The sequence below is a fragment of the Cereibacter sp. Soil_C_27 genome, from assembly GCF_057657095.1.
In genome coordinates this window covers 276,441-330,364 of the sequence record NZ_JBDGJD010000002.1, presented here as the reverse complement: position 1 = coordinate 330,364, position 53,924 = coordinate 276,441, and the positions used below count along the sequence as shown (strand labels likewise).

Annotated in this window: 56 protein-coding genes and 1 riboswitch (1 of these 57 only partly in view); of the genes, 30 read left to right on the top strand and 26 right to left on the bottom strand. The window is 68.4% G+C overall.

Going from position 1 to position 53,924, the window contains the following annotated elements:
- Positions 1 to 100 precede the first annotated feature (100 nt).
- The 4 genes from rpsI to AC3A5Z_RS08505 all read right to left on the bottom strand — a co-directional run bounded on the left by rpsI (position 101) and on the right by AC3A5Z_RS08505 (position 2,632).
- Positions 101 to 586 carry a 30S ribosomal protein S9 gene (rpsI, locus tag AC3A5Z_RS08520; RefSeq protein WP_444666277.1) on the bottom strand — a complete coding sequence of 162 codons (486 nt, stop codon included), beginning with the start codon at positions 584 to 586 and terminating at the stop codon, positions 101 to 103.
- 2 nt (positions 587 to 588) lie between these two features.
- A complete protein-coding gene (gene rplM / locus AC3A5Z_RS08515; protein WP_487518940.1) occupies positions 589 to 1,053 on the bottom strand; it encodes a 50S ribosomal protein L13 in 465 nt (154 codons plus the stop codon).
- 200 nt (positions 1,054 to 1,253) lie between these two features.
- Entirely contained in the window at positions 1,254 to 2,033 is a 780-nt protein-coding gene (locus AC3A5Z_RS08510; RefSeq protein ID WP_487518939.1) for an SseB family protein, read from the bottom strand.
- On the bottom strand, positions 2,030 to 2,632 hold the full coding sequence (locus tag AC3A5Z_RS08505; protein ID WP_487518938.1) for a uracil-DNA glycosylase family protein: 603 nt from the start codon (positions 2,630 to 2,632) through the stop codon (positions 2,030 to 2,032). The genes AC3A5Z_RS08510 and AC3A5Z_RS08505 overlap by 4 nt, the downstream gene beginning before the upstream one ends.
- Positions 2,633 to 2,750: 118 nt before the next feature.
- Here AC3A5Z_RS08505 and AC3A5Z_RS08500 point away from each other — a divergent pair, with 118 nt between their 5' ends.
- The 4 genes from AC3A5Z_RS08500 (at position 2,751) to AC3A5Z_RS08485 (ending at position 7,984) form a co-directional block, all read left to right on the top strand.
- Complete coding sequence (locus AC3A5Z_RS08500; protein WP_487518937.1) at positions 2,751 to 3,971, top strand: Na+/H+ antiporter NhaA; 1,221 nt, start codon at positions 2,751 to 2,753, stop codon at positions 3,969 to 3,971.
- Positions 3,972 to 4,093: 122 nt separating this feature from the next.
- Complete coding sequence (locus AC3A5Z_RS08495) at positions 4,094 to 4,753, top strand: ABC transporter ATP-binding protein (protein ID WP_487518936.1); 660 nt, start codon at positions 4,094 to 4,096, stop codon at positions 4,751 to 4,753.
- Positions 4,731 to 6,317 carry a KpsE/RkpR family capsule polysaccharide export protein gene (locus tag AC3A5Z_RS08490; protein WP_487518935.1) on the top strand — a complete coding sequence of 529 codons (1,587 nt, stop codon included), beginning with the start codon at positions 4,731 to 4,733 and terminating at the stop codon, positions 6,315 to 6,317. The genes AC3A5Z_RS08495 and AC3A5Z_RS08490 overlap by 23 nt, the downstream gene beginning before the upstream one ends.
- Before the next feature lie 92 nt (positions 6,318 to 6,409).
- A complete protein-coding gene (locus tag AC3A5Z_RS08485; protein WP_487518934.1) occupies positions 6,410 to 7,984 on the top strand; it encodes a methyl-accepting chemotaxis protein in 1,575 nt (524 codons plus the stop codon).
- Positions 7,985 to 8,157: 173 nt separating this feature from the next.
- Here AC3A5Z_RS08485 and AC3A5Z_RS08480 read toward each other — a convergent pair whose 3' ends face one another.
- Genes AC3A5Z_RS08480 through uxaC form a run of 8 tightly spaced genes read right to left on the bottom strand, consistent with a single transcriptional unit; the run spans position 8,158 to position 15,715 of the window.
- Positions 8,158 to 9,543, bottom strand: coding sequence for a mannitol dehydrogenase family protein (locus tag AC3A5Z_RS08480; protein WP_487518933.1), 1,386 nt, complete (start codon positions 9,541 to 9,543; stop codon positions 8,158 to 8,160).
- Positions 9,521 to 10,243: a 2-dehydro-3-deoxy-D-gluconate 5-dehydrogenase KduD gene (kduD, locus tag AC3A5Z_RS08475; protein ID WP_487518932.1), complete on the bottom strand. Its 723-nt coding sequence runs from the start codon at positions 10,241 to 10,243 to the stop codon at positions 9,521 to 9,523. Before kduD ends, AC3A5Z_RS08480 begins: the two co-directional genes overlap by 23 nt.
- A complete protein-coding gene (kduI, locus tag AC3A5Z_RS08470; protein WP_487518931.1) occupies positions 10,240 to 11,076 on the bottom strand; it encodes a 5-dehydro-4-deoxy-D-glucuronate isomerase in 837 nt (278 codons plus the stop codon). Before kduI ends, kduD begins: the two co-directional genes overlap by 4 nt.
- 12 nt (positions 11,077 to 11,088) lie before the next feature.
- Complete coding sequence (locus AC3A5Z_RS08465; RefSeq protein ID WP_487518930.1) at positions 11,089 to 11,391, bottom strand: cupin domain-containing protein; 303 nt, start codon at positions 11,389 to 11,391, stop codon at positions 11,089 to 11,091.
- 8 nt (positions 11,392 to 11,399) lie between these two features.
- The gene (locus tag AC3A5Z_RS08460) at positions 11,400 to 12,680 is read right to left on the bottom strand and encodes a TRAP transporter large permease (RefSeq protein WP_487518929.1); all 1,281 of its coding nucleotides are present in this window, start codon (positions 12,678 to 12,680) and stop codon (positions 11,400 to 11,402) included.
- A gap of 1 nt (position 12,681) precedes the next feature.
- A complete protein-coding gene (locus tag AC3A5Z_RS08455) occupies positions 12,682 to 13,230 on the bottom strand; it encodes a TRAP transporter small permease (RefSeq protein WP_487518928.1) in 549 nt (182 codons plus the stop codon).
- Between the two features lie 60 nt (positions 13,231 to 13,290).
- Positions 13,291 to 14,274 carry a TRAP transporter substrate-binding protein gene (locus tag AC3A5Z_RS08450; RefSeq protein WP_487518927.1) on the bottom strand — a complete coding sequence of 328 codons (984 nt, stop codon included), beginning with the start codon at positions 14,272 to 14,274 and terminating at the stop codon, positions 13,291 to 13,293.
- Positions 14,275 to 14,308: 34 nt separating this feature from the next.
- Positions 14,309 to 15,715 carry a glucuronate isomerase gene (uxaC, locus tag AC3A5Z_RS08445; protein WP_487519595.1) on the bottom strand — a complete coding sequence of 469 codons (1,407 nt, stop codon included), beginning with the start codon at positions 15,713 to 15,715 and terminating at the stop codon, positions 14,309 to 14,311.
- Positions 15,716 to 15,818: 103 nt separating this feature from the next.
- On the opposite strand from uxaC, the gene AC3A5Z_RS08440 reads away from it, so the two are divergent.
- A complete protein-coding gene (locus AC3A5Z_RS08440; RefSeq protein ID WP_487518926.1) occupies positions 15,819 to 16,535 on the top strand; it encodes a GntR family transcriptional regulator in 717 nt (238 codons plus the stop codon).
- Complete coding sequence (locus AC3A5Z_RS08435; protein ID WP_487518925.1) at positions 16,517 to 17,428, top strand: sugar kinase; 912 nt, start codon at positions 16,517 to 16,519, stop codon at positions 17,426 to 17,428. Before AC3A5Z_RS08440 ends, AC3A5Z_RS08435 begins: the two co-directional genes overlap by 19 nt.
- Before the next feature lie 43 nt (positions 17,429 to 17,471).
- On the opposite strand, the gene AC3A5Z_RS08430 is transcribed toward AC3A5Z_RS08435, so the two are convergent.
- A complete protein-coding gene (locus AC3A5Z_RS08430) occupies positions 17,472 to 17,828 on the bottom strand; it encodes a helix-turn-helix domain-containing protein (RefSeq protein WP_487518924.1) in 357 nt (118 codons plus the stop codon).
- A gap of 454 nt (positions 17,829 to 18,282) precedes the next feature.
- Between AC3A5Z_RS08430 and AC3A5Z_RS08425 the strand changes: the two genes are divergently transcribed.
- Positions 18,283 to 18,960: a rhomboid family intramembrane serine protease gene (locus AC3A5Z_RS08425; RefSeq protein WP_487518923.1), complete on the top strand. Its 678-nt coding sequence runs from the start codon at positions 18,283 to 18,285 to the stop codon at positions 18,958 to 18,960.
- 3 nt (positions 18,961 to 18,963) lie between these two features.
- Here the strand turns inward: AC3A5Z_RS08425 and AC3A5Z_RS08420 are convergent, their stop codons facing one another.
- On the bottom strand, positions 18,964 to 21,171 hold the full coding sequence (locus AC3A5Z_RS08420) for a putative bifunctional diguanylate cyclase/phosphodiesterase (RefSeq protein ID WP_487518922.1): 2,208 nt from the start codon (positions 21,169 to 21,171) through the stop codon (positions 18,964 to 18,966).
- Between the two features lie 213 nt (positions 21,172 to 21,384).
- Between AC3A5Z_RS08420 and AC3A5Z_RS08415 the strand changes: the two genes are divergently transcribed.
- The 10 genes from AC3A5Z_RS08415 to AC3A5Z_RS08370 all read left to right on the top strand — a co-directional run bounded on the left by AC3A5Z_RS08415 (position 21,385) and on the right by AC3A5Z_RS08370 (position 29,381).
- Entirely contained in the window at positions 21,385 to 22,440 is a 1,056-nt protein-coding gene (locus tag AC3A5Z_RS08415; protein WP_487518921.1) for an aldo/keto reductase, read from the top strand.
- Between the two features lie 70 nt (positions 22,441 to 22,510).
- A riboswitch (TPP riboswitch) is annotated at positions 22,511 to 22,609 on the top strand.
- Positions 22,610 to 22,667: 58 nt separating this feature from the next.
- Complete coding sequence (gene thiD / locus AC3A5Z_RS08410; protein ID WP_487518920.1) at positions 22,668 to 23,486, top strand: bifunctional hydroxymethylpyrimidine kinase/phosphomethylpyrimidine kinase; 819 nt, start codon at positions 22,668 to 22,670, stop codon at positions 23,484 to 23,486.
- Positions 23,483 to 24,460, top strand: a complete 978-nt coding sequence (locus AC3A5Z_RS08405) for an FAD-dependent oxidoreductase (RefSeq protein WP_487518919.1) — start codon at positions 23,483 to 23,485, stop codon at positions 24,458 to 24,460. The genes thiD and AC3A5Z_RS08405 overlap by 4 nt, the downstream gene beginning before the upstream one ends.
- The gene (gene thiS, locus AC3A5Z_RS08400; RefSeq protein ID WP_487518918.1) at positions 24,457 to 24,657 is read left to right on the top strand and encodes a sulfur carrier protein ThiS; all 201 of its coding nucleotides are present in this window, start codon (positions 24,457 to 24,459) and stop codon (positions 24,655 to 24,657) included. Before AC3A5Z_RS08405 ends, thiS begins: the two co-directional genes overlap by 4 nt.
- A gap of 1 nt (position 24,658) precedes the next feature.
- Positions 24,659 to 25,429: a thiazole synthase gene (locus tag AC3A5Z_RS08395; RefSeq protein WP_487518917.1), complete on the top strand. Its 771-nt coding sequence runs from the start codon at positions 24,659 to 24,661 to the stop codon at positions 25,427 to 25,429.
- Complete coding sequence (locus AC3A5Z_RS08390; protein WP_487518916.1) at positions 25,426 to 26,022, top strand: thiamine phosphate synthase; 597 nt, start codon at positions 25,426 to 25,428, stop codon at positions 26,020 to 26,022. Before AC3A5Z_RS08395 ends, AC3A5Z_RS08390 begins: the two co-directional genes overlap by 4 nt.
- Positions 26,019 to 27,017: a ThiF family adenylyltransferase gene (locus AC3A5Z_RS08385; protein ID WP_487518915.1), complete on the top strand. Its 999-nt coding sequence runs from the start codon at positions 26,019 to 26,021 to the stop codon at positions 27,015 to 27,017. Before AC3A5Z_RS08390 ends, AC3A5Z_RS08385 begins: the two co-directional genes overlap by 4 nt.
- Positions 27,014 to 27,949 carry an ABC transporter substrate-binding protein gene (locus tag AC3A5Z_RS08380; protein WP_487518914.1) on the top strand — a complete coding sequence of 312 codons (936 nt, stop codon included), beginning with the start codon at positions 27,014 to 27,016 and terminating at the stop codon, positions 27,947 to 27,949. Before AC3A5Z_RS08385 ends, AC3A5Z_RS08380 begins: the two co-directional genes overlap by 4 nt.
- The gene (locus AC3A5Z_RS08375; protein ID WP_487518913.1) at positions 27,946 to 28,662 is read left to right on the top strand and encodes an ABC transporter ATP-binding protein; all 717 of its coding nucleotides are present in this window, start codon (positions 27,946 to 27,948) and stop codon (positions 28,660 to 28,662) included. The genes AC3A5Z_RS08380 and AC3A5Z_RS08375 overlap by 4 nt, the downstream gene beginning before the upstream one ends.
- The gene (locus AC3A5Z_RS08370; RefSeq protein WP_136794555.1) at positions 28,659 to 29,381 is read left to right on the top strand and encodes an ABC transporter permease; all 723 of its coding nucleotides are present in this window, start codon (positions 28,659 to 28,661) and stop codon (positions 29,379 to 29,381) included. The genes AC3A5Z_RS08375 and AC3A5Z_RS08370 overlap by 4 nt, the downstream gene beginning before the upstream one ends.
- On the opposite strand, the gene AC3A5Z_RS08365 is transcribed toward AC3A5Z_RS08370, so the two are convergent.
- Complete coding sequence (locus tag AC3A5Z_RS08365) at positions 29,382 to 29,915, bottom strand: isochorismatase family protein (RefSeq protein ID WP_487518912.1); 534 nt, start codon at positions 29,913 to 29,915, stop codon at positions 29,382 to 29,384.
- 214 nt (positions 29,916 to 30,129) lie between these two features.
- Here AC3A5Z_RS08365 and AC3A5Z_RS08360 point away from each other — a divergent pair, with 214 nt between their 5' ends.
- A complete protein-coding gene (locus AC3A5Z_RS08360; RefSeq protein ID WP_487518911.1) occupies positions 30,130 to 30,528 on the top strand; it encodes a hypothetical protein in 399 nt (132 codons plus the stop codon).
- 32 nt (positions 30,529 to 30,560) lie between these two features.
- On the opposite strand, the gene AC3A5Z_RS08355 is transcribed toward AC3A5Z_RS08360, so the two are convergent.
- From AC3A5Z_RS08355 to bcoG, 7 genes are all read right to left on the bottom strand, one after another.
- The gene (locus tag AC3A5Z_RS08355; protein WP_487518910.1) at positions 30,561 to 31,346 is read right to left on the bottom strand and encodes a carnitinyl-CoA dehydratase; all 786 of its coding nucleotides are present in this window, start codon (positions 31,344 to 31,346) and stop codon (positions 30,561 to 30,563) included.
- Positions 31,343 to 33,340, bottom strand: coding sequence for an acetate--CoA ligase family protein (locus AC3A5Z_RS08350; protein WP_487518909.1), 1,998 nt, complete (start codon positions 33,338 to 33,340; stop codon positions 31,343 to 31,345). The genes AC3A5Z_RS08355 and AC3A5Z_RS08350 overlap by 4 nt, the downstream gene beginning before the upstream one ends.
- A complete protein-coding gene (locus AC3A5Z_RS08345) occupies positions 33,337 to 33,642 on the bottom strand; it encodes an Rdx family protein (protein WP_487518908.1) in 306 nt (101 codons plus the stop codon). The genes AC3A5Z_RS08350 and AC3A5Z_RS08345 overlap by 4 nt, the downstream gene beginning before the upstream one ends.
- A gap of 302 nt (positions 33,643 to 33,944) precedes the next feature.
- Entirely contained in the window at positions 33,945 to 35,108 is a 1,164-nt protein-coding gene (locus AC3A5Z_RS08340) for an acyl-CoA dehydrogenase family protein (protein ID WP_487518907.1), read from the bottom strand.
- Positions 35,109 to 35,119: 11 nt separating this feature from the next.
- On the bottom strand, positions 35,120 to 36,574 hold the full coding sequence (locus AC3A5Z_RS08335; RefSeq protein WP_487518906.1) for a carnitine 3-dehydrogenase: 1,455 nt from the start codon (positions 36,572 to 36,574) through the stop codon (positions 35,120 to 35,122).
- A gap of 107 nt (positions 36,575 to 36,681) precedes the next feature.
- Positions 36,682 to 37,200 carry a lipocalin family protein gene (locus AC3A5Z_RS08330; RefSeq protein ID WP_487518905.1) on the bottom strand — a complete coding sequence of 173 codons (519 nt, stop codon included), beginning with the start codon at positions 37,198 to 37,200 and terminating at the stop codon, positions 36,682 to 36,684.
- Positions 37,197 to 38,105 carry a 3-dehydrocarnitine:acetyl-CoA trimethylamine transferase BcoG gene (gene bcoG, locus AC3A5Z_RS08325; RefSeq protein WP_487518904.1) on the bottom strand — a complete coding sequence of 303 codons (909 nt, stop codon included), beginning with the start codon at positions 38,103 to 38,105 and terminating at the stop codon, positions 37,197 to 37,199. Before bcoG ends, AC3A5Z_RS08330 begins: the two co-directional genes overlap by 4 nt.
- A gap of 84 nt (positions 38,106 to 38,189) precedes the next feature.
- Here bcoG and AC3A5Z_RS08320 point away from each other — a divergent pair, with 84 nt between their 5' ends.
- On the top strand, positions 38,190 to 39,170 hold the full coding sequence (locus AC3A5Z_RS08320) for a GlxA family transcriptional regulator (protein ID WP_136793797.1): 981 nt from the start codon (positions 38,190 to 38,192) through the stop codon (positions 39,168 to 39,170).
- On the opposite strand, the gene AC3A5Z_RS08315 is transcribed toward AC3A5Z_RS08320, so the two are convergent.
- From AC3A5Z_RS08315 to AC3A5Z_RS08305, 3 genes are all read right to left on the bottom strand, one after another.
- Positions 39,167 to 41,071 carry a heavy metal translocating P-type ATPase gene (locus AC3A5Z_RS08315; RefSeq protein WP_487518903.1) on the bottom strand — a complete coding sequence of 635 codons (1,905 nt, stop codon included), beginning with the start codon at positions 41,069 to 41,071 and terminating at the stop codon, positions 39,167 to 39,169. The genes AC3A5Z_RS08320 and AC3A5Z_RS08315 overlap by 4 nt on opposite strands.
- A gap of 178 nt (positions 41,072 to 41,249) precedes the next feature.
- Entirely contained in the window at positions 41,250 to 41,750 is a 501-nt protein-coding gene (locus AC3A5Z_RS08310) for a YciE/YciF ferroxidase family protein (RefSeq protein ID WP_487519594.1), read from the bottom strand.
- Between the two features lie 101 nt (positions 41,751 to 41,851).
- A complete protein-coding gene (locus AC3A5Z_RS08305; protein ID WP_487518902.1) occupies positions 41,852 to 42,421 on the bottom strand; it encodes a L,D-transpeptidase in 570 nt (189 codons plus the stop codon).
- A gap of 167 nt (positions 42,422 to 42,588) precedes the next feature.
- Here AC3A5Z_RS08305 and AC3A5Z_RS08300 point away from each other — a divergent pair, with 167 nt between their 5' ends.
- The 11 genes from AC3A5Z_RS08300 (at position 42,589) to AC3A5Z_RS08250 (ending at position 53,183) form a co-directional block, all read left to right on the top strand.
- Entirely contained in the window at positions 42,589 to 43,275 is a 687-nt protein-coding gene (locus AC3A5Z_RS08300) for an HAD family hydrolase (RefSeq protein WP_487518901.1), read from the top strand.
- Positions 43,272 to 44,237: a sugar-binding transcriptional regulator gene (locus tag AC3A5Z_RS08295; RefSeq protein ID WP_487518900.1), complete on the top strand. Its 966-nt coding sequence runs from the start codon at positions 43,272 to 43,274 to the stop codon at positions 44,235 to 44,237. Before AC3A5Z_RS08300 ends, AC3A5Z_RS08295 begins: the two co-directional genes overlap by 4 nt.
- A 105-nt stretch (positions 44,238 to 44,342) precedes the next feature.
- The gene (locus AC3A5Z_RS08290) at positions 44,343 to 45,653 is read left to right on the top strand and encodes an ABC transporter substrate-binding protein (RefSeq protein WP_487518899.1); all 1,311 of its coding nucleotides are present in this window, start codon (positions 44,343 to 44,345) and stop codon (positions 45,651 to 45,653) included.
- Positions 45,654 to 45,725: 72 nt separating this feature from the next.
- Positions 45,726 to 46,598: a carbohydrate ABC transporter permease gene (locus AC3A5Z_RS08285; RefSeq protein WP_107664002.1), complete on the top strand. Its 873-nt coding sequence runs from the start codon at positions 45,726 to 45,728 to the stop codon at positions 46,596 to 46,598.
- Position 46,599: 1 nt separating this feature from the next.
- Complete coding sequence (locus AC3A5Z_RS08280) at positions 46,600 to 47,430, top strand: carbohydrate ABC transporter permease (RefSeq protein WP_487518898.1); 831 nt, start codon at positions 46,600 to 46,602, stop codon at positions 47,428 to 47,430.
- A 7-nt stretch (positions 47,431 to 47,437) separates the two neighbouring features.
- Positions 47,438 to 48,436, top strand: a complete 999-nt coding sequence (locus AC3A5Z_RS08275; RefSeq protein WP_487518897.1) for an ABC transporter ATP-binding protein — start codon at positions 47,438 to 47,440, stop codon at positions 48,434 to 48,436.
- Positions 48,436 to 49,206 (top strand): L-iditol 2-dehydrogenase, encoded by a 771-nt coding sequence (locus AC3A5Z_RS08270; RefSeq protein WP_487518896.1) that lies wholly within the window; start codon positions 48,436 to 48,438, stop codon positions 49,204 to 49,206. The genes AC3A5Z_RS08275 and AC3A5Z_RS08270 overlap by 1 nt, the downstream gene beginning before the upstream one ends.
- On the top strand, positions 49,206 to 49,985 hold the full coding sequence (locus tag AC3A5Z_RS08265) for an SDR family NAD(P)-dependent oxidoreductase (RefSeq protein WP_487518895.1): 780 nt from the start codon (positions 49,206 to 49,208) through the stop codon (positions 49,983 to 49,985). Before AC3A5Z_RS08270 ends, AC3A5Z_RS08265 begins: the two co-directional genes overlap by 1 nt.
- 11 nt (positions 49,986 to 49,996) lie before the next feature.
- Positions 49,997 to 51,427 (top strand): mannitol dehydrogenase family protein, encoded by a 1,431-nt coding sequence (locus AC3A5Z_RS08260; protein ID WP_487518894.1) that lies wholly within the window; start codon positions 49,997 to 49,999, stop codon positions 51,425 to 51,427.
- A 39-nt stretch (positions 51,428 to 51,466) separates the two neighbouring features.
- Positions 51,467 to 51,889, top strand: coding sequence for a winged helix-turn-helix domain-containing protein (locus tag AC3A5Z_RS08255; protein WP_487518893.1), 423 nt, complete (start codon positions 51,467 to 51,469; stop codon positions 51,887 to 51,889).
- 187 nt (positions 51,890 to 52,076) lie between these two features.
- Complete coding sequence (locus AC3A5Z_RS08250; RefSeq protein ID WP_487518892.1) at positions 52,077 to 53,183, top strand: TRAP transporter substrate-binding protein; 1,107 nt, start codon at positions 52,077 to 52,079, stop codon at positions 53,181 to 53,183.
- Positions 53,184 to 53,500: 317 nt separating this feature from the next.
- Here AC3A5Z_RS08250 and AC3A5Z_RS08245 read toward each other — a convergent pair whose 3' ends face one another.
- Positions 53,501 to 53,924, bottom strand: the 3' end of a protein-coding gene (locus AC3A5Z_RS08245) for a TRAP transporter large permease (protein WP_487518891.1). It continues 1,529 nt past the right edge of the window; the window shows 424 of its 1,953 coding nt (coding positions 1,530-1,953); its start codon lies beyond the right edge, outside the window; it ends in the stop codon at positions 53,501 to 53,503.

Genomic DNA, 53,924 nt, shown 5'->3' with positions numbered 1-53,924 from the left:
CGGTCTCCGAATGCTCGTCGGCGCAGCATCGGCACCCGCAGGCCGAGATACAAATGAAAAGGCCCGCGCGAGGCGGGCCTTTCTGCAAATCGGCTGAAGATCAGCGCTTCGAGAACTGGAAGCTCTTGCGGGCTTTCGCCTTGCCGTATTTCTTCCGTTCCACGACGCGGCTGTCGCGGGTCAGGAAGCCGGCGGCCTTGAGCGCAGCGCGCAGCGAGGGCTCATAGAGCTGCAGCGCTTTGGAGATGCCGTGCTTGACCGCACCGGCCTGACCCGAGAGACCACCACCCGCGACGGTCGCGAAGACGTCGAACTGGCCTTCCACACCGGCGACGGTGAACGGCTGGCGCAGGATCATCTGCAGCACCGGACGGGCGAAGTATTCCGCCATGGTCTTGCCGTTGACGACGACCTTGCCGGAGCCCGGCTTGATCCAGACGCGGGCGACGGCGTCCTTGCGCTTGCCGGTCGCGTAGGAGCGGCCCAGCTTGTCGCGGACGGGGGCGCGGACGATGGCTGCTTCGACAGCGACCGCAGCCTCGGAGACGACCGATTTCAGGTCATCGAGGGATTTGATGTCGGACATGCTCAGGCGCTCCGGGTGTTCTTCGGGTTCAGCGACTTGAGGTCGAGAACGGTGGGCTGCTGCGCTTCATGCGGATGCTCGGCGCTGGCGTAAACGCGCAGGTTGGTCATCTGCTGACGGCCGAGGCTGTTGCGGGTGATCATCCGCTCGACGGCCTTGACCACGACGCGCTCGGGGTGAGCACCGTCCAGCACCTGAGCCGCGGTGCGGAACTTGATCCCGCCCGGGTGGCCGGTGTGCCAGTAGTAGCGCTTGTCGGCGCGCTTGTTGCCGGTCATCTGCACCTTGTCGGCGTTGATGACGATCACGTTGTCGCCCATGTCCATGTGCGGCGTGAAGGTCGGCTTGTTCTTGCCACGCAGGATATTCGCGACGATGGTCGCAAGACGGCCCAGAACGATGCCTTCGGCGTCGATCAGGATCCATTTCTTCTGAATATCCGCCGGGGTAGCGGTGAAGGTTTTCATCTGGAATCCCATGCAGTGATGCGAGGGACAGCCCCCGCGAATTCGGATGGGGGTATTTCGTTCATCTGGCGCATCCAGTCAAGGGGCGAAAGCTGGATAAATCCCTTTCCGATCAACAGCTTGAAAAAACGGTATCATAATACCCCATCCGCAAGCCCTGCCCCGGCACCGGAAATCGTGATTCCCGGTGCCTCTGCCCTTCAGCGCAGGATCGGCGGGCGGTTCGGGTCCATCCCCGGCGCCTGCGGCTGGGCGGGCTCCGGCGCCTCGATCACCGGCAGATCGAAGCGCAGCGCCACCCGCTGCATCGCCGCCGTCGCCGGGTCCTGCGCCGCAAGGAAGGTCACATCCATCTCGCCCGCCTCGACGCCCGAGAAGGTCAGCGCCTCCGCCGCCGCCCGTGCCAGCGCGGCCTCCGCCGCCAGCGGCGCATCGACGAACGCCAGCATATGCCCGCGCCGCCCGCCCTCATAGGTGACGCCCGCCAGCAGCGCATGGCTCGCCATGCCGCCGGCCCGCGCCAGCTTGGCGTCGAGCCCGCTCAGCAGCCGCTCCGGCACCGCGGGGGCGTGGAAGCTTTCGGGCAGCGCTTCCAGCTGGTCCGGCCCGTGCAGGATCGTCTCGGCGAGCCAGTCCACAGCCTCGGCAGGCAGCAGCATCGACGAGGGCGCAGTGCCGAGGTTCAGCCCCAGCCCGATCCCCTTGCCCGCCAGATGCGCCGCCACCACCCGCCCCGGCAACGCCGCATAGGGCGCCGGAATCCCGGTGAAGGCCGACAGCCGGTCCTCGGCATCGAAGACCAGAACCACCGGCCCGTCCTCCAGATCGAAGACCTTCGGCGTCAGCACCTCGCCCTCGGCCTCGGTCTCGAGCAGCAGGAACAGCTCGCCATCCGCCAGCCGCTCGTAGAAAGCGAGCCGTGCGGCGTCATCCTCGGGGGCGGCTTCCATCGCGGCATGGGCGGTATCGAGAGCGGTCATGTCATCTCCATCACGGCGCGCACCTCGGCACGGAGCGCAGGCAGCAGCTCGGTTTCGAACCACGGGTGGCGTTTCAGCCATCCCGTAGTCCGCCACGACGGATGCGGCAAGGGAAAGGCGCGGCTCTGCGCCAGATGGGCGCGCCAATCGGCCACCGTCTCGGTGACGGAGCGCGTCCCCAGATGCCAACGCTGCGCCGCCCCGCCCACCACCAGCGTCAGCTCGCGTCTGCATAGAGTGTGCATCACCCGTGCATGCCATGTGCGGGCGCAGATCGGCGGTGGCGGCAGGTCCGAACCCTTCGCATCGTATCCCGGAAAGCAGAAGGCCATCGGCACGATCGCCACCCGCTCCCGGTCATAGAACTCCGCCTCCGAGAGCCCCGTCCACAGCCGCAGTCGGTCGCCCGAGGCATCGCGGAACGGCTCTCCGATCGCCTGCACACGCGCCCCCGGTGCCTGCCCGGCGATCAGCAGCCGTGCCGAGGCGCGAAACCACGGCACCGGGCGCGGCTCATGCGCGGTGGCCGTCGCGGCAAAGCGCGGCGCGCACAATCGGCAGGCTTCTATAGCGTCGGAGAGGGCATTTCGGCGGTTCATCGCGCAACATATCGTGTCTGATGTGCCCGCCGGCAACACCCCGCCGCCGATGCATGCCGCTGCCGTTGCAGCGGCCCCGCGCCGGGTCTATGGCCCGACTCGCTGTCGGAGCTGTCCCATGTATCGTGTCTCGCCCTTTCTGCGCAATTTCGGCTGGTCGCTTCTCGCCGGAGCCGTCCTCGCGACGCTCTGGGTCAACCTGTCTCCGGCAACCTATTACGATAGCATCGAATTCCGCCTCGCCGACCTGCCGCTGCCGCGCTGGATCAGCCCGCTCCCGATCAGCCTGACGCCGATGGACCTGACCTCGGACGTGCTGATGTCGCTCTTCCTCTTCGTCGTCGGCAAGGAGCTCTGGGAGGCCCTCGTCCTGCAACGCGGCGCCCTGCGTGGCCCCCGCACCGGCGTGCCGCTGCTGGCGATGCTCGGCGGTCTCGTTGGCGCGGTGGCGGTCTGGCTGATCCTCACCGCGCTCTTCCAGACGGCGGAGGAGGCGCAGCCCTTCGGCGGCTGGCCGGTGCCGCTTGGCGGCGACGTGGTGCTGGCCTGGATTGTGGGGCGCGCGGTCTTCGGCGCCAATCACCCGGCGCTGCATGTGCTGCTGACCATGACCGTCGGCGCCGACATCATCGCGCTGCTGCTTCTGGGCCTCGCCTATCCCGGTGGCGGCCTGCGCCTCCTGTGGCTCGCCCTGCCGCTTGTCGCCTCCGTCACCGTCTGGCTGCTGGTCGGCCGCGATCCCGGTCCCAGGGCCAGCGAGCGGCGGGTACAGCGCGCGATGCATCTCTGGCCCTATGCGCTGGCGGGGCTGCTCTCGTGGCTCGGCGTCGCCGCGTCGGGTCTGCCGCCTGCTCTCGGGCTGCTACCGATCCTGCCCGCCATCCCGCATGCCGACCGCGCCTTCGGCCTCTTCGCCCAGGCCGAGGAATATTTGACCGACCCGCTCAACCGCCTCGCGCATCTGATGGTGCGCGCGGTGCCTGCCGTGCTCTTCCTCTTCGGGCTGACCCGAGGCGGCGTCGATCTCTTGGCGCTGTCCCCGACCACGGGCATCCTGCTCGGCGCGCTCTGGGTCGGCAAGCCCTTGGGAATCCTCGCGGGCGGGCTCGGGCTCGCCCGGCTCCTGCACCGCCGCCTGCCGCCCGGGGTCAGGGCGCGCGACATGGTCGTGATCGCGCTGATCTCGGGGATGAGCTTCACCGTGCCACTTCTGGCGCTGGAGCGCGCCCTGCCTGGCGGCGCCATGCAGGAGGCGGCGCGGCTCGGCCTCGCGCTCAGCCTGCTCGCCGGGCCTCTCGCCATGCTGCTACCGCGCCGCACCCCGCGGCGACAGATCTGAGTTGTCAGACGCCCCACGCGCGACATAATGCTGCCCAGATGCCGGAATAGACCAAGCAAAAGCAATGGTTAACCAATCTGCGCTAGAAGCGGGTGGAGCGCGGCAGGGGCCAGAGGCGGGGCATGATCGAGTTCGAGACCGTCAGCAAATCCTTCTGGACCGGCACCCAGCGCAAGGTGATCCTCGACCGTGCCTCCTTTAGGGTGGAGCTCGGCAATTCCCTGGGCATCCTCGCACCGAACGGCACCGGCAAGACCACGCTGATCAACATGATGGCGGGGCTTGAGAAACCCGACGAAGGCAGCGTCACCCGCACCTCGCGCATCTCCTTCCCGCTCGGCTTCATGGGCGGGGTGATGGGCAAGCACAGCGGGACGGAAAACGCCCGCTACATCGCCCGGCTCTACGGGCTCGACCCCGACTATGTCGAAAGCTTCTGCCGCTGGCTCTGCGACATCGACGAATACTTCGACATGCCGGTCGGCACCTATTCCTCGGGCATGCGCTCGCGCTTCTCCTTCGCGCTGATGCTGGCCTTGGAGTTCGACATCTACCTGATCGACGAGGGCATGCCCGCCACCACCGATGTCACCTTCAACCGCAAGGCCGGCGGCATCCTGCGCGAGCGGCTGCGCAACAGCACCGTGGTTGTCGTCTCGCATCAGGCCGCCACGCTCGAGAAATTCTGCCGCTCCGCCGCCGTGCTGCGCCACGGCCAGCTCTACATGTTCGACACCCTTGAAGAAGCGAAACGTCTCTATGACTACGAAGCTCAAGGTTAAGCGCTTCCGCACCCGCAAGCCCGATCCGCTGCCCGAGGCGGCGGAGGATGGTCTGTTCGACACGCCCGCCGAGGATGGCCTTGGCCAGCAGCCCTTCGCCACCGCCCGCGGCGACGACAGCCTGCCGACCGAGATCGATGCCATCCGGCGCGAGGGGCTGACCGGGCGGCAGCTGCGCATGGCGCGCCACATCGCGCAGCGCCACAACCTGCCCGCGGCTTCGGATTTCGACGCGGTGCGCCTGTTGCGCAAGGCCGGGATCGACCCGTTCCGCCGCAGCACCGTGCTGGAGCTGGTCGCCTCCGACGGCGAGCCGACGGAGCCCTCACGCGCGCTGGCGGTGCAGGAAGACCGCGCCCTGCCCCGGCCGGTGAAGCCGGCGCGCCTGCCCGCGCCGGATGCCCGGGCCGAGACCAGCCACGCGGCCGACATCCTGCGCATCCAGCAGGACATCGCTCGCCGCCGCCGCCGCAAGATGGCGCTGCTCGGCGCGCGGCTCGCCTTCTTCGTGCTGCTGCCGACGATCCTCGCGGGCTATTACTACTACGCCGTGGCCACCCCCTTCTTCGCCACCAAGAGCGAATTCGTCATCCAGCAGGCCGAGAACCCGTCTTCCGGCGCCTTGGGCGGGTTGCTCAGCGGCACGCAATTCGCCACCGCGCAGGACAGCATCGCGGTGCAGGGCTATCTGCAATCGCGCGAGGCGATGATCCGGCTGGACGAGGACATGGGCTTTCGCGCCCATTTCAGCCAGCCCGGCATCGACCCGATCCAGCGCCTCGCGGCCGATGCCAGCGTCGAGGCGGCCTACAAGCTCTATGCGCGCAACGTGAAGATCGCCTACGACCCGACCGAGGGCATCGTGAAGATGGAGGTGATCGCCGCCGATCCCACGTTGGCCGCAGGCTTCGCCACCGCGCTGATCTCCTATGCCGAGGAGCAGGTCGATCAGCTGACCCAGCGGATGCGCGAAGACCAGATGTCGGGCGCACGGTCCAGCTACGAGGAGGCCGAGGCCAGGATGCTCGAGGCGCAACGCCGCGTGGTGGAGCTGCAGGAGCGCTTCAAGGTGCTCTCCTCCGAGGTCGAGCTCGGGCTCATCACCACCCAGCTCGGCACGCTGGAGACGCAGCTGACCACCGAGCGGCTGTCGCTGCAGCAGATGCAGTCGAACCCAAGCCCGAACGCCGCCCGGATGGAGCCGGTCCGCCGCCGCATCGCCGCGCTGGAGGCCGAGGCGGCGACGGTGCGGGCGCGGCTGACCGAAGACAGCGCCAACGGCCTCTCGCTCGCCAAGGTGCAGAGCGAGCTCCTGGTGGCGCAGTCCGACGTGGCGACGCGGCAGCTGATGCTCGCGCAATCGCTGCAGTCGCTGGAGACCGCGCGGGTGGAGGCGAACCGGCAGACGCGCTACCTGTCGCTCTCGGTGAAGCCGATCGTGCCCGATGCGGCCACCTACCCCCGCGCCTTCGAGAACACGCTGGTCACAATGCTGATCTTCGCGGGCATCTATCTGATGATCTCGATGACGGCGGCCATCCTGCGCGAGCAGGTCTCGGCCTGACGGGCCGGTCGCTAACGCTTCCTTCAGCCCCGTGCCGCAAGATCGCCCGAGCGGGGGGCGATCCTGCCTTCGCGCATCGGCAGGGAGACGGCATGCGACTCACGATCAAGACCAAGCTCGGGGCGACCTTCGGCCTCATCTTCCTGCTCGCGGGGGCGGCCATCTGGCTGGCGATCGGCGAGCTTGGAAAGATGAATCAACGCATGGACCGTTTCGTTCAGACCGATCTGGCGCAGGTGCTGCGCAGCGAACATCTCGCCGCGGCCCAGACCCAGTTCCGCGTCGCGCTCCGCGATGTGCTGCTGGCCGAAACCGGCATGCAGCGCGAGAAACTCGCGGCCCGGATCGCCGAGATCGGCAGCCGGATGCAGCAGGAGTTCGACGCCCTGCGCGCCATCTCCGAACCCGACGACCTCGCCGCGCTCGACAGTTACGAGGCTGTCTGGAAGGAAGTCGGCCCGATCAACGCCCGCGTCATCGATTTGGCGGGTCAGGACTTCCACGAAGAGGCCCGCGCGGCGCTGAAGACCCAGTCCGAACCCAGGATGCGCGAGATGGAGGCCAGCACCGACGCGATCCGCGAGGCGCATCTCAGCCATGTGCAGCGCGCGGTGACCAAGGCCGGGCTGGATTATTCCAACGCGGTGCAGACGCTGATGGCGCTGATCGGCACCGCCACCCTGCTCGGCATCAGCGCCGCCGCCTGGATCATCCTGTCGATCTCGCAGGGCCTTGGCTCGGCGCTGGCCGTGACCCGCCGCGTTGCCGCGGGCGATCTGGCGGTCAGCGCGACAGCCGAGGGGCGCGACGAGATCGGCGATCTGTTGCGCTCGCTCGGCACGATGACGGAGAAGCTGCGCGCCGTGGTCGGCGAAGTGTCTTCGGTGGTGCGCGAGGTGGCGGCGGGCAGCTCCGAGATCGCGAGCACCTCGCAGGAGTTGTCGCAGGGCGCCAACCAGCAGGCCTCGGCCACCGAGGAAGCCTCGGCGGCGGTGGAGGAAATGGCGGCCAACATCCGGCAAAGCGCCGATAATGCCGCCGAGACCGAGCGTATCGCCCAGCAATCGGCCAGCAGCGCCCGCGACAGCGGCGCCGCCGTCTCGGGCGCGGTACAGGCGATGGAATCGATTGCCACCAAGATCCTCGTGGTGCAGGAGATCGCCCGCCAGACCGACCTCCTGGCGCTGAACGCCGCGGTGGAGGCCGCGCGGGCGGGCGAACATGGCCGGGGCTTCGCCGTGGTGGCCTCGGAGGTGCGCAAGCTGGCCGAGCGCAGTCAGACCGCCGCCGCCGACATCGCCTCGCTGTCGATGAGCACGCTGCGCGCCGCGACCGAGGCGGGCGACCGGCTCGACGGGCTGGTGCCGGATATCGAGACGACCTCCAACCTCGTCACCGACATCTCGGTTGCCTCGCGCGAGCTGGCGACCGGCGCGGCGCAGGTGGCGCTCGCCATCCAGCAGCTCGATGGGGTGACGCAGCAGACCTCCTCCGCCGCCGATGCGCTGTCGGGCGGGGCAAGCACGCTGGCCGGTCAGGCGCAGCGGCTGCAGGAGGTGATCGGCTATTTCACCCTCGACGCAGGGCCCCCGCCTGCCGAGTGGCCGGGACACGAAGCGCCCGCCCTCTCCGGGATGGGCATCCCCTACGGCGCCCGAGCCGCCTGATGCGCGGGCTTGGCATTTGGGTCGGTGGATGCGATCGGGCGGGATCACCGCGCGCAATTCCCAGGCGAGGGGATGGCCGGGATGACGAGCATCCGGAAGATCGTGGCGATGATCCCGCCGGAAGAAGGCTAGGCGCGGCCTGCAACGCCGCGCCTCCTGCCGGACGCCTTCCGTCAGAGCAAGCTCTCGACCGCCTTGCGCGAACCAACCCGCTGCAGCAGGTCATGCGCCTCGGTCACCCCCGGCGCCAGCGCGCGGGCGAGATCTTCGGGGAACACCGCCCGCAGCGCCAGCAGCGCCGGCACACCTTCGGCGGCGCGCTGCGCGAGCTCCGCTGCCAGCGGGTCCTTCACTTCGATCGGCTGGCCCGCCTCGTCACGGCCCGAGACATAGCGCATCCAGCCCGCTACCGCGAGCATCAGCCCCGGCGAGGCGCGACTGGCGGCGAGGTTCTCGGCCAGCGTGCCGAGGATGCGCTGCGGCAGCTTCTGGCTGCCATCCATGGCAATCTGCCACGTCCGGTGCCGGATCGCCGGGTTGCGGTAGCGTGCCAGCAACTGATCGGCATAGGCTCCGAGATCGACCCCCGGCGGCGGCGTCAGCGCCGGGATGATTTCCTCGCGCCAGAGCTTCTGCACGAAGGCGGCAAAGACCGGATCGGCGACGGTATCCGCAATGGTCTCGTGCCCCGCGAGATAGCCGAGATAGGCCAGCGAGGAATGGGTGCCGTTCAGCATCCTGAGCTTCATGTGCTCGAAGGGCGTCACGTCCTGCACCAGCTGCACGGAAGCGGCAGCCAGGTCGGGACGGGCGTCATCGACAAAATCGTCCTCGACGACCCATTGGCTGAAGGGCTCGTGCATCACCGGCAGGTTGTCCTCGATCCCTTCGGCGCGCAGACGGGCGATGTCTTCGGGCTTGGTGGCGGGAACGATGCGGTCGACCATGGTCGAGGGGAAGCGGCCCTCGGTCGCAATCCAGTCGGCCAGCGCGGGGTCGATGCGGCGGGCGAGATCCAGCACCACGCCGCGCACCACGCGACCGTTCTCGGGCAGGTTGTCGCAGCAGAGCACGGTGAAGGGCCGCAGCCCCTGCGCCCGGCGCCGCTGCAACGCGCGGACCAGATATCCGGGAGCGGAGCGCGGCAGCGGCTCGGCCAGATCGTGCTGCACATCCGGGTGGTCGGGGTTCAGCGCCCCGCTCGCCGGATTGTGGCAATAGCCCTTCTCGGTGACGGTGAGGCTGACGATCCTCACCCCCGGGTCGGCCATCGCGGCCAGCACCGCCTCGGGGTCTTCCTTCGCGACGAGGATGCCCTTGATCACGTCGAGGCGGCGGATGGTCTCACCCTCCGGCCCCTGTTCGACGGCGTGATAGGCGAACCCCTGCGGCGCCAGCGCGTCGCGCATAGTCGGGGATTGCAGGCTGACGCCGAGGATGCCCCAGTCACCGCCCGAGGCCTCCATGGCGCGGGCGACATAGACGGCGCCATGCGCGCGGAAGAACGCGCCGAGGCCGAGATGAACGATACCGATCTCAGCGGGCAAGCCAGCCTCCATCCACGTTGAGCACCGCACCATGCACATAGGCGGCGGCAGGAGAGGCGAGGAAGACGGCGGCCCCGGCGATATCGGCGGCCTCGCCCCAGCGCCCGGCGGGAATGCGGTCGAGGATCGCCTTGCTGCGCTCGGGATCGGCGCGCAGGGCCTCGGTGTTGTTGGTCTCGATATAGCCAGGGGCGATGGCATTCACGTTGATGCCCTTTGCGGCCCATTCATTGGCGAGAAGCTTGGTCAGCCCGGCCACGCCATGTTTCGACGCGGTATAGGAGGGGACGCGGATGCCGCCCTGAAAGCTGAGGAGCGAGGCCACGTTGATGATCCTGCCGCCCGCACCGCGCGCCAGCGCCGCCTTGGCAAAGGCCTGACAGGTGAAGAACACGGCCTTCAGGTTCACGTCCATCACCTCGTCCCAGTCGGCCTCGCTGAAGTCGACCGAATCCGCCCGTCGGATGATGCCCGCGTTGTTCACCAGAATGTCGACAGGCTCGGCAAAGGCGTCCTTCGCGGCCATCGGATCGGCGAAATCGAGCCGCAGCTCGCGCCCCCCGGTCAGGGCCACGGTCTCGGCGCAGGAGGAGCGCCCGGCAGCGATCACCTCGGCACCGGCCTCGGCCAGCCCGACGGCAATGGCCTGACCGATCCCGGTGTTCGCCCCAGTGACCAGCGCGCGCTTGCCCGCCAGGGAGAAGGAGATCACCGCAGCTCCTCCATCGTCACCATCTCGACATCGCGGTAGTCGACGTTGTCGCCCGCCATCGCCCAGATGAAGGTGTAGGAGCCGGTGCCCGCGCCGCAATGGATCGACCAGGGCGGCGAGACCACGGCCTCCTCGTTCTTCATCACCAAATGGCGGGTCTCGGAGGGCTCGCCCATGAAGTGGAACACCCGGGCGTCCTCGGCCATGTCGAAGTAGAGATAGACCTCCATACGGCGGTCGTGCAGGTGGGCCGGCATGGTGTTCCAGACCGACCCGCCGTGGAACTGGGTGTAGCCCACGACCAGCTGGCAGGAGGGCATCACATCGGGATGGATGAACTGGTTGATGGTGCGCTCGTTCGCGGTGGCGGCGGAGCCCATGTTGACCTTCTTGGCCTCGGCCAGCGTCACCAGCCGCGCGGGATGCGCCATATGCGCCGGGGCGGAAAGCATGTAGAACCGCCCTGCCCCGTCGAAGGTCACGGCGCCCGCGCCCATCGGCAGGTAGAGCACGTCGCCGCGGCCCATCGTCCAGCTTTTGCCGCCCGCCGAGACGGTGCCGGTGTCGCCCACGTTGACGATGCCCATCTCGCGCCGGTCGAGGATGCTGGCGGTTCCGGCCTGCTTCACCTCGTCGAGCACCAGCGGGCTGTCCTGCGGCACGGCGCCGCCGACGATCATGCGGTCGTAATGGGTGTAGACCAGCCGGATCTCGCCCTCGGCGAAGAGATCAGCCATGTGGAAGGCGTCACGCAGGCCCTGCGTGCCGAGGCTGCGGGCGCTGACCGGATCGGTGGCGTGGCGGATTTCGACGTGGGGGGTGGTGCGGGTCATGGAGGACCTCCTTCAGAGAAAATCGTCGCGGCGGGGGGCGAAGCTGTCGAGCAGCATCCCCGCTTCGAGGCAGCGGCAGCCGTGGACGGCCTTCGACGGGATCATCAGGCTGTCGCCCGGACCGATCTCGGTCTCGACCCCGTCGATGCTGAACAGGAAACGTCCCGACTGGACGTAGGTGGATTGCACATGCACATGGCTGTGCAACTTGCCCTCGGCGCCGGCCTCGAAACGGAAGCCGACCAGCATGAGGGCGGGATCGTCGGCGAGCACCTGACGGGTGACGCCGGGATCGGTGGGAACGGTGGGATACATCGGTGTCCTCAGTGGAACTGGGCGGGCAGCCAGAGCGACAGCGCCGGAAGGTAGGTGACGAGCATCAGCGTGGCAAAGGCCGCGCCGTAGAACGGCCAGATCGTGCGCATCGCCTGCCAGATGGTGATCTTGCCCACCGCGCAGCCGACGAAGAGCACCGCCCCCACCGGAGGCGTGCAGAGCCCGATGCCGAGGTTGAGGATCAGGATCACCCCGAAATGCACCGGGTCCACGCCGAAGGCCTGTGCCACCGGCAGGAAGATCGGCGTGGTGATGACGATCAGCGGCGACATGTCCATGAAGGTGCCAAGCACCAAGAGCGAGGCGTTGATCATCAGCAGGATCAGGATCGGGTTGTCGGACACGGTCTGCATGTAGGCGACGATGGCGGTCGGCACCTTGAGATAGGCCAGCAACCAGCCGAAGGAGGCGGCGCAACCGATCACCAGCAGCACCATCGCGGTGGTGCGCACCGCGCCGACGGTGGCGTGGACGAATTCCGACCAGCTCAGCGTGCGGTAGACAAGGATGGTGATGAGCAGTGCATAGACCACGGCAATGTTGGCGCTTTCGGAGGCGGTGAAGATGCCCGAGCGCACGCCGCCGAAAATCAGCGCCACCAGCACCAGCCCCGGCAGGGCCGAGACGAAGATCACGCCCAGCATCCGCAGCCCCGGGAAGGGCTCGGTCGGGTAACCGCGCTTGCGGGCGACGAAATAGGCCGCGACCATCAGCGACATGGCGAGGAGCAGGCCGGGGATGATGCCGGCGGTGAAGAGATCGGCGATGGAGATGCGACCGCCTGCCGAGATCGAATAGATGATCATGTTGTGCGAGGGCGGGATCATCAGCGCGATGATCGAGCCGACAACCGTCAGGTTCACCGCGTAATCAACGTCGTAGCCACGTTCCTTCATCTGCGGCACCATGAGCCCGCCGACCGCCGAGGCATCGGCTGCGGCCGAACCCGAGACGCCGCCGAACATCACCGAGGCCACCACGTTCACCTGCCCGAGCCCGCCACGCAGATGGCCGACCAGCGCTCCGGCCAGCGCCACAAGGCGCCGGGCGATGTCGCCGCGCACCATGAGGTCGCCCGAGTAGATGAAGAAGGGGATCGCCATCAGCGCATAGACCGAGACGCCGGAATTCAGGCGCTGGAACACCACGACCGGCGGCAGGCCCATGTAGAGCACGGTGGCAAAGCTCGAGACGCCCAGGCAGAAGGCGACCGGGGTGCCGATCATCAGCAGGAAGACGAAGCTTCCGAAGAGAATGTAAAGCTCCATCTCAGGCTCCGGTATCGGCGTTTGCAGGGGTGTCTTCGGGGTCGTCCTCGCCGAAGCGGGCGGTGTGCAGACCGGCGGCGCGGCGCAGGATGCGCTCGATCGAGAAGAGGAGCAGCAGCACCCCGCCCGAGATCAGCGGGAAGAATTCGAGAGCGCGCGAGACGCCGAGACCCGGCATCAGGCTGCCCATGGCGCGGGCCGCGAGATCATAGCCGAACCAGGCCATGCCGAAGCCGAAGGCGGCGACGACGATGTCGGAGATCGTGTGCAGCACCTTCACCACCCGGTCCGACAGCACATAGAGCAGCACGTCAAACGACAGGTGATAGCCCTCGCGCACGCCGACGGCGGCACCGAGGAAGATGAACCAGCCCATGATCATCACCGACGCGGGCTCCGCCCAGTGCAGGCTGTTGTTGAGCACGTAGCGGACGAAGACCTGCGCGAAGACGAAGACCGTCATCAGCACCAGCCCTGTTCCCGCGATCCACAGCGCGATACGCGCCAGCCAGCCGGCGTAGATCGCCAGCGTCCGCATGTTGTTCTGCACGTCCGACCTCGTGGAAAAAGACACCCGCAGCGGAAGGATCCGCTGCGGGCCGATCGTGGGTTACTGGGTGTCCTGGATCCGCTTGACCAGATCCTTGAACTCGTCGCTGGTCACGTATTTCTCGTAGACCGGCACCATCGCCTCGATGAACGGGGTCTTGTCGATGTCGCGGACGATCTCGGCTCCGGCGGCAACCGCCTTCTCTTCCGAGGCCTTCTCCTGCGCGGCCCAGAGATCGCGCATCACCGGCACGGATTCCTTGGCAGCGGCGCGCATGATCTCCTGATCTTCCGGCGAGAGCGCGTCCCACTTGGTCTTCGACACGGCCACCAGCTCCGGCACCATCAGGTGCTGATCGAGCGTGTAGTATTTGGCGACCTCGAAGTGGCCCGAGCTGTCGTAGGACGGCCAGTTGTTCTCGGCCCCGTCGATGACGCCGGTCTGGATCGAGGAATAGACCTCGCCATAGGGCATCGGGGTGGCGTTGGCGCCGAGGGCTGCCATCATGTCAACAAAGACGTCCGACTGCATGACGCGGAACTTCATGCCCTTGAGGTCTTCGACCGAGGTGATCGGCTTCTGGCTGTTGTAGAAGCTGCGCGAGCCGCCGTCGTAATAGGCCAGCGCGATCAGGTCGTGCTCGGCGAAGGCTTCGGCCAGCTCGTCACCGATCGGGCCGTCCATGACGTTGTGCATGTGGTCTTCGGAACGGAACAGGTAGGGCAGCGACAGCAGCTGCGCTTCCGGCACGATGTCGTTGAACGAGCCGAAGGAGGCGCGGACCATGTCGATGACGCCGAACTGGGTCTGCTCGATCGTGTCCTTCTCCTCGCCGAGCTGCGACGACGGGAAGACCTCGATGCAGATCCGGCCCTCGGTGCGTTCCTTGACCTTCTCGGCCATGAACTTCACCGCCTCGACGGTCGGATAGCCGTCGGGGTGGGTGTCGGACGAACGCATGGTGATCTCGCAATCGGCGAAGGCGGGCGCCGCGAAGGCGGCGCTGGCCAGCAGCGCGGCAGTCAGGGTCTTGGCATAGGTCATGTGGTCTCTCCTCCCAGATGAATATTCCGGCCTGTCAGAGCCGATAGGCCTGCTTGGCAAGTCGGTAGGCGAGGTCGTGGGCGACCTCGAAGGCTTCGTCCTCGTCCAGACGTCCGGTGCAGACGAGGGTCGAAAGGTAGGCGCAATCCACCCGTCGCGCGACGTCGTGCCGGGCGGGGATCGAGCAGAAGGCGCGGGTGTCGTCGTTGAAGCCGACGGTGTTGTAGAAGCCCGCCGTCTCGGTCGTGGTCTCGCGGAAGCGACGCATGCCTTCGGGGCTGTCGAAGAACCACCAGGCCGGGCCGAGCTTCAGTGCCGGATAGACACCGGCCAGCGGGGCGAGTTCGCGGGCATAGACAGACTCGTCGAGCGTGAAGACGATCACCGACAGCCGCGGGTCCGCACCCACAGCGTTCAGCAAGGGCCGCAGCGCACGGACGTAATCGGTGCGGGTCGGGATGTCATAGCCCTTGTCGCGGCCGAATTTCTCCAGCACCGGCTGCGAGTGGTTGCGGTAGCTGCCGGGGTGGATCTGCAGCACCAGCCCGTCGTCGAGGCTCATGCGCGCCATCTCGGTCAGCATCTGGCCGCGGAAGGCGTCAGCCTCCTCGGCCGTGCAGGCGCCTGCCAGCGCCTTGGCGAAGAGTGCCGCGGCCTCGGCCTGCGGCAGATCCTCGGTGCGGGCAGTGGCGTGGCCGTGGTCGGTCGAGGTCGCGCCGAACTCCTTGAAATAGGCGCGGCGGGCGCGGTGGGCAGCGAGATAGCCCTGCCAGGTCGCGGTATCCTCGCCGGTCAGATCGCCCAAGGCGGCGACATTCTCGGCGAAGCCGGCAAACTCCGGGTCCACCACCGCATCGGGGCGGTAGGCAGTGACGACGCGGCCGGACCAGCCGGAGTCGCGGATCATCCGGTGCCAGCGCAGGTCGTCGAGCGCGCTTTCGGTGGTGGCGATCACTTCGATGTTGAACCGCTCGAACAGCGCCCGCGGGCGGAACTCGGGGCGGGTCAGGCAATCGGCGATATGGTCGTAGGAGGCGTCGGCGGTGGCGACGGAAAGGCGCTCGGTCAGGCCGAAGACCTCGGAGAAGGCGTGGTCGAGCCACATGCGCGAGGGCGTGCCGCGCAGCAGGTGGAAGTTCTCGGCGAAGAGGCGCCAGATCTTGCGCGGATCCGTCTCGGTCCAGCCGCCATCGACACGCGGGACGCCCATCGCCTCCAGCGGGATGCCCTGCGAATGCAGCATGCGGAAGACATAGTGGTCCGGGGTGACGAAGAGCTGCGCCGGATCGGGAAATGCGGCGTTCTCGGCGAACCAGCGCGGATCGGTGTGGCCATGCGGGCTGACGATGGGCAGGGCCTGCACCGTCTCGTAAAGCGCGCGCGCCAGCGTCCGCGCGCGGCCGTCGGTCGGAAACAAACGATCCGGGTCGAGCAAGCCCATTGCCATTCGCCCCCTCCCTGCGTCAAGCACTGAAATATCTGTGGCGCTTCGGCGCCGTAATAGACTAATATGCTAGTATCCAAATCCTGTCAACGGAGAGGACATGACCGAGGTGTTTCAACTGCGCAGCCTTGATCCGCTGGTTCGGCCTTCGGTCGCGGATCAGGTGTTCGATGCTCTCTGCGCGCAGATTCTGGCGCTCGAACTGCCTCCCGGAGCCAAGCTTTCGGAGGTCGACGTGGCCCGGCAGATGGGTGTCTCGCGCCAGCCGGTGCGCGACGCCTTCTATCGGCTGTCGAAGCTCGGCTTCCTGTCGATCCGCCCGCAGCGGGCGACGACGGTCTCGCATATCTCGACCGCGGCCGTGATGCAGGCGCGCTTCATCCGCTCCGCCATCGAGGAGCACACGCTGCGCATCGCCTGCGAGCGGCTGACCCCGGCGGACCACGAGGCGCTGCAGGACGTGCTCGACGCACAGCGCCGGGCGATGGAGGCGGAAGACCCGGTGGGGTTTCATGCGCTGGACGACCAGTTTCACCGCGAGATCTGCGAGAGGGCGGGCTGCGGCTTTGCCTGGGAGATCATCCGCGAAAACAAATCCCACATGGACCGCGTGCGCTTCCTGTCGCTGGCCTTCGCCTCGCAGGATGCTTTCGGCGACCATGTGGCCATCCTCGAGGCGCTGACTGCCCGCGACGCGCCCCGCGCCATGCACTGCATGAGCCTGCACCTCAGCCGGATCAAGCAGCAGATCGAGCGCATCCGCGCCGACAACCAAGCCTATTTTGCCCAGGAGCCGACATGCCAACCCGACCTTTGATCCGCCGTTTCGTCGCTGTCGGAGAGGCGATGGTCGAAATGGCCCCGACCGGCCAGCCCGGCACCTTCGCCATGGGCTTTGCCGGCGACACGCTGAACACCGCCTGGTATCTGCGCCGCGCCCTGCCCGCTTGGGTCGTCGATTACGCCACCTGCGTCGGCAGCGACGCGGTTTCCGACCGGATGCTGGAATTTCTGGCGAGCCACGGCATTGGCACCGGTCATGTCGCGCGACTGACCGAGCGGACGCTGGGGCTCTACCTGATCGAGCTGCGCGACGGCGAGCGCAGCTTCTCCTACTGGCGCAGCCAGAGCGCGGCGCGGCTGCTGGCCCGCGATCCGGCACGGCTGGCGGCGGCGCTGGAAGGTGCGGGGGTCGTCTATCTCTCCGGCATCACGCTGGCGATCGTCGAGCCGGAAGACCGCCCGATGCTGTTCTCGGCCATCGCCGGGGCGCGGGAGGCGGGGGCACTGGTGGTCTTCGATCCCAACCTGCGTCCACGGCTCTGGCCCGACACGGCAACGATGTGCGCCACGGTCATGCAGGCCGCGGCCCTCTGCGACATCGCCCTGCCCTCGCATGAGGATGAGGCGACGGCCTTCGGCGACGCCTCGCTTGAAGCGACCGCAGAGCGCTATGCCGAGGCGGGCGCGGCTCTGGTGGTGGTGAAGAATGGCGGCGACGAGATGCTGACGCTGGACGCGGGGCAGGTCGCCCGCCATGCGCCCGAGCCGGTGACGGCGGTCGTCGACAGCACGGCGGCGGGCGACAGCTTCAACGCGGGGTTTCTGGCGGCGCATCTGGACGGCAAGCCGCTGTCCGAAGCCGTCAGGGCCGGAGCCCGCACCGCGGCGCAGGTAATTGCGGCGCGGGGGGCTCTGGTAGAGATCTGACGGGCGGCCTGAAAATGCAGGCTTCCCGGTCTTCGGGCGCAGCTCAGGCCGCGCTCAGCACCTGGGCGAGATCGAAGAGACGCAGGCGCTGCGCTTCGGGGATCGCGTAATAGGTGCGCACCAGCTCGATCGCTTCGCGCTCGCCGGCGAAATCGGTGGTGACGCGCGAGGCATCCTGCTCGCCTTCCAGCCCTTCGAAGAAGAAGCCGATGGAGACGCCGAGCGCTCCGGCGATTTCCCACAGACGGGAGGCGCTGACGCGGTTCGCGCCGCTTTCGTATTTCTGGATCTGCTGAAACTTGATCCCGGTCGCTTCTGCGAGCTGCGACTGGGTTTGACCCATCATCCAGCGGCGGTGGCGAATGCGTTTGCCGACATGGAGGTCAACGGAATGGGGCATCTTATAACTCCTGCAAAAAAGAACCGATTTCCGAGAGGCGAACCGGCGGGTTAATCGGCTGTGAGATGTTTTTCACAGAATTGCTAAACCTTGGGTAGTTGTCTGTAAGTGCATGTCTGAATCGGTAGTGACCAGATGCACCCGCATGGCGAGAATTGCACTTCGGTCAACAATACCTGAGGAATGTCGTGCATTGCACCGCAGCATGCGGCTAAACCCATATCTGCAAAGCCAATCCGGCCATCCCTCCTCACATATGCGCGAGACTGCGATTCCTCGGGAACTTTTCCGGACTTGCCGGCTATCGCAACCTATGCGTGTTGCTCGCCCTGCAGTTGCGGGCCGCCCACGCGTCATCCTTGCAGAGGTGGTTACCCCGGTCTTAACCGAAGTTTATCTGCCTGAGACGCGCCGGCTCTTTCGCTTGCCGCCGCGCCGACCTATTTCAACGGGCATGACCCAAGCCCTTCCCGACCGCCATCGCCCGCCACCGTCCGAGCCGCTGCTGCAAAGCGGCGCGCCCGGTTTTCTCTGGGCGCTGATCGGCGTCATGGCAGTGATCGAGCTGCTGCTCAGCGCCTCGGATGCGGGACTGCTCGGGCAGGCGGACTGGCGCGGCCTCGCCTATCTCTACGGCGCCTTCTGGCAGCCACTGGCGACGGGTGATCTGCTGCCCGCCTTCTCGGGGCAGACGATCACGATGTATGCCACCCATGCCTTCCTGCATGGCGGCTTCCTTCATCTGGCGATGAACGCGGTGATCCTGCTGTCCTTGGGCAAGATGATCGCCGCGCGGATCGGAGCGGTGAAGACGCTGCTGGTGTTCCTGCTTTCGGCCATCGCGGGCGGCGCGGCCTTCGGGCTGATCGCCACCACCAACGGGCCGATGATCGGCGCCTCCGGGGCGGCCTTCGGCTTCTTCGGGCTGTGGAATGCCTGGGAGTTCGCAACGCGCCGCCGCCGCCAGATGCCGCTGCGCCCGCTGCTGGGCACCGTGGCCGGGCTGATGCTGGCCAACGTCGCGCTCTTCGTCTTCCTCGGCGGCGGGCTGGCGTGGGAGGCGCATCTGGGCGGCTATGTCATGGGCTGGCTTGCCGGGCTCAGCTTCGCCACCGGGCGCGGCCGCCGCTGAGGTTCAGCGCGACTTCTGCCGCGCGCTGCGGCTGACCGCGGACAGTTCGACAAGACGCCCCGCCTCCATGGGCCGTGCCAGGAGGAAGCCCTGAAAGCGGTGACAGCCCATCGCCAGCAGCCGTTCACGCTGTGCGGGCGTCTCGACCCCCTCGGCCGTCACCTCCACCCGCATTGCCCGCGCCAGATCGAGGATCGCCTGCACCATCTCGTCGGTGCCATCGCCGCTGCCGAGCCGGTGGGTGAAGCTGCGGTCGATCTTGAGCATGTCGACGCTGAAGTCGCGGACATGGTGCAGCGATGACTGGCCGGTGGCGAAATCGTCGAGCGCAATCGACACGCCCGCCGCATGCAGCGCCGCCAGCACCTGCCGCGTGGTGCCACCATAGTCGAGCGCGATCTTCTCGGTCAGTTCCAGCTCCAGCCGCTCGGGCGGCAGGCCGGTGCGGGCCAGCACCTCGAGCACGCTGCGGGCGAAGCCCTCGTCGCGCAGCTGGATCGGCGAGACGTTGACGGCGATCTTCGGCAGCCGCGCGGCGACGGCGCAGCGGCAGGCCTTCTCCAGCACCCGCAGCCCGAGCGCGTGGATCAGCCCGCGCTCCTCGGCGATGCCGATGAAGACCTCGGGCGGCAGCGCGCCATGCGTCGGATGCGCCCAGCGGGCCAAGGCCTCGGCACCGAGCAGCGTGCCGTCCTCGTCGAAGATCGGCTGATAGACCACCTCGAGTTGATCGCCGCCCTCCAGCGCGCTGCGCAACTCGCGCTCGATCGCGTGGCGGCGCCGCATGATGTCGTCCATCTCGCGGGTGAAGATGCTGTAACGGGCGCGGCCCTCGTGCTTGGCGCGGTAGAGGGCGGCATCGACATTGCGCAGCGCCTCGTCCGCCCCGCCCTGCACCGAGGAGGCCAGCACCGCTCCGACGCTCGCCGTCACATGCGCCTCGCCTGCGCCGAGGAAATAGGGCTGCGACAGCCGGTCGATCAGCGTCTTGCAGAACTGGCCGAGCTGGCCCTCCTCGCCCATGCCCATCAGGATCACGGCAAACTCGTCGCCGCCCAGCCGCGCCACGGTGTCGCCCTGCCGCAGACAGGCGCGGATACGACCCGCCACCTGCCGCACCAGCTCGTCGCCCGCCGGATGTCCCAGCGTGTCGTTCACGTATTTGAAGCGGTCCAGATCGACGCTGAGCAGCGAGACCGGCGGCCCCTTGCGGCCGGCGAGCAGCATCGCCTGCGACAACCGATCGTCAAAAAGCGCGCGGTTGGGCAGGCCCGTCAGCCCATCGTGGAAGGCAAGATGCCGCGCCTGCGCCTCGCTGCGGTGCAGCTTCTGCGAGGCGACGGCGAGGCGCGCGAGCAGGAAGGCGAGAAGCCCGAGCCCCAGCAGCGCCATCAGCGCGATGGCGGGCAGCATGGCGTGGATCATCCGCAGCCCGGGCCGGTCGCGGTTCCACGTCAGCCAGCCGAGCGCCCGGCCCTCTTGGTCCAACAGCGGCACGCCGATACGATCCGGGTCGGCAGGTGCGGCCGCGACGAATTCCGGCAGGGACAGCTCGTAGGGCGCGGCGACGCGGGTGGCCATGGCGGCATCGCTCAGTTGCAGGGCGAGATGCACGAACTCCGTCCCCGGCGCCTGAGCGATCGCCTCGCTTTCGGGCACGATCGGCACGGCGCTGACCAAGACGACTTGCCCGCTCAGCGTGATGAGCTCCACCTGCGCGAGATCGGCGATGGCCCCGGTCGAGTTCACGGGATCGAAGCTCACGCTGCGCATCGTGGCGCGCAGCCGGTCCACCACCGGCTGAAGCTCGGCGGCGACGTCGGCATAATGCGCGGGCGGCACGCTGTTGCGTCCGACCGAGGCGTAGACGGGGGTGCCGTCGGGAGCGAGAACATAGGTCTGATCGATGTCGTAGAATTCATTGAGCCAGACGCCCAGGTTGGCTGCGATCCAGCCCCGGTCTCCGGCCCGCACCCGTTCCACCGCCTCGTCCCATATGGTCGAGCCCTGCTGCTGCTTCGGCAACTCGCGCGCTTCCGCCGCAAGGCCGCTGGCGGCGAACCGCATCTGCCGGGCACTCGCCTCCGCATCGGTACGTTCGATGGCGGAGAACAGCAGATAGGCCGCCCCGGAGATCCCGGCGAGGCAGAGCAGGAGCACCGCGACGAGGATCTGAACCGTAAAGGAACTGCTGACGCGGGGCGGTTTCATCGAAGCCTCTCATTCCCGGCGCTCAGGCGCGAGGATGCGCCGCATCGGCGCTGCGAATATGCGGTCATATGGCCGCAAGCTGCAAGGCGCCGCGTCCTGCGGACCCTTGCAAAGTTATGCGGATGGGGCGGCAGGGCGACAGACGGGCACTCCGCTCTGGTAACGAGGCGCCGCGGCCCTACCATCCCGACCCCACGCAGCAGGAGAATGACGATGGAATACCGCAGACTGGGACGTTCGGGGCTGAAGGTGTCGGCGTTGACCATGGGCACCTTCACCTTCGGCGGCGCGGGGCCCTTCGGCATGGTGGGCTCGCAGGGCGTGTCCGAAGCGAAACGGCTGACCGATCTCTGCATCGACAACGGGGTGACGCTCTTCGACACGGCGAACATGTATTCGACCGGGCTCGCCGAAGAGATCCTCGGCGAGGCACTGGCCGGGCGGGGCGACGAGGTGCTGGTGACCTCGAAGGCGCGGATGCCCATGGGCGACGGGCCGAACGACCGGGGCGTGTCGCGCTATGCGCTGATCCGCGAATGCGAGCGCAGCCTGAAGCGGCTGAAGCGCGATCATATCGACATCTACTACATGCACGAATGGGACGGCGCGACCCCGGTGGACGAGATGATGGCGGCGCTCGACACGCTCGTGAACCACGGCAAGGTGCGCTACATCGGCTGCTCGAACTACTCGGGCTGGCACGTGATGAAGGCGATGGCCGCGGCCGAGCGCGACCGGCGCCACCGCTTCGTGACGCAGCAGATCCACTACACGCTGGAGGCACGCGAGGCGGAATACGAGCTGCTGCCGATCTCGGTCGATCAGGGGCTCGGCGTGCTGGTCTGGAGCCCGCTGGCGGGCGGGCTTCTGTCGGGCAAGCACCGGCGCGGCCAACCCGCGCCCGAAGGGTCGCGGCAGGCCAAGGGCTGGAGCGAGCCGCCGATCCGCGACGAGGATCGGCTCTGGCGCATCGTCGACGTGCTGGTGGAGATCGCCGAAACGCATGAGGTCGAGGCGGCGCAGGTGGCGCTGGCCTGGGTGCTGACCCGTCCCGCCGTCAGCTCGGCAGTGATCGGCGGGCGCACCGAGGCGCAGTTCACCGCCAACTTCCGGGCGGTCGGGCTGAAGCTAAGCGAGGCGGAACTGGCCCGGCTGAACGAGGTCTCGGCGATCCCGATGCTCTACCCCTACTGGCACCAGCGCAACTTCGCCAAGGACAGCTTCACCGAGGCCGACTGGGCGCTCTTCGCCGACAAGATGGTGGACTGACCGCCCGCGCCCGGCGACAGGGTGCGGCAGAACGGGGCTTGCGCGCAGGAAAACCTGCCGCTAGCCTTTCTCCATTCCGTTGGGGTGCCCGCAAGGGCTGAGAGGCGAAAGCTAACCCATCGAACCTGATCCGGTTAATACCGGCGGAGGGAACGGAAGGGTCAGGCCGAGTCTGCACAGCAGAATGCCCCATGCCCCTCCCCCTCCGTGTCGCGATGGAGGGGCCGATGCCCGAAGAGACAGACCTGCGCAGCCCGGTGGCCCTGACCATCGCCGGATCGGATTCCGGCGGCGGTGCCGGCATCCAGGCCGATCTGAAAACCTTTTCCGCCCTCGGCGTCTACGGCACCTCGGCGCTGACCGCGATCACCGCTCAGAACACGCTCGGGGTGCAGGCGGTGGCGGGGCTGGACCCCGCGCTGGTCGCGGCGCAGATCGCCTCCTGTCTGGACGACATCCCGCCCGATGCGGTGAAGATCGGCATGCTCGCCACGCCGGAGATCATCGAGGCCGTGGCCGGGGCGCTGGCGGGTTACGCCGGGCCGGTGGTGCTCGACCCGGTGATGGTGGCGAAATCCGGCGACGTGCTGCTGCGGGCCGAGGCCATCGCAGCCCTGCGGGCGCTGCTCTTGCCGCGCGCCACGCTGCTGACCCCAAACCTGCCCGAGGCCGCGCGCCTGCTCGGCCAGCCCGAGGCCGCCACGCCGGACGAGATCATCGCCCAGGGCCATGCGCTGCGGGAGCTTGGCGCTCACGCTGTCCTTATGAAGGGCGGCCATGCCCCGGGCCCCGTCTGCACCGACCGGCTGATGACGCACGGGCGCATCCTCAGCTTCTCCGCCCCCCGCCTTGCAACCCGCAACACCCATGGCACCGGCTGCACGCTGTCTTCCGCCATCGCCGCCGGGCTGGCGCGGGGGCTTGCGCTGCCCGAGGCGATCACCCGCGCCCATGGCTGGCTGCATGCCGCCATCGCCGCAGCCGACCGTCTGGGCATCGGTGCGGGCCACGGTCCCGTTCACCATTTTCATGAGGTTTGGCAATGACCGATCACCACATCCTTGGCGCGGGCGTCATGGGGCTCTGCACGGCGGTGGAGCTCGCCCGGCGCGGTGCCACCGTCACCGTGCACGATCCGCTCGGCCTGCCCGGCCCGCATCAATGCAGCTGGTGGGCGGGCGGCATGCTCGCTCCGCGCTGCGAGGGCGAGACGGCGGAAGAGATCGTGGTCAGCGAAGGGTTGAAGGCGGTCGACTGGTGGCAGGCGCAAGGCGCCGAGGTCACGCGCAACGGCACGCTGGTGGTGGCCTTGGGGCGCGACCGGGCGGAGCTTGACCGCTTCGCCCGCCGCACCACCGGGCATAGCCTGCTCAGCGCCGAGGAGGTCGCCGAGATCGAGCCGCTGCTGGCCGGCCGCTTTTCGCGCGGGCTGTTCTTCGCCGAAGAGGCGCATCTCGACCCGCAGGCGGCGCTGGCCGCGCTGGTGGCGCGGGCCAAGGAACTGGGGGTGCGCTTCACCACGGACAGCGCGGCGGAAGGCAGCGTCATCGACTGTCGCGGCACGGCGGCGCGGGACATCCTGCCCGACCTGCGCGGCGTGAAGGGCGAGATGCTGGTCCTGCACTCGCCCGAGATCACCCTGTCGCGCCCGGTGCGCCTCTTGCACCCGCGCATCCCGGTCTACATCGTGCCGCGCGGCGACGGCACCTTCATGCTGGGCGCGACAATGATCGAAAGCGCCGAGCGCAACCGCGCCTCGGTCCGTTCGGTGCTGGAGCTGCTGACCGCGGCCTATGCACTCCACCCCGCCTTCGGCGAGGCCGAGATCGTCGAGATCGGCCACGACGCCCGCCCCGCCTTCCCCGACAACCTGCCGCGCCTGCGCCACGCGGGTAGCAGGCTTTGCCTCAACGGCCTCTATCGCCACGGCTATCTCATGGCGCCTGCGCTGGCGCGGATGGCGGCGGATCACCTTCTGGAAGGCCGCAACGCCCTGCTCGAGGAGGCTCTGCCTGCATGACCCGTCTGACCCTGAACGGCGACAGCATCGAGAGCGCCGCTGCCACGCTGGCCGCGCTGCTCGAGGAACGCGGGCTCGCCGCGACCAAATGCGCGACGGCGGTGAACGAGGCCTTCGTGCCCGTCGCCGCCCGCACGTCCCATCCCCTCCAGCCGGGCGACCGGGTGGAGATCGTCATTCCCACCCAAGGAGGCTGAGATGCAGGTCTATGGCACCGAACTCGCCGGGCGCTTCCTGCTCGGCACCGCGCTCTACCCCTCGCCCGCGCTCATGCAAGAGGCCTTCCGCGCCTCGAAGGCCGCGGTCGCCACTGTCTCAGTCCGGCGCGAAGGCGCGGGATCGGGGGCCGGGATGGTGTTCTGGCAGATCATCGCCGGGCTCGGTATCCCGGTGCTGCCGAACACCGCCGGCTGCCATTCGGTGAAGGAGGCGGTCACCACCGCCCATATGGCGCGCGAGCTCTTCGACACGCGCTGGATCAAGCTGGAGGTGATCGGCAACAGCGACACGCTGCAGCCCGACCCCTTCGGTCTGGTCGAGGCGGCGCGCATCCTGACTGGGGACGGGTTTCAGGTCTTTCCCTACATGACCGAGGATCTGGTGCTGGCCGACCGACTGCTGGACGCAGGCTGCGAGGTGCTGATGCCCTGGGGCGCGCCGATCGGCACCGGGCTGGGGCTGTTGAACCGCTATGCGCTGCGCTCGCTCAGGGCGCATTTTCCCGATGTGCCGATGGTGATCGACGCCGGGTTGGGCCTGCCCTCGCAGGCGGCGGAGGCGATGGAAATGGGCTTCGACGCGGTGCTGCTGAACACCGCCGTCGCCAAGGCGGGCGATCCCGTGGCCATGGCGCGCGCCTTCGCGCTGGCCATCGAGGCCGGGGTGCTGGCCCGCGCCGCGGATCCGATCGAGCCGCGCGACATGGCCGCCCCCTCCACCCCCGTCCTCGGAAAGGCCTTCCTCGCATGACCCTGCCACGTTTCTACCCGATCTTCGATAGCGCCGACTGGCTCGCCCGCGCCCTGCCGCTGGGGGTGAAGCTGGTGCAGCTCCGGGTGAAGGACCGCCCCGAGGCCGAGACCCGCGCCGAGATCCGCACCGGGCTGGCGCTGGCCCGCAGGCATGGGGCGGCGCTGGTGGTGAACGACCACTGGCGCATCGCCATCGAGGAGGGCGCCGACTGGCTTCATCTGGGTCAGGAGGATCTGGACACCGCCGACCTTCCCGCCATCCGCCGCGCCAAGCTTCGATTGGGCGTCTCGACCCATGACGAGGCCGAACTTGCCCGCGCGCTGGCGCTCCAGCCGGATTATGTTGCGCTGGGGCCGGTTTACCCGACGATCCTCAAGCAGATGAGATGGCATCAGCAGGGGCTGGAGCGGCTGACCGAGTGGAAGGCAAAGATCGGCGCGATTCCCCTGATCGCCATCGGCGGCATGAGCGTGGAGCGCGCGGCGGGGGTCTTCGCCGCCGGGGCGGATGTGGTCTCGGCGGTGACCGACATCACGCGACACGCCGATCCCGAGGCGCGGATGCGCGCCTGGCTCGCGGCCTGCGCATGAGCCGCTACGCCCGCCAGATCGCCCTCCCGGGCTTCGGCGCCGCCGCGCAGGAGCGGCTCACCCGGGCGCGGCTGCTGGTGGTCGGCGCGGGCGGGCTTACCGCCCCGGTGCTGCACTATCTGGTCGGCGCGGGCGTGGGCTTCCTCCGCCTCGTCGATCCCGACCGGGTGGACCTGTCGAACCTGCACCGCCAGACCCTGTTCCGCATGGAGGATCTCGGCCGCCCCAAGGCCGAGGCCGCCGCCGCGGCGATGACCGCGCTGAACCCGGAGGTGCGGGTGGAGCCCTGCGGCGTGGCGCTCGACCCGGCCAATGCCGCAGCGCTGGCAGAAGGCTGCGATCTGGTACTCGACTGCGCCGACAGCTTTGCCGCGAGCTACACCCTTTCCGACCTCTGCCAAGCCCAAGGCCTGCCGCTGCTCTTGGCCTCGGTCACCGGGCGCGAGGGCTATGCCGGAGGTTTCTGCGGCGGCGCGCCCTCACTGCGGGCGCTGTTTCCCGACCTGCCGCAGCGCATGGGCAGCTGCGCCGAGACCGGGGTGCTGGGGCCGGTGGTGGGCCTCGTCGGCGCGCTGCAGGCGCAGATGGCGCTGGCGGTGCTGACCGAGGCCGAGCCCTCGCCGCTGGGCCAGCTCGTCACCGTCGATGGCGGGCGCTTCCGCTTCGGCGGCTTCCGCTTCGACGGCGCGCCGGAGCCCGAACACGCCCCCCGCTTCATCGCCACCTCGGAGTTCTTGCCCGGCGACCTGATCCTCGACCTGCGCCGCGAGGAGGAGGCCCCGCTGGCCCATCCGTCGGCCCTGCGCAGCAGCGTCGAGACCCTGCCCGAAACGCTACGCAGCCTGCCGGCGCAGCGTCTCGCCGAAGCAACCCGCCTCTGCCTCGTCTGCCGCTCCGGCCTGCGCTCCTGGCATGGGGCGGAGCGTCTGGCCGGGCTGACCACCCTCCCCCTTGCCCTCGTCGCCATGGGCGACCCGTTGAAGGATCCCGCATGAAATCTCTCGCCCTCGCCGCCCTCCTCCTCGCCACCCCCGCTACGGCGGAGGAGTTCACCGTCATGCTCGACTGGTTCGTGAACCCCGACCACGGGCCGATCATCGTCGCGCAGGAGAAGGGCTATTTCGCCGAGCGCGGGCTGGAAGTGACCATCATCCCGCCCGCCGATCCGGCCGATCCGCCGAAGATGGCGGCGGCGGGGCGGGCGGATCTGGCGGTCAGCTACCAGCCGCAGCTGCATCTGATGGTGGCCGAGGGCCTGCCGCTGCGCCGGGTCGGCACGCTGATCGGCACGCCGCTGAACTGCCTGCTGGTGCTGCAGGACGGCCCGGTGCAGGAAATCGGCGACCTGCGCGGCAAGCGCATCGGCTTTTCGGTCAGCGGCATCCACGAGGCGCTGATCGGCGCGATCCTCGCGAAGGCCGGGCTGACGCCTGCGGATGTGGAGCTGGTGAACGTCAACTGGTCGCTGTCGCCCGCGCTGATGTCGGGGCAGGTCGATGCGGTGATCGGCGCCTTCCGCAATTTCGAGCTGAACCAGATGGAGATCGAAGAGCGCCCCGGCCGCTGCTTCCCGGTCGAGGAGGTCGGTGTGCCGAGCTACGAAGAGCTGGTCTATGTCGCCAACCCCGAGACGATGAACGGCGACGCCATCGCCCGCTTCCTCGCCGCGACCGAAAAGGCCACCGCCGACATCGCCGCCGACCCCGAGGCTACGTGGCAGATCTTCTCGGCGACCGCGCCGGAGCTGCAGGACGAGCTGAACGCCCGGGCTTGGGTCGACACCGTGCCCTTCTTCGCCCCCCATCCGGCAGAGCTTCACGCTGAACGTTACAGCGCCTTCTCGGCCTTCCTCGCCGAGGCGGGGTTGATCCCCGCGCCGCAACCGGTGGAGGATCTGGCGCTCACCCTGCCCCCGGTGGCCGAGTGACCCCTCCCGGCCTCTGGCTCGACGGCAGCGCGCGCTTCGGCGGCGGCGCGCTCTTCGGCCCGCTGTCGTTGCGCGCCGAGGCCGGGTGCTGGACGGTGCTGCTCGGCCCCTCGGGGGTCGGCAAGACCACGATCCTGCGTCTGTTTGCGGGGCTCTCTCGCGCCGAGGTCTCGGGCGGCTATGGCGCAAGCGACGGGCAGCCGCTGGCGGGCCGCGTCGCGTTGATGGCGCAGACCGACCTCCTGCTGCCCTGGGCCACGGCGCTCGACAACATCTGCCTCGGCGCCCGGCTGCGCGGCGAGCGCGCCGCCCCGGCCCGCGCCCTGCGGCTGCTGGCCGAGGTCGGGCTGGCGGGAATGGAGCGGCGTAAGCCCGGGCAGCTTTCTGGCGGGCAGCGGCAGCGGCTGGCGCTGGCGCGGACGCTGATGGAGGATCGCCCGGTGGTGCTGCTCGACGAGCCCTTCTCGGCGCTCGACGCCCGCACCCGCAGCGAGATGCAGGCGCTGGCGGCGCGGCTGCTCACGGGGCGCACCGTGCTGATGGTCAGCCATGACGCCGCCGAGGCCGCCCGACTGGGCCAGCGCATCCTGATCCTGACGCGCGCCGGTCTGACCGAGGCCGCAGCCCCCGAAGGTCCGCCGCCACGCGACGCCACCGCCCCTGCGCTGCTGCAGGCGCAGGCCAAGCTTCTGGCGCGGCTGCTCGCCGCATGACCCGCGCCGCCCTGCCGCTGATCGCCGCCCTGCTTCTGTGGCAGCTTCTGGTGCAGCTGACCGGCGTCCCCCGCTTCCTGCTGCCCGCGCCGTCGGAGATCGGCGCGGCGCTGTGGCAGAACCGGGCGATGCTGGCGGCGCACGGGCTGGTGACCTTCGCCGAGATGCTCGCCGCCCTGATTTGCGGCGCGGCGCTGGGGGTGCTGCTCGGCCTCTGGCTCGCTTGGTCCGAAACGGCGCTGCGGCTGGTGCGCCCGGTGCTGGTGTTCTCGCAGACCGTGCCGATCTTCACCCTCGCGCCGCTGCTGACGCTCTGGCTCGGCTACGGCTTCGGTTCGAAACTGGCGACGGGGGTGCTGGTGGTGTTCTTCCCGGTCGCCTCGGCCTTTCTCGACGCGCTGCTGCGCACCCCGGCGGAGCTTCTCGATCTGGCGAAGGTGATGGGCGCGCGGCGGGGGCGGCTGCTCTGGCTGATCCGCCTGCCCGCAGCGCGGCCCGGGCTGGCCTCGGGGCTGCGCCTGGCGGCGGTCTATGCGCCGATCGGCGCGGTGCTGGGTGAATGGGTCGGGGCCTCGCGCGGGCTCGGCTATCTGATGCTCCTGGCCAATGGCAGCGCCAAGACGCCGCTGATGTTCGCGGCGCTCGTCGTGCTCTCGGCGCTGACCTTCGGCCTGACGCGGGCGACGGGCCTGCTGGCGGCGCGGCTGGAGCGCGTCTGACTACTTGATCAGCGCGACGATCTCGCGGAAGGCCGGATGCTCGGCGCTGCCCAGCCATTCGAACAGGACCATTTCGGTGGTGACGATCCCCGCCCCCGCCTGCTGCATCCGCATCAGCGCGGCCTTGCAGTTGGCCGGGTGGCGCGAACCGATGGCATCGGCCACCACCTGCACCCGCCGCCCCAGCGCCAGAAGCCCCATCACCGTCTGCAGCACGCAGACATGCGCCTCGCAGCCTGCCACCACCACGGCGCGCTCGCCCGCCAGCCGGTCGGCGATGGCGGGCTCGGCCAGTGCGTCGAAGCTCATCTTCTCCAGCACCTCGGTCCCGGGCGGCAACAGCCCCGCCACGGTCGGCCCGAGTTTCGCAGGGTTCTGCTCGGTCGCCAGCACCGGCACGCCGAGCCGGTTGGCCGCCGTCACCAGATGGCCGAGGCGCAGCACGACCGCCGCCCCGTCATCGATAGCGGGCATCAGCCGCGTCTGGGCGTCGATCACCAGCAGTTCCGAGCTTGCCGCCGTCAAAGTCAGCATGTCGCGCCTCCCGTGTCGCCCACGGCTAGCAGAGCGGGGAGCGCCGATCCAGCCTGCCGTGCCGCGCCAGATTTCCGTTGACTTGCGACCAAAGTATTAGAGAGGCTTGGGCTGCGCAACTCCCGGACGAATCCTGCGAACTTCGGCGCAGCCGGGTGAGTGTGCCGCGTGCAGAACGGACGGAGCTTTCAAACCCCTGATCTGGAGGACGAGGATGACCGCATCCAAGCCGAACGCCTATCTCGATCTGATGACCCCGCCCAAGGCGATGATGGAGCTGATCCCCGCCGGGATGATCTTCGGCCAAAGGTGGCTCGAGGCGCAGAGCACGCTGGCCGGCGACATGCAGGCCTTCGGCCAGCACTGGCTGGAACGGCGGCAGGAGGCGTTGCGCAGCGGCATCGCGGCCGCCTGCGACATGGCCGAAGGCGGCGGCACCGACCTGACCCGCAGCCTGCGCGCCAGCCGCGACTGGTATGCCGGCGCGGTGGACCGGTTGGCGGCCGATGCGCAGGAGAGCCTCGATCTCATGGTGCGCTGCGGCAAGTCCGTCACCGCCTCCGGCAGCGCCAAGCCGAAGGCAAAGCCGGTCGCCTCGATCAAGGCCGCCTGACCGCCGGGCGGGCCGGCCCGGCGCCGGCCCGCCTAGCGCCCCTTCCAGACCGGATCGCGTTTCTCGGCAAAGGCCCGTGCGCCTTCCAGCTGATCCTCGGAGGAATAGAGCCGGTCCACCGTCGGGAACTGCCGCTTGGTGATCCGGTTCAGCGCGTCCTGAAAACGCATGTCCTCGGCCTCGCGCACCACTTCCTTGATGGCGGCGAAGACCAGCGGCGGGCCGCTCTCCAGCATCCGCGCCAGCGCCCAGGCCTTGGGCAGCAGATCCTCCGGCGTGGTGATCTCCTTCAACAGGCCCCAACGCAGCGCCTCCTCGGCATCGAACCAGCGCCCCGTGAGCAGCAGGTCCATCGCCACGTGATAGGGGATGCGCTTCGGCAGCTTGATGCTGGCCGCATCCGCCACCGTGCCCGAACGGATTTCGGGCAGCGCGAATGTCGCGGTATCGGAGGCGAAGATCAGATCGCAGCTCAGCGCCAGTTCCAGCCCGCCGCCGCAGCAGATGCCGTTGACGGCGCAGATCACCGGCTTGTTCAGGTTCGGCAGCTCCTGCAGCCCGCCGAAGCCGCCGAGGCCATAGTCGCCGTCCACCGCATCGCCGCCCGCCGCCGCCTTCAGATCCCAGCCGGGGCAGAAGAACTTCTCGCCCTCCGCCCGCAGGATGCAGACCCGCAGGCTGTCGTCGTCGCGGAAGGCGCGGAAGGTCTCGCCCATGATCCGGCTGGTCACGAGGTCGATGGCATTGGCCTTCGGACGGTCGAGCGTGACCTCCAGAATGCCGCCCTCGCGCCGTGTCTTGATCGGTGTCTCGGTCATGTCGCCTCCCGTATCAGTGCATCCACCGCCACCGCGCCTGACGCGCGGAGGATCAGCGGGTTGATTTCAATCTCGCGCAGGTCGGGCCGCGCCCGCATCAGCGCCTGCAACGCCAGCACCGCCTCGACCAGCGCTTCCACATCGGGCCGGGCCCGGCCCCGGTAGCCGTCGAGCAGCGGCCAGAGCCGCAGCCTGCGCAGCGCCGCTTCAACCTCCGCCGCCGTCACGGGCGCCACCAGCGTCACCGTATCGGCCAGAAGCTCCGCCGTCACCCCGCCCATGCCGAGGGTCAGGGTCAGCCCATAGACCGGATCGCGCTGCAGCCCGACCAGCATCTCGACCAGCCCGCCCGTCACCATCTCCTCGGCCAGATAGCCGGTTGCGCCGGGCATCTCCGGCTCGTCGTCGAGCGTCTGCAAACCGAGCCGCACCGCCCCGGCCTCGGTCTTGTGGGCGAACCCCAGCCCCTTCAGCGCCAGCGGCCGCACCAGCCCCTCGGCCAGCGGCCCGAGGGCTGCAAGGCTCTCCGCCTGCACCCCGCGCGGCACGGCGATCCCGGCGCGGGCCAGCAGCGCCTTGGCCTCCGCCTCGTCGAGCAGCCGCGTTCCGGCTTCCGGCAATGTGGGCTCGGGTCGCCAGCCCGCCAACCCTGCCGGGGTGGACGCGGCGCGCAGGGCCCCCAAGGCCGCCTCCAGCCCCATCAGCGGCACGATGCCCTCCGCCAGCATCGCCGCTGCCCGCGCCTCGCCGAAATTCTCCGGCAGCGAGGCGACCGGGAAGGCGGGCTTGCCCGTGGCCTTCGCCGCTGCGACGATGGCTTGCAGCGCCGGCTCGAAGGAGCTCGCATCGCAGCGGTCGCCGCGCGGCGGGTCGATGACGAAGATCCCGGCGTCATAGCCCGCCAGCATCGTGGTGAAGACCTCGGTGGTGCGCGGCCCGTCGCCCCAGATAAAGGTATGGTAATCCAAAGGGTTGGCGATGGTCACGATCGGCCCGAGGATCTCGCCCAGCCGCGCCCGCTGCGCCTCCGAGGGTGGAGGCATCTCGAGCCCGAAGGGGGCCGCAAGATCGGCCACCAGCCCCGCCTCGCCTCCGGAACAGGAGAGCGAGCAGAGGCGCCGCCCCAGCCCCGGCCCATGGACATGCAGGATCTTCAGCGTTTCGAGAAGCTCGGACAGCGTGTCGACCTCGGCGATCCCGGCCTGCCGCAGGAAGGCGCTCGACGCCGCCCCGCCGCCCGCCAAGGAGGCGGTATGCGAGGCCGCCGCCGTGCGCGCCAGCTCGGTCTTGCCGGATTTCAGGCAGACGATGCCCTTGCCCGCCATCCGAGCCGCCTCGGCCAGCGCGGCGAGCTCGGGCGCGTCGTCGATCCCCTCGACATACATGCCGAGCGCGGTCACCCGCTCGTCGGCCAGCAGCGCCCCGGCCAGCTCCGCCAGCCCGACCTGCGCCGCATTGCCGAGACAGGCGACATAGGCCACCGGCAGCCCGCGCGCCTGCATGGTCAGGTTGATGACGATGTTGGAGGATTGCGACAGGAGCGCCACGCCCCGCGCCACCGGCTGCCCGCCATGCTGGTCGGGCCAGAGCAGCGCGCCGTCGAGATAGTTGATCACCCCGTAGCAGTTCGGCCCGAGGATCGGCATCCCGCCCGCCGCCGCCACCAGCCGGTCCTGCAGTTCGGGCTCCCCCGCCTCGGTCCAGCCCGAGGCGAAACAGATGGCGCCCCCCGCGCCCATGGCCGCAAGCTCGGCCACCACGTCGAGCGTCGCGTGCCGGTTCACCCCGATGAAGGTCGCATCCGGCGCGGAGGGCAGATCGGCGAGCCGGGCGAAGGCCGGCAGACCGCCGATGCTGGTCTTCGTCGGATGCACCGGCCAGACCGGCCCGGCGAAGCCCATGTTGGCGCATTGCGCGATCACGTTCTCCGCCCAGACCGAGCCCAGCACGGCGATGGAGCGGGGCCGCAAGAGCCGCGAGAGATCCTTGCTCATGTGCCCTGCTCCGGCGCCTTGCGGTCGATATGCCCAAGATCGCGCTCCGGCCAGACATGGTCGCGCACCATCTGCTTCAGCTGCTTCACATCGGGAAAGCCGCCGCGCTCCTTGCGGTCCCAGATCACCGCGCCGTCGAGCGTGATCCGGAACAGACCGCCCGTCGCCGGGACCAGCGTCACCGAGGCGATATCCTGCCCGAAGGTCGAGAGCAGCTCCTGCGCCATCCAGGCGGAGCGGAGCAGCCAGTTGCATTGCGTGCAATAGGTGATGGCGATCGTGGGCCGGGGCGTGTCAGACATGGGCGGCCTCCGCGTGCAGGACCGGCAACGGCGCGACCTTGCCCGGCCCCGGGGGCTGTCTGCCCCCGGACCCCCGAGGATATTTGGAGACAGAAAATGGGAACGCTCCGCCCGCAAGCACGGACGGAGCGCCATTTCCTGTCGCGGTCATCGGCGTCCCCGCCTGTACCGCCCGCCCATCCTGCCCGGTGTTGCCTAACGCTTCGTTACCGTGCATCGCCTCTTTCCATTTTCTGTCGAAAAATATCCTCGGGGGGCGCGCCGCAGGCGCGGAGGGGGGCAGACAGCCCCCCTGCCCGATGTCAGCCGCCGACCGCGCGCAGGAGTTCACGGCTGATGATGTGGCGCTGGATCTCCGAGGTGCCCTCCCAGATCCGCTCCACCCGCGCATCGCGCCAGATCCGTTCCAAGGGCAGATCGTCCATCAGCCCCATCCCGCCATGGATCTGGATCGCCTCGTCGGCCACCATCGCCAGCACCTCCGAGGCCTTCAGCTTGGCCATCGACATGTCGGCCTCGGTCACCGAGCCCCGATCGAATTTCCAGGCCGCGGCCCAGGTCAGCAGCTCCGCCGCCCTGAGCTCGGTCGCCATGTCGGCGAGCTTGAAGCTCACCCCCTGGAACTTGCCGATCTGCTGGCCGAACTGCCGGCGCTCGGCGGCATAGGAGATCGCATGCTGCAACGCGCGGTCGGCGCGGCCGAGGCAGGTCGCCGCGACCTGCAGCCGGGTGGCGCCGAGCCAGGTGTTGGCGACCTCGAAGCCCTTGTGCGGTTCGCCCAGCACCTGGCTCGCTGGCAGGCGGCAATTGTCGAACTCCAGCACCGAATTGGTGTAGCCGCGGTGGCTGACGTTGCGGTAGCCCTCGCGGATGCTGAAGCCCGGCGTGCCCTTGTCGACGAAGAAGGCGGTGATCAGCTTCTTTCTGCCGCGCGGCGTCTCCTCCTCTCCGCTCGCCATGAAGACGATGGCGAAATCGGCGAGATCGGCATGGGAGATGAAGTGCTTGGTGCCGTTCAGCACCCAGTCGTAGCCCTCCTGCCGGGCCGAGGCGGTCATGCCGCGCAGATCCGACCCCGCGCCCGGTTCGGTCATCGCGAGGCAGTCCCATTTCTCCCCCCGGATGCAGGGGAAAAGATACTTCTCCCGCTGCTCCGCCGTGCCCGCCAGCAGGATGTTGGAAGGCCGCGCGACGCAGGTCCAGTGCAGCGCATAGTTGGCCCGACCGAGCTCGCGCTCGTAGAGCAGCCAGGACAGCGTATCCAGCCCGGCGCCGCCGACCTCCTCGGGCATGTTGGCGGCATAGAGTCCCGCCTCGATGGCTTTCCCTTGTATCTCGCGGATCAGCTCGCGGCGCAGATGACCACTGCGTTCCACCTCGGCCTCATGCGGGTAGAGCTCGGCCTCCACGAAGGCGCGGGTGGTCTCGACGATCATGCGCTGTTCGTCGGTCAATCCGAAGTCCATCTCTGTCCCTTTCAGCTTTTGCGCTGCCCGACCGCGCGCCCGGCGCTGTCGGGGCGTGGCAGGGCGGCGTGGGCGGCAGCGATCGGCATCAGCCGGTCGAGCACCGAAGACGCCGCCGGGCAGGTCTTGCCGGCCTTCATGTCGACATGCAGCAGCATCTGCTCGACGCTGGCCACCACCTCGGCGCCGCGCTGGATGCGGATGAAGACATGTAGCCGCTTCTCGTCCGCCGCCAGCACCTGCAGCGTGCCGGTCAACCGGTGGCCCAGCTTGGCCTCGCCCAGATGCAGGATATGCGTCTCGGCGGTGTAATAGCTGAAGCCGCCCGCGACATAATCCATGTCGGCGCCGATCAGCCGCAGGAAGGCGTCCGAGGTCTCGGAGGCGGCGAAGAGGTAGCGGCTTTCGGTCATGTGGCCGTTGTAGTCGATCCAGCCCGGCAGCACCTGCATCTCGGCCATGACCAGCGGCGCGCCGGTCGCCGGGGCGGCGTGGAACGCCACACGGCGGCGCTCGTCATGCTCGCGCAGCACCTTGCCCGCGCCCCAGTTCCGCTCCTTCAGCGCACGCAGGAAGCCGATGAGGTTGCCGTCGCGGATCCGCTCCAGCTCGCGGATCGTGTGATGGCCGGATTGCGCGTCGGACTGGCCGGCGATCAGGTCCACGAGCTCGTCGTTGAACTCCGGCACGTCGGTGAGCTTGGTCCAGGGCCAGCTGAGGCAGGGCCCGAACTGCGCCATGAAATGCTTCATCCCGGCCTCGCCGCCCGCGACGCGGTAAGTCTCGAACAGGCCCATCTGGCCCCAGCGCAGGCCGAATCCCATGCGGATCGCCTCGTCGATCTCCTCGGTGGTGGCGACGCCATCCTTCACCAGCCAGAGCGCCTCGCGCCAGACGGCCTCGAGGAAGCGGTCGGCGATATGGGCGTCGATCTCCTTCCGGACATGCAGGGGGAACATGCCGATCTCGCGCAGGATCTCCTTGGCCCGCTCGATCGCTTCGGGGTCGGAAGCGGCGGAAGGCACGACCTCGGTCAAGGGGAGCAGGTAGACCGGGTTGAAGGGATGGGCCACGAAGATCATGGCCGGGTTGGCGGCGCCCTCCTGCAGCTGCGACGGCTTGAAGCCGGAGGTGGAGGAGCCGATCAGCGTGTCGGGACAGGATTGCTGGATCTGGGCGAAAACCCGGTGCTTTAGCTCCAGACGCTCGGAGACGGATTCTTGAATGTAATCGGCACCCTCCACGGCTTCTGTGAGGCTTTGCGCGAAGCTGAGCTCGCCCTCGGGCGGCATCGGGATGTCGGACAGCGCGGGAAGCGCGGCGCGGGCGTTGGCCAGCACCTCGCCGATCTTGCGCTCGGCCTCCGGGTCCGGGTCGAAGACCGAAACGCTCCAGCCGTTGAGCAGGAAACGCGCCGCCCAGCCTCCGCCGATGACGCCGCCGCCGATGATCGCTGCCTTCTTCATTCGCATTCCTGTCGCTGTTCGCAGCCGCCCCATCGGCGGCCTCTGGTCATCAAGGTCTTGTCCCGTGCCACGGTTGGCGCGGGTTCGTCAGCCCGGAGGCGGCGCGCTCAGCGTTGGTCGGTGCGCTGCAGGGCGGCCGCGTCGTAGCCGTTGTGCTCGAAGAGATCGCGGGCCGAGCGCAGCTGTTGCGGCGTCATCTCGCGGTCGCGGTGCAGGACCCATCCGGCGATCCGCGTCGGCGTGCCCACCACCAGCGTCTGCCCGTCGCGCGACACGCCGAGGATCCAGTAGTCGCCCCGGAACGGCACGCCTGCCAGATCGACCTTCAGCCGCCCCGGAGCGGCCACAGTGGCGGTGCCGGTGATCTCGCGCAGCTCGTTGCCGACGCGACAGCTGTTGCGCAGCGCGATGCTGCCGTCCGGCTGCGGCGCATAGTCCCCCGTTGTGTGGCTGCACCCGGCCTGGAACGGCGCGGGGAAGCTTGCGATCTCGTACCACTTGCCCGCGATCTGCGCGGGGGTGACGTTGCTCACGACATAGAGCGGCGCGCCGATGTAGCGCGAGGAGGGAACATGCGGGGCGCAGGCGGCCAGCGCCAGCAATCCGAGCAGGGCGATGCGTGTCATGACGGGGCTCTCTTCTCCAGGTTCAGCTTCGCCCGGACCTCGGCGGGCGTGATGACCCGCGCCCCCATCCTCTCGATGATGCCGACCGCCCGTTCGACAAGCTGAGCATTGGTCGCCAGAACGCCTTTGTCGAGCCAAAGATTGTCCTCGAGCCCGACCCGCACGTTGCCCCCCGCCAGCACCGAGGCGGCGACATAGGCCATCTGGTTGCGCCCGATCGAGAAGGCCGACCAGTTCCAGTCGGCGGGGACGTTGTTCACCATGGCCATGAAGGTGTTCAGATCGTCCGGCGCGCCCCACGGCACGCCCATGCAGAGCTGCACCAGCACCGGCGCGGGGATCACCCCCTCGCGCACCAGCTCCTTGGCGAACCACAGATGGCCAGTATCGAAGGCTTCGATCTCGATCCGCACCCCGGCGTCCCGCATCCGCGCACCCATGTCGCGCAGCATGCCGGGGGTGTTGACCATCACGTAGTCGGCTTCGTTGAAGTTCATCGTGCCGCAATCGAGCGTGCAGATCTCCGGGCGGCAATCGACGACATGCGCCACCCGCTCCGCAGCCCCCGCCATGTCGGACCGCGGCGAGGGCCGGCCCATCGCCTCGGTGCCGTCGAACAAGAGGTCGCCGCCCATGCCCGCCGTCAGGTTCAGCACCACGTCGGTGGCGGAATCGCGGATGCGCTCGGTCACTTCGCGATAGAGCGCCGGATCGCGCGAGGGCTTGCCGGTCTCGGGGTCGCGGACGTGGCAATGCACCACGGCGGCCCCGGCCTGCGCCGCCGCGATGGCGCTTTCGGCGATCTGCTGGGGGCTGCGCGGCACATGCGGCGAACGGTCCTGCGTGCCGCCCGATCCGGTAACGGCACAGGTGATGAAAACCTCGCGGTTCATGGCCAAGGGCATGATTCTCTCCTCTTTCGGTCGAATCCTTAGCACAGTGGCAATCGGCTGCTTTGCGATATACGAAATGCACAAGGGAGAAGTGCAATGCCGAGCCTCGATGTGAAAAAGGTCGCCTTTCTGGTGCTGCCCCAAGCCTCGCTCCTTTCGGTGGCCTCGACCATCGACCCGCTGCGCTGCGCCAACCGGCATCTGGGGCATGACGCCTATCAGTGGCTGGTGATTTCGCCGGGGCTGACCGAGGTGCCGCTGACCTGCGGCCTCACCCTGCCCTGCCGGCCCTCGCTTTCGGCGGCGGCGGGGGCCGACCTCTTGGTGATCAACGCGGGCTTCCGGGTGGATCAGGTGGCGACCGCGCCGTTGATCCAGGCGGTGATGCAGGTCGCGCCCTCGATCCGCACCATCGCGGCGCTCGACTCCGGGGCGTGGATCATGGCCAAGGCGCGGCTGCTCGACGGCCACCGCGCCACGACGCACTGGGAGGATCTGGAGGATTTCGCCGCCAGCTTTCCGGAGGTGGAGGTGGTGCCGGATCGTTTCGTGATCTCCGGCAGCCGCTGGACGGCGGGCGGGGCGGCGCCGGCCTTCGACATGATGACCCGGATCATCCGCGACCGGCATGGACCGAAGATCGCGCTGGAGGTGGCCGGCAGCTTCATCACCCGCTCGCTTGACCCCGGCCTGCCGCAGCGCGCGACCGGCGATGCCGAGGGCAACCGGGACCCGCGGGTGACGGCGGCCATCCGGGCGATGGAAGAGACGCTGGAGACGCCGCGGAAGCTGGCGGAGATCGCGGCGGGCGTCGGCCTCACAGCGCGGCGGCTGGAGGGGCTGTTCCGTGCCGGGCTCGGGCTCTCGCCCGGCTCTTTCTATCTCGAGCTGCGGCTGCAGGCGGCGCGGCGCATGCTGGCCGACACGCGGCATCCGATGGCGATGATTGCGTTGCGCACCGGCTTCAGCTCCGCCGCCACCTTTTCGCGCGCCTTCCGCCAGCGCTTCGACGAAAGCCCCAGCGGCTTCCGCCGCCGCTGCGCCGGGTTCTCCGGCAACGGCATCCTTCGCCCCTAGCGTCGCCCGCGGATCGGGTCGGCCAGAAGCCGCAGCCCGTTCAGCACCACCAGCAGCGTCCCACCCTCATGCCCCACCACGGCGAGCGGCAGCGGCAGGTTGAAGAACAGCCCGCCCGTCACCAGCAGCAGCATCGCCCCCATGGCGAAGATCAGGTTCTGCCGGATCACCCGCGCCGTGCGCCGCGACAGCCGATGCGCCATGGCCAGCCGGTTCATGTCATCCGACAGAAGCGCCACATCGGCGGCCTGCAGCGCAACCTCCGACCCGGCCGCGCCCATGGCGATACCGACATCGGCCCGCGCCAAGGCCGCGGCATCGTTCACCCCGTCGCCGACGAAGGCGACCCGGCCTTGCGCGGCAAAGCCCGCCACCAGTTTCACCTTGTCCTCGGGGCGCAGGTCGGCGTGGATCTCGTCCGGCGCGATGCCCAGTTCGGCGCCGATGCGGACCGCGACAGCGCGGCGGTCGCCGGTCAGCATCTCGATCCGCCGCACCCCCGCCTGCCGCAGCGCCACCAGCCCGGCCTTGGAGCTGTCGCGCGGCAGGTCGGCCACCGTCACCGCGCCGAGGATGCGCGCGCCGCGCCCCAGCATCACCAGCGTCTCGGCCCCTTCGGAGAGGGCCGCGATCTCGGGCGGGATCACCGCCTCGCCGCGCGTGCCCATCCGGGCGGCGAGCCGGGCATTACCCGCCCAGAGCATGCCTTCGGCGTCGATGCCCACCATCCCCTCGCTCGGCACCGCCCGCGCCTCGCGTACCGCGACCGGGGTCACCCCGCGCGCGACGGCGGCGCGGCGCACGGCCTCTGCGATGGGATGCTCGGAATGGGCCTCGAGCCCGGCGAGGCGGGCAAGGAAGGCCTCTTCACCGCCCTCGCAGACGAGGCCGGTCACCTCGGCCTTGCCGGTGGTCAGCGTCCCGGTCTTGTCGAAGGCGAAGGTCCGCACCGCCGCCAGCGTCTCCAGCGCGGCGCCGCCCTTGAACAGCACCCCGCCCCTTGCCGCCGCAGACAGCGCCGAGAGGATCGCGGCCGGCACCGAGATCACGATGGCGCAGGGGCTCGCCGCCACCAGAAGTGTCGCCGCCCGGTAAAGCGCCGCATCCCAGCCCAGCCCGAGCCAAAGCAGCACCGCAAAGGCCAAGACCGAGCCCACCAGCACGACCACGGTATAGCGCTGGCCGAACCAGGCGCTGAACCGCTCCGAAGGCGCCTTGGCCGCCTGCGCCTCGGTCACCAGCGCGATCATCCGTGCCACGGTGCTTTCGCCGATGCCCCGGCTGACCGTCACCTCCAGCACCGCGTTCAGGTTCACCGTCGCCTCGAACACCGGCGCGCCGGGCAGCTTGTGCACCGGCATCGACTCGCCGGTGATCGTCGCCTCGTCCAGCGCCCCCTCGCCGGTGCGGATCACCCCATCGACCGGCACCCGCGCCCCGGGCCGCAGCACCACCACATCCCCGGGCCGGAGATCGCCCACCGGCACCTCGCGCGTGCCCTCGGGCCTGAGCAGCAGCGCGGTGTCGGGGCGCAGCGCCATCAGCGCCTCGACGGCCCGTTGCGCCCGGCCCATGGCGCGATGCTCCAGCGTGGTCGACAGGCTGAACAGCGTCAGCAGCACCGCGCCCTCGGGCGCCGCACCGACGGCGGCGGCGGCAAGAGCGGCGATCACCATCAAGAGGTCGATGTCCAGCACCCGCTCGACCCAGAGCGTCCGCAGCGCCCGCAAGCCCGCCGGGATACCGCCCGCCGCGTAAACAAGGATCAACCCCGCGATGCCGAGCGCCGTGCCGAAGGGCCGGTCCGGAAAGGCCCAGACCCCGAGCCCCGCCGCGATCATGCCCGCGAGCGTCAGCGCGGCGAGCAGCATGCCGCTTCGTTCCTCGGAGGTGTCCTGCATCTGCCCGCTGTCCTTCCTGCACGCTGCGTCTTGCGTGGCCGTCTCAGATTTAGCTTACAAATGCCTGAACAAGCGGATTTTTTTCTGGCTCAGAGCCCGCCTGCGTCAGTCTGCCGCGCATGAGAAAGGGCCGACCCCGCGAAGGGTCGGCCCAGTCGGTCCGCTGCAAGGGGCGCGCTCAGGCGGCCCGGTTCAGTCGGCCTTCGGCCAGCTGGGTCAGCTTCTTGTCCGCCGCCTTCTCCTCGACCAGCGTCTGCTCGAGAAGGGCCGCGATCTCGTTGCGGCCAAGTTCCTTGGACCAGGAGATCAGCGTGCCGTAGCGGGTCATCTCATAGTGCTCGACCGCCTGCGCTGCGGCGGCAAGGGCCGCATCCAGCACGTTCTGGTCGGCAATCTCGCCCGCGACCTCGTTGGCTTCCTTGATGATGCCGTCGATCGCCGGGCAGGTCACGGCCTTGGCCGGGGAGCCGAGCATCTCGAAGGCCTTCTCCAGCCGCGCGACATGGCCGTGCGTCTCGGCGAGATGGCTTTCGAAACCAGCCTTCAGCGGGCCGGAGCCGGCCTTTTCGATCATCTTCGGCAGGGCTTTTTCGATCTGCTTTTCGGCGTAGTAGATGTCCTGCAGCATGTGCAGGTAGAGGTCGTCCATCGACTGGATGTCTTTCGAGAACAGTGCCATCGGCAGCTCCTTTTCGGGTTTGTCCATGTCGGCGCCGGTGACGCCAACCTGCCAGACAAACCCGTGCGGAGCTGCGGATGTTCCCGGAAGTTTGCGCCGCGTCAGATCAGGCGGACCTGCGTGCCGACCGGGCAGACCTCGAAGAGCTGGGCGATGTGCTCGTTGTAAAGCCCGACGCAGCCCGAGGACGACCGCCGCCCGATCTTGCGGGTGTCATGGGTGCCGTGGATGATGTAGGCGGGCCAGCCGAGATACATCGCATGGGTGCCCAGCGGGTTGTTCGGCCCCGGCGGCGTGTATTGCAGCGACGGATCTTTCTCCAGCATCGAGGGCGTCGGCGTCCAGTCGGGCCCGACCTTCTTGCGCACGATCTCGGTATAGCCGCGCTTGGTCAGATCCTCGGTCATCGGCACCGAGCTCGGGTAGAGCCGGTAGTCCTGTCCGTCCGCCGACCAGTAGTGCAGCGCGCGCGACACGAGGTCGGCGACGATGGCGCCCTTGCCGAGAGTGTCGAAGTGATCGCGCCAGTCCTGCGTAACAAAGCTCGACACATTGGCCCGCACGGACCCCTGAACGACGGGGCTCATTTCCTGCGCGCGCAGGATCGAGGGCGTGGCCAGAGCGGCGATTCCGCCGACCAACAGGGCACGACGTGTGGCGTTGTGAGACATTCCGGCTTCCTTCTCAGCGACTTGTCGGCGCGGACCCCTTTCGGAGCGCGACATATCTTATTCCACAGATATGTCGATTAGGGTAATAGCAATCGCGTGACCGCTGTTGCGGCTGCGGCAGAGGATGCCGCTTTACTCGGCAAGGGGCGCTCGCCTAGGGTCGCGCAATGGAATTCGGGCTTGTCATCTTCGATTGCGACGGCGTGCTGATCGACTCGGAAGTCATCAGCCTGAGGATGCTGATTTCCGAGTTGCGGAGCCATGGGTTGGAGCTGACGGTGGAGTTCGTCAGCCGCCACTTTCTCGGCCGCAGCTACCCGGTGGTGCTGCAGGAGATCCGCAGCCGCTTCGGCCTCGACCTGCCGCCCAGCTTCGAGGCCGACTACCGCACCCGCCTGCTCGCCGCCTTCGAGCGCGAGCTGCGGGTGATGCCGGGCGTGGCCGAGGTGGTGCGCGGCTTGGCCGCGCCGTTCTGCGTCGCCACCTCCAGCAGCCCCGAGCGGGTGCGGCACTCGCTGCAGATCGCCGGGCTGAGCAGCCTGATGGGCACGCATGTCTTCACCGCCAGCGAGGTGGCGCGGGGCAAGCCGGCGCCGGATCTCTTCCTGCATGCGGCCGCGCGGATGGGAGTGGAGCCTGCGCGCTGTCTGGTGATCGAGGATACCGAGACCGGCATCCGCGCAGGGCTCGCGGCGGGTATGCAGGTCTGGCGCTTCACCGGCGGCAGCCATCTGGCGGGGGCCCAGCCGCCAGAGCCCGAAGACGCCCGGCCGCACCGCAGCTTCGCCGCCTTCGCCGACTTCTTCCGCCTCGCACCGTCACTGCGCCGCCAGAGCTGCGGGGTGGCGTCATGATCGACCGGCCCGAGTCCGACCCCAGCCCGCAGGACGATGCCGCCCGCGCCGGCTGGCTCTACTACGTCGCCGGTCTCACGCAGGACCAGATCGCCCGCGAGCTCGGCACCTCTCGGCAGCGGGCGCAGCGGCTGGTCAGCCGTGCCATGGCCGAGCGGCTGATCCACGTGAGGCTCGAACATCGCGTCTCGGCCTGCCTGCATCTGGAAGCGCGGCTGCTGGAGCGCTTCGGGCTGAAGCTGGCCCGGGTCGCGCCCAGCATCGGCGCCGAGATCGACCCCCTGCCCTCGATCGCCCCCACTGCCGCCGCCGAGATCGAGCGGGTTCTGCGCTCCACCGACCCGCTGGTGATCGCGCTCGGCACCGGGCGCACCCTGCGCGCAACGGTGGAGGAGCTGACCTCGATGGAATGCGAGCAGCACCGCATCGTCTCGCTCAACGGCAACATCTCGCCGGACGGGTCGGCCAGCTATTACGATGTGATCTTCCGCATCGCCGACCGGGTGCGCGCGCCGCATTACCCGATGCCGATGCCGGTCATCGCCCAGAGCACCGAGGAGCGCGACCTGTTCCACGCCTTGAAGCCGATCCAGTCGGTGCTGCGTCTGGCGCAGGGCGCGAACGTCACATTTGTCGGCATGGGGCAGATGTCGGATGACGCGCCGCTGCTGAAGGACGGCTTCATCACCGAGGCCGAACTGCGCGAGATGCAGGCCCTCGGCGCGGCGGGCGAGATCGCCGGATGGGTCTTCGATTCGGAAGGCCGTTATCTCGAAACAAGCATCAATCAGCGGGTCGCGGGGGTGAAAGTCGTCGCGGCCGAGGACCGCTCGGTAGTGGCCATCGCCGGTGGACGCAACAAGGTGAAGGGCCTCTCTGCGGGGCTGAAGGGCCGTATTTTCAACGGCTTGATTACCGACGAACTGACAGCGCGACATCTGCTTGACCTCTCGCAGGCCTGAGGAATTTCTCGGCCCCGAGAAAAGCGTTGACTAAATTCCGGCCCTTTGTGAGTAATTGTTCACGACACGAATTAATGCTCAGCGATGAGTATAGGGAGGATACTGATGACCTACAGGGTTCGCGCGCTTCTCGGCGCGTGCGCTGTGACGGCGCTTTCGACCGCCGCCATGGCCGAGACGATCACTGTCGCCACCGTGAACAACGGCGACATGATCCGGATGCAGGGGCTGATGCCCGAGTTCAACGCGAAATACCCCGACATTCAGGTCGAGTGGGTGACGCTGGAAGAGAACGTCCTGCGCCAGAAGGTCACGACCGACATCGCCACCAAGGGCGGTCAGTTCGACGTGATGACCATCGGCACCTACGAGGCGCCGATCTGGGGCAAGCAGGGCTGGCTGGTCAGCCTGAACGATCTGCCCGCCGAATATGACGTGGACGACCTGCTGCCCGCGATCCGCGGCGGCCTGACCGTCGACGGCGAACTGGTGGCCGCGCCGTTCTATGGCGAATCCTCGATGGTGATGTACCGCACCGACCTGATGGAGAAGGCCGGGCTGACCATGCCCGACGCGCCGACCTGGACCTTCATCAAGGAAGCCGCCGAGAAGATGACCGACAAGGATGCCGAAGTCTACGGCATCTGCCTGCGCGGCAAGGCCGGCTGGGGCGAGAACATGGCCTTCCTGTCGGCCATGGCCAACAGCTACGGCGCCAAGTGGTTCGACATGGACTGGAAACCCCAGTTCGACAGCCCCGAGTGGAAGGCGACCATCACCGACTACCTCGACCTGATGACCAACTACGGTCCTCCGGGCGCCTCGAACAACGGCTTCAACGAGAACCTCGCGCTGTTCCAGCAGGGCAAGTGCGGCATGTGGATCGACGCCACCGTGGCGGCTTCCTTCGTGACCGACGCCAAGAACTCGACCGTGGCCGACAAGGTGGGCTTCGCGCTCGCCCCGGACAACGGTCTGGGCAAGCGCGGCAACTGGCTCTGGGCCTGGAACCTCGCCATCCCGGCCGGTTCGCAGAAGGTCGAGGCTGCCAAGCAGTTCGTCGCCTGGGCGACCTCGAAGGAATACCTCGAGACCGTCGCGGCCAAGGAAGGCTGGGCCAACGTGCCTCCGGGAACCCGGACCTCGCTCTACGAGAACCCCGAGTACCAGAAGGTGCCCTTCGCCAAGATGACGCTGGAAAGCATCAACGCGGCTGACCCGACCAAGCCCACCGTGGACGAAGTGCCCTATGTCGGCGTGCAGTTCGTGGCCATCCCCGAGTTCCAGGGCATCGGCACCGCCGTCGGCCAGCAGTTCTCGGCAGCTCTCGCCGGCACCATGTCGGCCGAGGACGCGCTTGCCGCGGCCCAGGCCTACACCGAGCGGGAAATGACCCGGGCGGGCTACCCGAAGTAAGCTCTGGATGCGGGGCCGGTCTGTGTGACCGGCCCCCGTCTGTTCCATTCCCGCCTTCAGCCGAGGTTTCACATGGCCACTCAGCATTCCCGGACTGCTGCGCGATTGATGATTTCCCCCGCCGTCATCCTGCTTCTGCTCTGGATGATCGTGCCGCTCTCGATGACCCTCTACTTCAGTTTCCTGCGCTACAACCTGCTGATGCCGGGCATGGAAACCTGGGCGGGCTTCGACAACTACTACTATTTCCTCACCGACCCCGCCTTCTTCTCGGCGCTGAGCAACACCATCATCCTGGTGGTCGGCGTGCTGCTGATCACGGTGATCGGCGGCGTGGCGCTGGCGCTGTTGCTCGACCAGCCATTCTGGGGTCAGGGCGTGGTGCGGGTGCTGGTGATCGCCCCCTTCTTCGTGATGCCCACCGTTTCGGCGCTGGTCTGGAAGAACATGTTCATGAACCCCGTGAACGGCATGTTCGCCCATATCGCCAAGGCGCTCGGCCTCCAGCCCTTCGACTTCCTCTCGCATGCGCCGCTGGCCTCGATCATCCTGATCGTCGCCTGGCAGTGGCTGCCCTTCGCCACGCTGATCCTGCTGACCGCGCTGCAGTCGCTCGACCGCGAGCAGCAGGAAGCTGCCGAGATGGATGGCGCCTCGGTCTTCGCCCGCTTCATCTACCTCACCGTGCCGCACCTCACGCGCGCCGTGACGGTGGTGGTGCTGATCCAGACCATCTTCCTTCTGGGCGTCTTCGCCGAGATCCTCGTGACCACGAATGGCGGCCCGGGCACGGCGTCGACCAACATCACCTATCTGGTCTATGCCCAGTCGCTCCTGAACTACGACGTGGGCGGCGGATCGGCTGGCGGGATTGTCGCGGTCATTCTGGCCAACATCGTTGCGATCTTCCTGATGCGGATGATCGGCAAGAACCTGGACGCATGACATGGCACGCAAGGCAAGCACGCAACGCAAGATCCTGGTCACGGCAATCGCTTGGACCATCGCCTTCCTGATCTTCTTCCCGATCCTCTGGACCATCCTGATGAGCTTCAAGTCCGAGGGCGATGCCATCAAGGCGCCCTTCGACATGCTGATGTCGCCCTGGAGCTTCGAGAGCTATGCCGAGGTGCAGACGCGCTCGAACTACAGCCGGCACTTCATGAACTCGGTGGTCATCTCGCTTGGCTCCACCCTCCTGGCGCTTGTGATCGCCATCCCGGCGGCCTGGGCCATGGCTTTTGTGCCGGGGCGGCGGACCAAGGACATCCTGATGTGGATGCTCTCGACCAAGATGATGCCCGCCGTCGGCGTGCTGATCCCGATGTACCTGATCTTCCGCGACTTCGGGCTCCTCGACACCCGCACCGGCCTCGTCGTGGTGCTGACGCTGATCAACCTGCCGATCGTGGTCTGGATGCTCTACACCTACTTCAAGGAGATCCCCGGCGAGATCCTCGAGGCGGCGCGGATGGACGGCGCAAACCTGCGCTCCGAGATCATCTACGTCCTGACGCCGATGGCCGTGCCGGGCATCGCCTCGACGCTGCTCCTGAACGTCATCCTCGCCTGGAACGAGGCCTTCTGGACGCTGCAACTGACCACCTCGGCCGCGGCGCCGCTGACGCAGTTCATCGCCAGCTACTCCAGCCCCGAGGGCCTGTTCTACGCAAAGCTCTCGGCGGCTTCCACCATGGCCATCGCGCCGATCCTGATCCTTGGCTGGTTCAGCCAGAAACAACTTGTCCGCGGCCTGACCTTCGGCGCGGTGAAATGAGGCTGACATGGGCAAGATAACCCTGCGCAATGTGACCAAGAAATTCGGCGACGTGGCGGTGATCCCGGCGCTGAACCTCGACATCGAGAACGGCGAGTTCGTCGTCTTCGTCGGCCCCTCGGGCTGCGGCAAGTCCACCCTGCTGCGGCTGATCGCCGGGCTGGAGGACACCACCGACGGCAGCATCCTGATCGACGGGGCCGACGCCACCGACACGCCGCCTGCCAAGCGCGGTCTGGCGATGGTGTTCCAGAGCTATGCGCTCTACCCGCACATGTCGGTGCGCAAGAACATCGCCTTCCCGCTGAAGATGGCGGGCGTCGATCCGGCCGAGGCAACCCGCAAGGTGGACAATGCCGCCAAGGTGCTGAACCTCACCAGCTACCTCGACCGCAAGCCGGGCCAGCTTTCCGGTGGCCAGCGCCAGCGCGTCGCCATCGGCCGCGCCATCGTGCGCGAGCCCAAGGCCTTCCTCTTCGACGAACCGCTGTCGAACCTCGACGCGGCGCTGCGCGTCAACATGCGTCTCGAAATCACCGAGCTGCACCAGACGCTGAAGACCACGATGATCTACGTGACCCACGACCAGGTCGAAGCCATGACCATGGCCGACAAGATCGTCGTGCTGAACGCGGGCCGGATCGAGCAGGTGGGCTCTCCCCTCACCCTCTACCGCAACCCGGCGAACGTCTTCGTCGCGGGCTTCATCGGCTCGCCGAAGATGAACCTGATAACCGGCCCGGAGGCCGAGAAGCGCGGCGCCACCACCATCGGCATCCGCCCCGAGCACATCGACCTGTCGACCACTGCGGGCGAATGGCAGGGCGAGGTCGGCGTGTCCGAGCATCTGGGCTCCGACACCTTCCTGCACGTCCATGTGCCGGGGATGCCGACGTTGACGGTGCGCGCGGGCGGCGAATACGGCGTGCACCATGGCGACAGGATCTTCCTGACGCCGCAGGCCGACAAGATGCACCGCTTCGGCGCCGACGGGAGAGCGATGTGATGCGGCTTCAGGGCAAATCCGCCTTCATCACCGGCGCTGCGCGCGGCATCGGCCGCGCCTTTGCCGAGGCCTATGTCCGCGAGGGCGCGACCGTCGCCATCGCCGACATCAACCTTGAGGCCGCGACAGCCACCGCGGCCGAGATCGGGCCGCAGGCCTATGCGGTGAAGATCGACGTGACTGATCAGGCCAGCATCGACGCGGCGGTCGCCGCAGCGGTGGAGACGGCCGGTGGCATCGACATCCTGATCAACAACGCCGCTCTCTTCGACCTGGCGCCGATCGTCGACATCACCCGGCAGAGCTACGATACGCTCTTTGCGATCAACGTCGGAGGCGCGCTCTTCACCCTGCAGGCGGTGGCGAAGCAGATGATCGCGCAGGGTCGCGGCGGCAAGATCATCAACATGGCCTCGCAGGCCGGACGGCGCGGCGAGGCGCTGGTCGGCGTCTACTGCGCCACCAAGGCCGCTGTCATCAGCCTGACGCAGAGCGCCGGGCTGAACCTGATCCAGCACGGCATCAATGTGAACGCCATCGCTCCCGGCGTGGTCGATGGCGAGCATTGGGACGGGGTGGATGCGAAATTTGCCGCGGCCGAGGGCCTGCCCCGCGGCGAGAAGAAGCGTCAGGTCGGCGCGGCCGTCCCCTTCGGACGCATGGGCACGGCGGCGGATCTGACCGGCATGGCGATCTTCCTCGCCAGCGACGAGGCCGAATACATCGTTGCCCAGACCTACAACGTCGACGGCGGGAACTGGATGAGCTGATGGACCTCGGGCTGAAGGGCAAGACGGCAGTCATCACCGGCGGATCGGTGGGCATCGGGCTCGGCGTGGCCCGGGCCTTCGCCCGCGAGGGCGCGCATGTGATCCTCGCGGCGCGGCAGGCCGACCGGGTGCAAGAGGCAGCGGCGGCGATCGCCGCCGAGTTCTTCGTGCAGGCGCAGGGCATCGCCTGCGACGTCGCCACCGCCGAGGGCTGCGCCAGCCTGATCGCCGCCGTCGAGGCGGCGGGCGGGGCCGACATTCTGGTGAACAACGCGGGCACCGGCTCGAACGAGACCATCCTCGAGGCGCCCGACGACAAGTGGCTCGACTACTGGAACCTGCATGTCATGGCCGCCGTCCGCCTCGCGCGGGGCATCGCGCCGATGATGCAGGCCCGCGGCGGCGGAGCGATCCTGAACAACGCCTCGATCTGCGCCGTCCAGCCGCTCTGGTACGAGCCGATCTACAACGTGACCAAGGCGGCGCTGGTGATGTTCTCCAAGAACCTCGCCGCCGAGCTGATCCCGATGAACATCCGGGTCAACGCGATCAACCCCGGCCTGATCCTCACTCCCGACTGGGTGAAGACCGCAAAGCAGCTCTCGGGCGGCGAGTGGGAGAGCTACCTGCAATCCGTCGCCGATGAGCACGCCCCGATCAAGCGCTTCGGCACGGTCGAGGAACTGGCCGATTTCTTCGTCTTTCTCTGTTCCGACCGCGCCAGCTACTGCGTCAGCTCAACCTATCATGTCGATGGCGGCATGTTGCGCACCATCTGAGGTATCATTCCATGACCACTGTCGCCCGCCCGGCCTATGACCGCGCCTCCCTCACCCCCGGCATCGTGCATATCGGCGTCGGCAACTTCCACCGCGCGCATATGGCGGTCTATCTCGACGACCTCTTCGCGCTCGGGCAGGATCACGACTGGGCCATCCTCGGCGCCGGGGTGCGTCAGGGCGATGCCCGGATGCGCGAGGCCCTCGCCGGTCAGGACAACCTGTCCACCGTGATCGAGCTCGACCCCGCCGGCCACCGCGCGCGTCAGGTCGGCGCCATGACCGGCTTCCTGCCGGTGGAGCCCGACAATGCCGCGCTGATCGAGGCGATGGCCGATCCGCGCATCCGCATCGTCTCGCTGACCGTCACCGAGGGCGGTTATTACGTCGATAGCACCGGCCATTTCGACCCGACCCATCCCGACATCGTGGCCGATGCGGCGCAGCCCTCCTCCCCCGCCACGGCCTTCGGCGCGATCCTCGCGGCGCTGGTCAAGCGGCGCGCGGCAGGCGTGCAGCCCTTCACCGTGATGTCCTGCGACAACCTGCCGGGCAATGGCCATGTCACGCAAAATGCCGTCGTCGGTCTGGCCGAGCTCTATGACGCGAGCCTCGCCGCCTGGGTCAAGCACAACGTCGCCTTCCCGAACGGCATGGTCGACCGCATCACCCCCGCCACCGGCCCGCATGAGCGGGAGCTGGCGCAGGGCTTCGGGCTGACCGATCCGGTTCCGGTGACCTGCGAGCCCTTCCGCCAGTGGGTACTGGAAGACAACTTCCCCGCAGGCCGTCCGGCGCTGGAGAAGGTGGGCGTCACCTTCACCCCGCATGTGCACGCCTATGAGGCGATGAAGATCCGCATCCTGAACGGCGGTCATGCCGTCATCGCCTATCCCTCGGCGCTGATGGACCTGATCCTCGTCCACGAGGCGATGGCGCATCCGCTGATCGCCGCCTTCCTGCACAAGGTCGAGGTCGAGGAGATCCTGCCGCATGTGGCCCCGGTGCCCGACACCAGCATCCCCGACTACCTGACGCTGATCGAGAGCCGCTTCGCAAACCCCGAGATCGCCGACACCACGCGCCGGCTCTGCCTCGACGGCTCGAACCGCCAGCCGAAGTTCATCGTGCCCTCGCTGCGCGACAACCTCGCCAAGGGGACGGTGCCGGAAGGCCTGATCCTGCTCTCGGCGCTCTGGTGCCGCTACTGCGCCGGCACGACCGACAGCGGCGCGGTGATCGAGCCCAATGACCCGAGCTGGGATGCGTTGACTGGGCGCGCCAAGGCGGCCAAGGCCGACCCGGCGCAGTGGCTGGCGATGACCGAGGTCTATGGCGATCTGGGAGCCAAGCCCGAGGTGGTCACGGCCTTCACCACGGCGCTGAATGCGGTCTGGGCCGAGGGCACGGAAGCGGTGCTGCGGCGCTATCTCGCGTCCTGAAGCCTTGCCAAGCCCGGCGTCGCGGGGGAAGCTCGGGGCATGACCCCGCTGCTTCCCCCGCGTCTGCGCCTGCGCCTGCATTTCGGCGATGACCTGACCCTCGGGCCCGGCAAGGCCGATCTTCTGGAACATATCCGCGTCGCCGGCTCGATCTCGGAAGCCGGGCGGCGGATGGGGATGAGCTACAAGCGCGCCTGGAGCCTCGTCGAGGAAATGAACCGCGCCTTCCGCGCGCCGCTGGTGGAAAGCGCGCGCGGCGGGGCCAGGGGCGGCGGCGCCGTGCTGACCGAGACAGGGCTGGAGGTGCTGGCCCAGTTTCGCGCGCTGGAGGCGCTGACCCTGACCGAAGGCGCCGACCGGATCGCCGTCATCGCGGCACTTCTGGCCCCCGGAGAGGCCCTCGCGCCCAGCCGAGCCGAGCCGCCTGCAGGGTCCGCGAAGGATGCCCGAAAATCGGGCTGAGACGGCGCCTGCCCGGCCCGGAACCCTCTGAAATCGCACGATCCCCTGCGACATCATAGGCCTTGCGCCAAACTTCTCCGCACCATTCTGGACAGCCGCTTTCAGCCGTGTAAGCTGGCGCCGCACCTGCGCATGCCGGCCAAGGATCCGGGCCGACTCGCGCGGCGCCATATACAGGGAGGACTACATGGATCGACGTTCATTCATCACCAAGGCGGCAGTCGGCGGGGTCGGCGCTGCGGCAGCCACCACGCTCGCCGCACCCGCCATCGCCCAGACGCAGCCGAAGGTCACATGGCGCCTGACGTCGTCCTTCCCGAAATCGCTGGACACGATCTACGGCGGCGCGGAAGTGCTGTCGAAATACCTGTCGGAAGCCACCGACGGCAACTTCCAGATCCAGGTCTTCGCCGCGGGCGAACTGGTCCCCGGCCTGCAGGCCGCCGATGCGGTGACGGCCGCCACGGTCGAGGCCTGCCACACGGTGGGCTACTACTACTGGGGGAAAGACCCGACCTTCGCGCTGGCGGCGGCCGTGCCCTTCTCGCTCTCGGCCCGCGGCATCAACGCCTGGCACTACCACGGCGGCGGCATCGCGCTCTACAACGAGTTCCTGGCGCAGCACAACATCGTCGCCTTCCCGGGTGGCAACACCGGCGTGCAGATGGGCGGCTGGTTCCGCAAGGAGATCAACTCCGTCGCCGACCTGCAGGGCCTGAAGATGCGCATCGGCGGCTTCGCCGGCAAGGTGGTGGAGAAGCTCGGCGTGGTGCCGCAGCAAATCGCCGGCGGCGACATCTATCCGGCGCTGGAGAAAGGCACCATCGACGCCTCCGAATGGGTCGGCCCCTATGACGACGAGAAGCTCGGCTTCGTCAAGGTCGCGCCCTACTACTACTACCCCGGCTGGTGGGAAGGCGGTCCGACCGTCCACTTCATGTTCAACAAGGCGGCCTATGACGGGCTGAGCCCGGCCTATCAGTCGCTCCTGCGCACGGCATCGCAGGCGGCGGATGCGAACATGCTGCAGATGTACGACTACAAGAACCCCACCGCGATCAAGTCGCTGGTCGGCCAGGGCGCGCAGCTGCGTCCGTTCAGCCCGGAGATCCTCGAAGCCTGCTTCACCGCGGCCAACGAGGTCTATGCCGAGATGGAAGCCACCAACCCGGCCTTCAAGAAGATCTGGGAATCGATCAAGGCCTTCCGCACCGAGAACTACACCTGGGCGCAGATCGCCGAATACAACTACGACACCTTCATGATGGTGCAGCAGAACGCCGGCAAGCTCTGAGCTTCGCCATGCAAGGAGGCCCCGGAGAGGCAACTCTCCGGGGCCTTTCGCTTGCGCGGTGAGTGGAAGAGCGTGGAGCCCCCAAGGCGAAGAGCGGGTGGTCACGCGGAGCAGGGACGTTTTCGGAAGACGGGTGGCGCGTCGGCGGGGTAGAACCCCATCCTACGACATTCGTGTCACCCGTAGGGTGGAGTTCCACCCCGCTCATTTCGCATCCCTAAGCATCGGCTGGCTGCCCGTAGGGTGGGTTTCACTCCACCCTCACCGCTCACCGGACGTTTGGTGTCCCGCCGTCCACCCGCATGGCTCACCACCCGTCAGGGCGTGGTCGCCGGAGCCCCACCCCCGAGGTTCGGCGCCCCAAGGTTCGGCGCACCGGGAGCCGGCGTAGCCGGAGCCGGGGCCGGGCCACCGAGGTTCGGTGTCCCGGGCGCCGGGGTCGCCGGGGCCGGCCCGCCAAGATTGGGCGCCCCCGGAGCAGGAATTGCCCCGCCTAGGTTCGGCGCCCCCGGCGCAGGGGTGGCGCCGCCGAGGTTGGGCGTGCCCGGAGCGGGAGCGGTGCCGCCTGCCCCCAGGCCGCCACCGCTGCCCAGCCCGCCGCCGAGACCACCGCCCAAGCCGCCTCCGAGCCCTCCGCCCAGACCGCCCCCGAGCCCGCCACCCAGCGGCGGCAGCTCGATCTTGACGTTGCTCGTGTCGACCACCGCGCCCTTGTAATGCATTACCATCTGCGGGAAGGCG

Excerpts from the sequence above, each read along its gene's own strand:
- rpsI (WP_444666277.1), bottom strand. The coding sequence starts at position 586 with ATGTCCGACATCAAATCCCTCGATGACCTGAAATCGGTCGTCTCCGAG.
- rplM (WP_487518940.1), bottom strand. The coding sequence starts at position 1,053 with ATGAAAACCTTCACCGCTACCCCGGCGGATATTCAGAAGAAATGGATC.
- AC3A5Z_RS08510 (WP_487518939.1), bottom strand. The coding sequence starts at position 2,033 with ATGACCGCTCTCGATACCGCCCATGCCGCGATGGAAGCCGCCCCCGAG.
- AC3A5Z_RS08505 (WP_487518938.1), bottom strand. The coding sequence starts at position 2,632 with ATGAACCGCCGAAATGCCCTCTCCGACGCTATAGAAGCCTGCCGATTG.
- AC3A5Z_RS08500 (WP_487518937.1), top strand. The coding sequence starts at position 2,751 with ATGTATCGTGTCTCGCCCTTTCTGCGCAATTTCGGCTGGTCGCTTCTC.
- AC3A5Z_RS08495 (WP_487518936.1), top strand. The coding sequence starts at position 4,094 with ATGATCGAGTTCGAGACCGTCAGCAAATCCTTCTGGACCGGCACCCAG.
- AC3A5Z_RS08490 (WP_487518935.1), top strand. The coding sequence starts at position 4,731 with ATGACTACGAAGCTCAAGGTTAAGCGCTTCCGCACCCGCAAGCCCGAT.
- AC3A5Z_RS08485 (WP_487518934.1), top strand. The coding sequence starts at position 6,410 with ATGCGACTCACGATCAAGACCAAGCTCGGGGCGACCTTCGGCCTCATC.
- AC3A5Z_RS08480 (WP_487518933.1), bottom strand. The coding sequence starts at position 9,543 with ATGGAGGCTGGCTTGCCCGCTGAGATCGGTATCGTTCATCTCGGCCTC.
- kduI (WP_487518931.1), bottom strand. The coding sequence starts at position 11,076 with ATGACCCGCACCACCCCCCACGTCGAAATCCGCCACGCCACCGATCCG.
- AC3A5Z_RS08465 (WP_487518930.1), bottom strand. The coding sequence starts at position 11,391 with ATGTATCCCACCGTTCCCACCGATCCCGGCGTCACCCGTCAGGTGCTC.
- AC3A5Z_RS08460 (WP_487518929.1), bottom strand. The coding sequence starts at position 12,680 with ATGGAGCTTTACATTCTCTTCGGAAGCTTCGTCTTCCTGCTGATGATC.
- AC3A5Z_RS08450 (WP_487518927.1), bottom strand. The coding sequence starts at position 14,274 with ATGACCTATGCCAAGACCCTGACTGCCGCGCTGCTGGCCAGCGCCGCC.
- uxaC (WP_487519595.1), bottom strand. The coding sequence starts at position 15,715 with ATGGGCTTGCTCGACCCGGATCGTTTGTTTCCGACCGACGGCCGCGCG.
- AC3A5Z_RS08440 (WP_487518926.1), top strand. The coding sequence starts at position 15,819 with ATGACCGAGGTGTTTCAACTGCGCAGCCTTGATCCGCTGGTTCGGCCT.
- AC3A5Z_RS08435 (WP_487518925.1), top strand. The coding sequence starts at position 16,517 with ATGCCAACCCGACCTTTGATCCGCCGTTTCGTCGCTGTCGGAGAGGCG.
- AC3A5Z_RS08430 (WP_487518924.1), bottom strand. The coding sequence starts at position 17,828 with ATGCCCCATTCCGTTGACCTCCATGTCGGCAAACGCATTCGCCACCGC.
- AC3A5Z_RS08425 (WP_487518923.1), top strand. The coding sequence starts at position 18,283 with ATGACCCAAGCCCTTCCCGACCGCCATCGCCCGCCACCGTCCGAGCCG.
- AC3A5Z_RS08420 (WP_487518922.1), bottom strand. The coding sequence starts at position 21,171 with ATGAAACCGCCCCGCGTCAGCAGTTCCTTTACGGTTCAGATCCTCGTC.
- AC3A5Z_RS08415 (WP_487518921.1), top strand. The coding sequence starts at position 21,385 with ATGGAATACCGCAGACTGGGACGTTCGGGGCTGAAGGTGTCGGCGTTG.
- thiD (WP_487518920.1), top strand. The coding sequence starts at position 22,668 with ATGCCCGAAGAGACAGACCTGCGCAGCCCGGTGGCCCTGACCATCGCC.
- AC3A5Z_RS08405 (WP_487518919.1), top strand. The coding sequence starts at position 23,483 with ATGACCGATCACCACATCCTTGGCGCGGGCGTCATGGGGCTCTGCACG.
- thiS (WP_487518918.1), top strand. The coding sequence starts at position 24,457 with ATGACCCGTCTGACCCTGAACGGCGACAGCATCGAGAGCGCCGCTGCC.
- AC3A5Z_RS08395 (WP_487518917.1), top strand. The coding sequence starts at position 24,659 with ATGCAGGTCTATGGCACCGAACTCGCCGGGCGCTTCCTGCTCGGCACC.
- AC3A5Z_RS08390 (WP_487518916.1), top strand. The coding sequence starts at position 25,426 with ATGACCCTGCCACGTTTCTACCCGATCTTCGATAGCGCCGACTGGCTC.
- AC3A5Z_RS08385 (WP_487518915.1), top strand. The coding sequence starts at position 26,019 with ATGAGCCGCTACGCCCGCCAGATCGCCCTCCCGGGCTTCGGCGCCGCC.
- AC3A5Z_RS08380 (WP_487518914.1), top strand. The coding sequence starts at position 27,014 with ATGAAATCTCTCGCCCTCGCCGCCCTCCTCCTCGCCACCCCCGCTACG.
- AC3A5Z_RS08370 (WP_136794555.1), top strand. The coding sequence starts at position 28,659 with ATGACCCGCGCCGCCCTGCCGCTGATCGCCGCCCTGCTTCTGTGGCAG.
- AC3A5Z_RS08365 (WP_487518912.1), bottom strand. The coding sequence starts at position 29,915 with ATGCTGACTTTGACGGCGGCAAGCTCGGAACTGCTGGTGATCGACGCC.
- AC3A5Z_RS08360 (WP_487518911.1), top strand. The coding sequence starts at position 30,130 with ATGACCGCATCCAAGCCGAACGCCTATCTCGATCTGATGACCCCGCCC.
- AC3A5Z_RS08355 (WP_487518910.1), bottom strand. The coding sequence starts at position 31,346 with ATGACCGAGACACCGATCAAGACACGGCGCGAGGGCGGCATTCTGGAG.
- AC3A5Z_RS08350 (WP_487518909.1), bottom strand. The coding sequence starts at position 33,340 with ATGAGCAAGGATCTCTCGCGGCTCTTGCGGCCCCGCTCCATCGCCGTG.
- AC3A5Z_RS08345 (WP_487518908.1), bottom strand. The coding sequence starts at position 33,642 with ATGTCTGACACGCCCCGGCCCACGATCGCCATCACCTATTGCACGCAA.
- AC3A5Z_RS08340 (WP_487518907.1), bottom strand. The coding sequence starts at position 35,108 with ATGGACTTCGGATTGACCGACGAACAGCGCATGATCGTCGAGACCACC.
- AC3A5Z_RS08335 (WP_487518906.1), bottom strand. The coding sequence starts at position 36,574 with ATGAAGAAGGCAGCGATCATCGGCGGCGGCGTCATCGGCGGAGGCTGG.
- AC3A5Z_RS08330 (WP_487518905.1), bottom strand. The coding sequence starts at position 37,200 with ATGACACGCATCGCCCTGCTCGGATTGCTGGCGCTGGCCGCCTGCGCC.
- bcoG (WP_487518904.1), bottom strand. The coding sequence starts at position 38,105 with ATGCCCTTGGCCATGAACCGCGAGGTTTTCATCACCTGTGCCGTTACC.
- AC3A5Z_RS08320 (WP_136793797.1), top strand. The coding sequence starts at position 38,190 with ATGCCGAGCCTCGATGTGAAAAAGGTCGCCTTTCTGGTGCTGCCCCAA.
- AC3A5Z_RS08315 (WP_487518903.1), bottom strand. The coding sequence starts at position 41,071 with ATGCAGGACACCTCCGAGGAACGAAGCGGCATGCTGCTCGCCGCGCTG.
- AC3A5Z_RS08310 (WP_487519594.1), bottom strand. The coding sequence starts at position 41,750 with ATGGCACTGTTCTCGAAAGACATCCAGTCGATGGACGACCTCTACCTG.
- AC3A5Z_RS08305 (WP_487518902.1), bottom strand. The coding sequence starts at position 42,421 with ATGTCTCACAACGCCACACGTCGTGCCCTGTTGGTCGGCGGAATCGCC.
- AC3A5Z_RS08300 (WP_487518901.1), top strand. The coding sequence starts at position 42,589 with ATGGAATTCGGGCTTGTCATCTTCGATTGCGACGGCGTGCTGATCGAC.
- AC3A5Z_RS08295 (WP_487518900.1), top strand. The coding sequence starts at position 43,272 with ATGATCGACCGGCCCGAGTCCGACCCCAGCCCGCAGGACGATGCCGCC.
- AC3A5Z_RS08290 (WP_487518899.1), top strand. The coding sequence starts at position 44,343 with ATGACCTACAGGGTTCGCGCGCTTCTCGGCGCGTGCGCTGTGACGGCG.
- AC3A5Z_RS08285 (WP_107664002.1), top strand. The coding sequence starts at position 45,726 with ATGGCCACTCAGCATTCCCGGACTGCTGCGCGATTGATGATTTCCCCC.
- AC3A5Z_RS08280 (WP_487518898.1), top strand. The coding sequence starts at position 46,600 with ATGGCACGCAAGGCAAGCACGCAACGCAAGATCCTGGTCACGGCAATC.
- AC3A5Z_RS08275 (WP_487518897.1), top strand. The coding sequence starts at position 47,438 with ATGGGCAAGATAACCCTGCGCAATGTGACCAAGAAATTCGGCGACGTG.
- AC3A5Z_RS08270 (WP_487518896.1), top strand. The coding sequence starts at position 48,436 with ATGCGGCTTCAGGGCAAATCCGCCTTCATCACCGGCGCTGCGCGCGGC.
- AC3A5Z_RS08265 (WP_487518895.1), top strand. The coding sequence starts at position 49,206 with ATGGACCTCGGGCTGAAGGGCAAGACGGCAGTCATCACCGGCGGATCG.
- AC3A5Z_RS08260 (WP_487518894.1), top strand. The coding sequence starts at position 49,997 with ATGACCACTGTCGCCCGCCCGGCCTATGACCGCGCCTCCCTCACCCCC.
- AC3A5Z_RS08255 (WP_487518893.1), top strand. The coding sequence starts at position 51,467 with ATGACCCCGCTGCTTCCCCCGCGTCTGCGCCTGCGCCTGCATTTCGGC.
- AC3A5Z_RS08250 (WP_487518892.1), top strand. The coding sequence starts at position 52,077 with ATGGATCGACGTTCATTCATCACCAAGGCGGCAGTCGGCGGGGTCGGC.